The sequence below is a fragment of the Streptomyces sp. NPDC104831 genome, from assembly GCF_055583025.1.
In genome coordinates, this window is the sequence record NZ_JBVJOT010000032.1 from 40,591 (window position 1) to 97,588 (window position 56,998).

General features: G+C 73.0%; 51 protein-coding genes and 1 riboswitch (1 of these 52 cut by a window edge). Of the genes, 8 read left to right on the forward strand and 43 right to left on the reverse strand.

Going from position 1 to position 56,998, the window contains the following annotated elements:
* Positions 1-163 precede the first annotated feature (163 nt).
* From fxsA to ACZ63H_RS22135, 4 genes are all read right to left on the reverse strand, one after another.
* Entirely contained in the window at positions 164-718 is a 555-nt protein-coding gene (fxsA, locus tag ACZ63H_RS22120) for an FxsA family membrane protein (protein ID WP_469867520.1), read from the reverse strand.
* 70 nt (positions 719-788) lie between these two features.
* Positions 789-1,580, reverse strand: coding sequence for a polyprenol monophosphomannose synthase (locus tag ACZ63H_RS22125; RefSeq protein WP_469867522.1), 792 nt, complete (start codon positions 1,578-1,580; stop codon positions 789-791).
* 551 nt (positions 1,581-2,131) lie between these two features.
* Complete coding sequence (locus ACZ63H_RS22130) at positions 2,132-3,739, reverse strand: amidohydrolase (protein WP_469867524.1); 1,608 nt, start codon at positions 3,737-3,739, stop codon at positions 2,132-2,134.
* An 86-nt stretch (positions 3,740-3,825) separates the two neighbouring features.
* Positions 3,826-4,266, reverse strand: coding sequence for an Lrp/AsnC family transcriptional regulator (locus ACZ63H_RS22135; RefSeq protein WP_067046457.1), 441 nt, complete (start codon positions 4,264-4,266; stop codon positions 3,826-3,828).
* Between the two features lie 234 nt (positions 4,267-4,500).
* Between ACZ63H_RS22135 and ACZ63H_RS22140 the strand changes: the two genes are divergently transcribed.
* A complete protein-coding gene (locus ACZ63H_RS22140) occupies positions 4,501-4,935 on the forward strand; it encodes a hypothetical protein (protein WP_469867526.1) in 435 nt (144 codons plus the stop codon).
* 543 nt (positions 4,936-5,478) lie between these two features.
* Here the strand turns inward: ACZ63H_RS22140 and ACZ63H_RS22145 are convergent.
* A complete protein-coding gene (locus tag ACZ63H_RS22145; RefSeq protein ID WP_469867528.1) occupies positions 5,479-6,654 on the reverse strand; it encodes an acyl-CoA dehydrogenase family protein in 1,176 nt (391 codons plus the stop codon).
* 325 nt (positions 6,655-6,979) lie between these two features.
* On the opposite strand from ACZ63H_RS22145, the gene ACZ63H_RS22150 reads away from it, so the two are divergent.
* Positions 6,980-8,212 (forward strand): glycoside hydrolase family 18 protein, encoded by a 1,233-nt coding sequence (locus ACZ63H_RS22150; protein ID WP_469867530.1) that lies wholly within the window; start codon positions 6,980-6,982, stop codon positions 8,210-8,212.
* A 114-nt stretch (positions 8,213-8,326) separates the two neighbouring features.
* On the opposite strand, the gene ACZ63H_RS22155 is transcribed toward ACZ63H_RS22150, so the two are convergent.
* The 4 genes from ACZ63H_RS22155 to ACZ63H_RS22170 form a co-directional block, all read right to left on the reverse strand.
* A complete protein-coding gene (locus tag ACZ63H_RS22155) occupies positions 8,327-8,467 on the reverse strand; it encodes an SCO1431 family membrane protein (protein ID WP_469867532.1) in 141 nt (46 codons plus the stop codon).
* A gap of 107 nt (positions 8,468-8,574) precedes the next feature.
* Positions 8,575-9,930, reverse strand: coding sequence for a peptidase C39 family protein (locus tag ACZ63H_RS22160; RefSeq protein WP_469867534.1), 1,356 nt, complete (start codon positions 9,928-9,930; stop codon positions 8,575-8,577).
* Positions 9,931-10,144: 214 nt separating this feature from the next.
* The gene (locus ACZ63H_RS22165) at positions 10,145-11,683 is read right to left on the reverse strand and encodes an amino acid permease (RefSeq protein WP_469867536.1); all 1,539 of its coding nucleotides are present in this window, start codon (positions 11,681-11,683) and stop codon (positions 10,145-10,147) included.
* Between the two features lie 91 nt (positions 11,684-11,774).
* The gene (locus tag ACZ63H_RS22170; protein ID WP_469867612.1) at positions 11,775-12,731 is read right to left on the reverse strand and encodes a hypothetical protein; all 957 of its coding nucleotides are present in this window, start codon (positions 12,729-12,731) and stop codon (positions 11,775-11,777) included.
* Between the two features lie 293 nt (positions 12,732-13,024).
* On the opposite strand from ACZ63H_RS22170, the gene ACZ63H_RS22175 reads away from it, so the two are divergent.
* Positions 13,025-13,687 (forward strand): uridine kinase family protein, encoded by a 663-nt coding sequence (locus ACZ63H_RS22175; RefSeq protein ID WP_469867538.1) that lies wholly within the window; start codon positions 13,025-13,027, stop codon positions 13,685-13,687.
* A 427-nt stretch (positions 13,688-14,114) separates the two neighbouring features.
* Complete coding sequence (locus tag ACZ63H_RS22180; protein ID WP_469867540.1) at positions 14,115-15,980, forward strand: AAA family ATPase; 1,866 nt, start codon at positions 14,115-14,117, stop codon at positions 15,978-15,980.
* A 9-nt stretch (positions 15,981-15,989) separates the two neighbouring features.
* On the opposite strand, the gene ACZ63H_RS22185 is transcribed toward ACZ63H_RS22180, so the two are convergent.
* From ACZ63H_RS22185 to ACZ63H_RS22230, 10 genes are all read right to left on the reverse strand, one after another.
* A complete protein-coding gene (locus ACZ63H_RS22185; RefSeq protein WP_469867542.1) occupies positions 15,990-17,060 on the reverse strand; it encodes a hemolysin family protein in 1,071 nt (356 codons plus the stop codon).
* On the reverse strand, positions 17,057-18,391 hold the full coding sequence (locus ACZ63H_RS22190) for a hemolysin family protein (RefSeq protein WP_469867544.1): 1,335 nt from the start codon (positions 18,389-18,391) through the stop codon (positions 17,057-17,059). The genes ACZ63H_RS22185 and ACZ63H_RS22190 overlap by 4 nt, the downstream gene beginning before the upstream one ends.
* Positions 18,392-18,555: 164 nt before the next feature.
* A complete protein-coding gene (locus ACZ63H_RS22195; RefSeq protein ID WP_469867546.1) occupies positions 18,556-19,017 on the reverse strand; it encodes a PH domain-containing protein in 462 nt (153 codons plus the stop codon).
* Positions 19,018-19,041: 24 nt separating this feature from the next.
* Positions 19,042-19,890, reverse strand: coding sequence for an ATP phosphoribosyltransferase (gene hisG / locus ACZ63H_RS22200; RefSeq protein WP_469867548.1), 849 nt, complete (start codon positions 19,888-19,890; stop codon positions 19,042-19,044).
* Positions 19,891-19,939: 49 nt separating this feature from the next.
* The gene (locus ACZ63H_RS22205; RefSeq protein WP_007491392.1) at positions 19,940-20,212 is read right to left on the reverse strand and encodes a phosphoribosyl-ATP diphosphatase; all 273 of its coding nucleotides are present in this window, start codon (positions 20,210-20,212) and stop codon (positions 19,940-19,942) included.
* A gap of 34 nt (positions 20,213-20,246) precedes the next feature.
* On the reverse strand, positions 20,247-20,732 hold the full coding sequence (ribH, locus tag ACZ63H_RS22210; RefSeq protein WP_469867550.1) for a 6,7-dimethyl-8-ribityllumazine synthase: 486 nt from the start codon (positions 20,730-20,732) through the stop codon (positions 20,247-20,249).
* 25 nt (positions 20,733-20,757) lie between these two features.
* Positions 20,758-22,056: a bifunctional 3,4-dihydroxy-2-butanone-4-phosphate synthase/GTP cyclohydrolase II gene (locus tag ACZ63H_RS22215; protein ID WP_469867552.1), complete on the reverse strand. Its 1,299-nt coding sequence runs from the start codon at positions 22,054-22,056 to the stop codon at positions 20,758-20,760.
* Complete coding sequence (locus ACZ63H_RS22220; protein ID WP_469867554.1) at positions 22,053-22,694, reverse strand: nicotinamide mononucleotide transporter family protein; 642 nt, start codon at positions 22,692-22,694, stop codon at positions 22,053-22,055. The genes ACZ63H_RS22215 and ACZ63H_RS22220 overlap by 4 nt, the downstream gene beginning before the upstream one ends.
* Positions 22,691-23,296, reverse strand: a complete 606-nt coding sequence (locus tag ACZ63H_RS22225; RefSeq protein WP_469867556.1) for a riboflavin synthase — start codon at positions 23,294-23,296, stop codon at positions 22,691-22,693. The genes ACZ63H_RS22220 and ACZ63H_RS22225 overlap by 4 nt, the downstream gene beginning before the upstream one ends.
* A gap of 160 nt (positions 23,297-23,456) precedes the next feature.
* A riboswitch (FMN riboswitch) is annotated at positions 23,457-23,587 on the reverse strand.
* A gap of 246 nt (positions 23,588-23,833) precedes the next feature.
* Positions 23,834-25,057 carry an ROK family transcriptional regulator gene (locus ACZ63H_RS22230; RefSeq protein WP_469867558.1) on the reverse strand — a complete coding sequence of 408 codons (1,224 nt, stop codon included), beginning with the start codon at positions 25,055-25,057 and terminating at the stop codon, positions 23,834-23,836.
* A gap of 185 nt (positions 25,058-25,242) precedes the next feature.
* Between ACZ63H_RS22230 and ACZ63H_RS22235 the strand changes: the two genes are divergently transcribed.
* The 3 genes from ACZ63H_RS22235 (at position 25,243) to ACZ63H_RS22245 (ending at position 28,766) form a co-directional block, all read left to right on the forward strand.
* Complete coding sequence (locus ACZ63H_RS22235) at positions 25,243-26,448, forward strand: MFS transporter (RefSeq protein WP_469867560.1); 1,206 nt, start codon at positions 25,243-25,245, stop codon at positions 26,446-26,448.
* A 115-nt stretch (positions 26,449-26,563) separates the two neighbouring features.
* Complete coding sequence (locus ACZ63H_RS22240) at positions 26,564-28,003, forward strand: uracil-xanthine permease family protein (RefSeq protein WP_469867562.1); 1,440 nt, start codon at positions 26,564-26,566, stop codon at positions 28,001-28,003.
* Between the two features lie 76 nt (positions 28,004-28,079).
* Entirely contained in the window at positions 28,080-28,766 is a 687-nt protein-coding gene (locus ACZ63H_RS22245; protein ID WP_469867564.1) for a DUF5995 family protein, read from the forward strand.
* Between the two features lie 91 nt (positions 28,767-28,857).
* Here the strand turns inward: ACZ63H_RS22245 and ACZ63H_RS22250 are convergent, their stop codons facing one another.
* The 11 genes from ACZ63H_RS22250 to fmt form a co-directional block, all read right to left on the reverse strand.
* On the reverse strand, positions 28,858-30,555 hold the full coding sequence (locus ACZ63H_RS22250; protein ID WP_469867566.1) for a flavin monoamine oxidase family protein: 1,698 nt from the start codon (positions 30,553-30,555) through the stop codon (positions 28,858-28,860).
* An 85-nt stretch (positions 30,556-30,640) separates the two neighbouring features.
* A complete protein-coding gene (locus ACZ63H_RS22255) occupies positions 30,641-31,429 on the reverse strand; it encodes a carbon-nitrogen hydrolase family protein (RefSeq protein WP_469867568.1) in 789 nt (262 codons plus the stop codon).
* Between the two features lie 292 nt (positions 31,430-31,721).
* A complete protein-coding gene (locus ACZ63H_RS22260; RefSeq protein WP_030620185.1) occupies positions 31,722-32,174 on the reverse strand; it encodes an Lrp/AsnC family transcriptional regulator in 453 nt (150 codons plus the stop codon).
* Positions 32,175-32,201: 27 nt separating this feature from the next.
* On the reverse strand, positions 32,202-33,689 hold the full coding sequence (locus ACZ63H_RS22265) for an amino acid permease (protein ID WP_469867570.1): 1,488 nt from the start codon (positions 33,687-33,689) through the stop codon (positions 32,202-32,204).
* Positions 33,690-34,055: 366 nt separating this feature from the next.
* Positions 34,056-35,498: a GuaB1 family IMP dehydrogenase-related protein gene (locus ACZ63H_RS22270; protein WP_469867572.1), complete on the reverse strand. Its 1,443-nt coding sequence runs from the start codon at positions 35,496-35,498 to the stop codon at positions 34,056-34,058.
* Between the two features lie 93 nt (positions 35,499-35,591).
* Positions 35,592-35,960: a barstar family protein gene (locus ACZ63H_RS22275; RefSeq protein WP_469867574.1), complete on the reverse strand. Its 369-nt coding sequence runs from the start codon at positions 35,958-35,960 to the stop codon at positions 35,592-35,594.
* Positions 35,957-36,355: a guanyl-specific ribonuclease gene (locus tag ACZ63H_RS22280; RefSeq protein ID WP_469867576.1), complete on the reverse strand. Its 399-nt coding sequence runs from the start codon at positions 36,353-36,355 to the stop codon at positions 35,957-35,959. Before ACZ63H_RS22280 ends, ACZ63H_RS22275 begins: the two co-directional genes overlap by 4 nt.
* 49 nt (positions 36,356-36,404) lie before the next feature.
* Complete coding sequence (locus tag ACZ63H_RS22285; protein WP_318204585.1) at positions 36,405-37,448, reverse strand: sugar-binding transcriptional regulator; 1,044 nt, start codon at positions 37,446-37,448, stop codon at positions 36,405-36,407.
* A 90-nt stretch (positions 37,449-37,538) separates the two neighbouring features.
* Entirely contained in the window at positions 37,539-38,225 is a 687-nt protein-coding gene (gene rpe, locus ACZ63H_RS22290; RefSeq protein WP_467943588.1) for a ribulose-phosphate 3-epimerase, read from the reverse strand.
* A 56-nt stretch (positions 38,226-38,281) separates the two neighbouring features.
* Positions 38,282-39,700, reverse strand: a complete 1,419-nt coding sequence (locus ACZ63H_RS22295) for an RsmB/NOP family class I SAM-dependent RNA methyltransferase (RefSeq protein ID WP_469867579.1) — start codon at positions 39,698-39,700, stop codon at positions 38,282-38,284.
* Between the two features lie 78 nt (positions 39,701-39,778).
* Complete coding sequence (gene fmt / locus ACZ63H_RS22300) at positions 39,779-40,711, reverse strand: methionyl-tRNA formyltransferase (RefSeq protein ID WP_469867581.1); 933 nt, start codon at positions 40,709-40,711, stop codon at positions 39,779-39,781.
* 215 nt (positions 40,712-40,926) lie between these two features.
* Here fmt and ACZ63H_RS22305 point away from each other — a divergent pair, with 215 nt between their 5' ends.
* Positions 40,927-41,469 carry a hypothetical protein gene (locus tag ACZ63H_RS22305; RefSeq protein WP_469867582.1) on the forward strand — a complete coding sequence of 181 codons (543 nt, stop codon included), beginning with the start codon at positions 40,927-40,929 and terminating at the stop codon, positions 41,467-41,469.
* A 159-nt stretch (positions 41,470-41,628) separates the two neighbouring features.
* Here ACZ63H_RS22305 and ACZ63H_RS22310 read toward each other — a convergent pair whose 3' ends face one another.
* The 13 genes from ACZ63H_RS22310 to ACZ63H_RS22370 all read right to left on the reverse strand — a co-directional run.
* On the reverse strand, positions 41,629-43,788 hold the full coding sequence (locus ACZ63H_RS22310; RefSeq protein ID WP_469867583.1) for a primosomal protein N': 2,160 nt from the start codon (positions 43,786-43,788) through the stop codon (positions 41,629-41,631).
* Positions 43,789-43,909: 121 nt separating this feature from the next.
* A complete protein-coding gene (metK, locus tag ACZ63H_RS22315; RefSeq protein WP_358693058.1) occupies positions 43,910-45,118 on the reverse strand; it encodes a methionine adenosyltransferase in 1,209 nt (402 codons plus the stop codon).
* Positions 45,119-45,366: 248 nt separating this feature from the next.
* The gene (gene coaBC, locus ACZ63H_RS22320) at positions 45,367-46,569 is read right to left on the reverse strand and encodes a bifunctional phosphopantothenoylcysteine decarboxylase/phosphopantothenate--cysteine ligase CoaBC (RefSeq protein ID WP_469867584.1); all 1,203 of its coding nucleotides are present in this window, start codon (positions 46,567-46,569) and stop codon (positions 45,367-45,369) included.
* Positions 46,570-46,671: 102 nt separating this feature from the next.
* The gene (gene rpoZ / locus ACZ63H_RS22325) at positions 46,672-46,944 is read right to left on the reverse strand and encodes a DNA-directed RNA polymerase subunit omega (RefSeq protein ID WP_030620214.1); all 273 of its coding nucleotides are present in this window, start codon (positions 46,942-46,944) and stop codon (positions 46,672-46,674) included.
* A gap of 53 nt (positions 46,945-46,997) precedes the next feature.
* Entirely contained in the window at positions 46,998-47,555 is a 558-nt protein-coding gene (gene gmk, locus ACZ63H_RS22330; protein WP_469867585.1) for a guanylate kinase, read from the reverse strand.
* A 61-nt stretch (positions 47,556-47,616) separates the two neighbouring features.
* A complete protein-coding gene (locus tag ACZ63H_RS22335) occupies positions 47,617-47,940 on the reverse strand; it encodes an integration host factor (RefSeq protein WP_003977346.1) in 324 nt (107 codons plus the stop codon).
* Between the two features lie 300 nt (positions 47,941-48,240).
* Positions 48,241-49,086 (reverse strand): orotidine-5'-phosphate decarboxylase, encoded by an 846-nt coding sequence (gene pyrF, locus ACZ63H_RS22340; RefSeq protein WP_469867586.1) that lies wholly within the window; start codon positions 49,084-49,086, stop codon positions 48,241-48,243.
* Positions 49,083-50,189, reverse strand: coding sequence for a quinone-dependent dihydroorotate dehydrogenase (locus tag ACZ63H_RS22345; protein ID WP_469867588.1), 1,107 nt, complete (start codon positions 50,187-50,189; stop codon positions 49,083-49,085). The genes pyrF and ACZ63H_RS22345 overlap by 4 nt, the downstream gene beginning before the upstream one ends.
* Before the next feature lie 51 nt (positions 50,190-50,240).
* Positions 50,241-53,549 (reverse strand): carbamoyl-phosphate synthase large subunit, encoded by a 3,309-nt coding sequence (gene carB / locus ACZ63H_RS22350; protein WP_469867590.1) that lies wholly within the window; start codon positions 53,547-53,549, stop codon positions 50,241-50,243.
* Positions 53,542-54,684, reverse strand: coding sequence for a glutamine-hydrolyzing carbamoyl-phosphate synthase small subunit (gene carA, locus ACZ63H_RS22355; RefSeq protein ID WP_469867592.1), 1,143 nt, complete (start codon positions 54,682-54,684; stop codon positions 53,542-53,544). Before carA ends, carB begins: the two co-directional genes overlap by 8 nt.
* Positions 54,681-55,241, reverse strand: a complete 561-nt coding sequence (locus ACZ63H_RS22360) for a PH-like domain-containing protein (protein ID WP_469867594.1) — start codon at positions 55,239-55,241, stop codon at positions 54,681-54,683. The genes carA and ACZ63H_RS22360 overlap by 4 nt, the downstream gene beginning before the upstream one ends.
* Positions 55,238-56,524, reverse strand: a complete 1,287-nt coding sequence (locus ACZ63H_RS22365) for a dihydroorotase (protein WP_469867596.1) — start codon at positions 56,522-56,524, stop codon at positions 55,238-55,240. Before ACZ63H_RS22365 ends, ACZ63H_RS22360 begins: the two co-directional genes overlap by 4 nt.
* Before the next feature lie 5 nt (positions 56,525-56,529).
* Positions 56,530-56,998, reverse strand: partial view of an aspartate carbamoyltransferase catalytic subunit gene (locus tag ACZ63H_RS22370; protein WP_469867598.1) — the 3' end only. 509 nt of this gene lie beyond the right edge of the window; 469 of the gene's 978 nt are visible here — the last part of the coding sequence; its start codon lies off the right edge, out of view; the stop codon is at positions 56,530-56,532.

A 56,998-nucleotide genomic window follows, 5' to 3' on the forward strand; every position in this document is an offset into this window, starting at 1 on the left:
TGCCCACCCCAGAGACGACCATAAGGCCCCCCCTCCCCCGCCATGGCCTACCCCGCCCCACACCCCCCCCCACCCCCCCCCCCCCCCCCCCCTCCCCCCCCCCCCCCCCCCCCGCGGTCGTTGTACGTGCGGGCGCGGAAGCCGTCCGCCCGGACGGGGCCGCTCAGCGGGTCAGCGGCGGGCGGGGGCCCCGCGACGGGTCGTACGGCTCGTCGTCCCTGATGACCTCGCCCGGCACCACCTTGCCGTCGGGGCGGTGCATGCGGGCCTGCTGGAACACGTCCCCCAGACCGCCCGGGGCGACCCGGCGCAGGCGCTTCTCCAGGGCGTTCTCCGCGAGGCGGCTCACCGCGCGCTGGACCGGCGGGAGCAGCAGGAGCAGCCCCGCCGCGTCCGAGACCAGGCCCGGGATGATCAGCAGCAGACCGCCGAGCATCATCAGGCCGTTGCCGCCGCCGCGGGCCGGCGAGCCGCCCTGGCGCACGGCCTCGTTCAGGTTCGCGAAGGCGCGGCGGCCCGCCCGCTTGATCACGGCCGAGCCGGCCACGAGGCCCGCGACGAGCAGCAGGAACACCGTCGGACCGCCGGCCGCGCCCGCGACCACGGTCAGCAGCCAGATCTCCAGCACCAGCCACGCGGCGACGCCGAGCGGCAGATACCTGCGCAGCCGGGAGCGGCGGCGGGCGGGGTACGGGGAGGTCGGAGCGCCAGTCGTCATACCACCAGTGTGCCCGGGCGGGGCTCAGCACCGGATAAGGGAGTGACCGGCCGGGGCCGTGACCGGTGTGCTAGGTCCTGTCCTTGCCGGTGAACCGGCCGACGCGGTCGCCGACGCCCCAGGCGGTGACCCGCCACAGGGCCTCGACCACGATGTCCCGGCTCATCTTGGAATCGCCCAGCTCGCGCTCGACGAAGGTGATGGGCACCTCGACGACGTGGTAGCCGGCCTTGACCGCGCGGCGGGCCAGGTCGACCTGGAAGCAGTAGCCCTGCGAGGCGACCTCGCCCAGGCCGAGGCCCTCCAGCGTCTCCCGGCGGAAGGCCCGGAAGCCGCCCGTCACGTCCCGGATCGGCACGTCGAGCATGAGGCGCGAGTACGTGGAGCCGCCCCGCGAGAGGAACTCCCGGGACTTGGGCCAGTTCACCACCCGGCCGCCGGGCACCCAGCGCGAGCCGAGGACCAGGTCGGCGCCCTTGAGGGCGGTGAGCAGCCGGGGCAGTTCCTCGGGCTGGTGGGAGCCGTCGGCGTCCATCTCGATCAGCACGCCGTAGTCGTGCTCCAGGCCCCAGCGGAAGCCCGCCAGGTAGGCGGCGCCCAGGCCCTCCTTGCCCTTGCGGTGCAGCACCCGGACGTGGTCGTCCGCGGCGGCCAGTTCGTCGGCGAGCTTGCCGGTGCCGTCGGGGCTGTTGTCGTCCGCGATCAGTACGTGCGCCTCGGGGACGGCCTTGCGCACCCGGCCGACGATGGACTTGATGTTCTCCGCCTCGTTGTAGGTCGGGATGATCACCAAGGCCGTGCCGAGCGGACCGAACTGCCTCCCCTGGGCCTTGGCCGCGAGGGTCCCGTCGCCGTCGTTCACTGCTGCCCCTTCATGTCGTACGCAGGGGTCCACCATAGTGGCCGCGGCCTGGGAAGACGCGACGGCGCGGGCATCAGGTGGTGTCGAATGCCCGGGAGCGGGGTAAGAGTGATGATTTTCGGTATCTTCCCGCGGCGCTCCGGGCGGCTCTCCGCCACGGCGGGTGGGGCCCGGCGCCCTTCGGGCCGACCTGGGACCCGCTGGCTGCGGATCTACCGAAAGCCGTTGTCTAGGGAGCGCCCGGGCCCCACCCGGGTCGCACCGGCCGGCCGGGACGTTCCCTCGCCGGCGCGGGAGCTGGGCATGGATCCCGGTGGCGGTGCCCCGGTGCGGTACACCGTCCCCGACCCAGCGGCGCTGCCACGAGCCCTGCGAACGGCCCCGGTGGGCGTCCGGTGGTGGACCCGGCCGAACCTACCGGCCCCCGGGCGCCGACTGTCAACAGACCGCTGAGCTGGGGCGACGGCCCCGGCTCGGCGGACGGCGGGGAGGATGCGCAGGTGGGGCGGCGGGGCCGCGGCGGCCGGCGGGGGCCTCGCCACCCCGGGAGATCACTCGCCCGGCCGTACGAACACCGTCCGTCCGCCCACCACGGTGCGCAGGCAGACCGGCAGGTCACGGCCCGGGGTGAGGTCGGGCAGGCCGGGGGTGCCGGAGCGCGGGTCGGTGGACCAGCGGGCCACCCGGTCGTCGGGGGCCTGCACCACCAGCCGGTCCGTGCGCCAGACGGCGTAGTCGGCGGGGGCGCCGGGGACCAGGACGCCCGCGTCGTCCCGGCCGACGGCCCGCCAGCCGCCGCGGGTGTGCGCGGTGAACGCGGCCCGGACCGAGATCCGGTGCTCGGGCGTGCGGTGGAAGGCGGCGGCGCGGACCGTGCCCCACGGATCGAGCGGGGTGACGGGGCTGTCCGAGCCGAACGCCAGCGGTACGCCGGCCCGCAGCAGCGCGGCGAACGGGTTGAGGGTGCGGGCCCGCTCGGCGCCCAGGCGCCGGGCGTACATGCCGTCCTCGCCGCCCCACAGCGCGTCGAAGGCGGGCTGGACGGAGGCGATCAGGCCCAGCTCGGCGAAGCCGGCGACGGTCTCGGGGCTCAGCATCTCGGCGTGCTCGACGCGGTGCCGGGCGGCACGGACGCGGGCCGGGCCCACCTTCTCGGCGGCGGCGCGCACGCCCTCGACGACGGCGGCCACTGCGGCGTCGCCGATGGCGTGGAAGCCGGCCTGGAGACCCGCCTCGGTGCAGGCCGCCACATGGGCGGCGACGGCGCCGGCGTCCAGGTAGGCGGCGCCGGTGTGGGCGGCGTCGGCGTACGGCTCGTGCAGGCAGGCGGTGTGCGAGCCGAGGGCGCCGTCGGCGAACAGGTCGCCCGCCGCGCCGGCCGCGCCCAGCTCGCGGGCCTTGGCGGTGTCCTGCTCGGCCCAGTAGCCGACCACGCGGGGGCCCGGCGTACCGGCGGCGAGCCGCAGCAGGCCGGTGAAGTCGTCCTCGGAGGAGATGTGGGGGCCGCCGCACTCGTGCACGGTGCCGATGCCGAGGGAGGCGGCGTGCGCCAGCGCGGCGCGCTGGGCCTCCTCGCGCTGGGCGGGCGTGATGGCGCCGAGGGCGGCCTGCCGCACGGTGTGGTGGGCGTCCCGGGTGAGCGGGGCGTCGTCGCGCGGCACGTCGGCGCCGGCCAGGTCCAGCAGGGCGGTGCTGACGACCGCCGAGTGCACGTCGATGCGGGAGAGGTACAGCGGGCGTCCGCCGGTCGCCTCGTCCAGCTCCGCGCGGGCCGGCGGCCGGCCGCCGGGCCAGCGTGCGGCGTCCCAGCCGTGGCCCAGCAGGACCCGGTCGCCGGGGCGGGCGGCGGCGAACTCGCGGATCCGCGCGAGGGCCGCCTGCAGCGAGGGGGCGCCGGACAGGTCGAGGCCGGTCAGGGCGAGGCCGGTGGCGGTGGTGTGCACATGGGCGTCGGTGAAGGCCGGGGTGACCAGGGCGCCGTCGAGGTCGACCACCTCGTCGACGCCGTCGGCGAAGGCGTCGGCGGCGCCCTCGGAGCCGACCCAGGCGACGTGGCCCGCCTCGACGACCATCGCCGTCGCGAAGGGGTCGGCGGGGCTGTGCACCTCGCCGCGGCGGAGCAGGACGGTCTGGGGGGGCTCGGCGGTGCGGTTGCTCATAGCCGACAGTTTCTCCCGGCGCCGAATGCGGGCCGCACCGGGGGCACGCCGACGGGGCGCCGGGAGCGCCGCCGTGCCGGCCGTCGTCAGATCTTCGGCGGGCGGGCCTCGTACGGGGTCGAGAGGACCACCGTCGTCCGCGTCGACACTCCCGCCAGCGACCGCAGCCGGGCCAGCAGTTCCTCCAGTTCGTGCGGGGTGGCCACGCGCACCTTGAGGATGTAGTTCTCGTCGCCGGCCACGCTGTGGCACGCCTCGATCTCGGGGACGCCGGCCAGGCGGTCCGCGATGTCGTCGGGGGCGCTGGGGTCGAACGGTTTCACCGAGATGAACGCGGTCAGCGGCAACCCGACGGCCTCGGGGTCGACGACCGCGGCATAGCCGCGGATGACGCCACGCTGTTCGAGCCGGCGCACCCGCTGGTGCACGGCCGACGTGGACAGGCCCGTGGCCTTGCCCAGGTCTGTGTAGCTCATCCGCCCGTCCTTGACGAGCAGCTGCACGATCTGACGGTCCAGCTCCTCCATGCCGCCACAACCTACAGTGCGCTTGATCTCCACGGATACCTCGGAGACGCAGGTCATGCCCCGTCGTCCGGAAAAGGCGCGGGGACGGGCACCTGCGCCTGGCATGTGACGAAAGCCACACGACTGGGGCGGGCTCCGTGATGTTCTCGTGATTACCGCGGAGGACTGACGGGAAGTGCTTGGTGTGGTCGAGGCCGCAGTGCCGTCACGGCCCAGCCTTAGGGGGAGAATCCCATGCAGAGTACCCATCGCCCTGGTCGATCCGCGTCCGCGCGGCCCCAGCCGGTCGCCGAGCCCGAGCCGGAGGGCGTCGAACCCGACGTCTACGACGAGGAACTGGACGCCTACGACACCTTCGAGATGTACCGGGTGATCTGCCCGGACTGCGCGCAGCCGATCGCGCTGCTGGCGGACGAGGAGTTCCTGCCGGAGCACGCGCTGTGCGCCTCGCCGTGGAACCCGTTCGGGCTCACGGTGTGCGCGGGCACGGGCCGTCCGGCGGCCGACGCCCGCCCCGCGGACGAGTCCGTCGAGCCGCAGGAGCAGGACACCGCGCTGCTGCTCACGCTCCCCCAGGGTCTGAACTGGCGGACGCAGCCCTTCTCGCACGTCGGCGGCCCGGGCTCGCGCCCGATGCGCGTGCCGGAGATGCGCCGCCAGGCCGCCTGAGCCGGCCCGCCCTCCCCGTATCCGCCCCGCACCATGGCGCGCAGACCGCCGTGGTGCGGGATCGGCGTGCCCGGGCACGCGGGAGCGGCGGCGGACGACGTGCCGCACGGTCCGCCGGGAGGGATGGCGGAGGAGACCGTCGGCCCCCGGGACGCGCTCCGGTCCCGCCCGGGCGGGGCCGAACCCCGCGCCGGGCGGCGGCAGTCGGTCGTGCGGCCGGGCCGGCGGTCCGATCACGCACGCGTCCAGGTGCTCGCGGCCGGCGCCGTCCACCGCGTGTGGCCGGTCGCCCCGGTGGACCGACGCTCGATCGCGCCGGCGGGTGACCTGCCGGCCGTCGGCGCGCTGCCCGGGTGCGCCCGGACGTTCCCGCGACCGGGTGGCGGCGCCGCCCCTTCGTTTCCCGCCCGGCCCGCATGCCTGGGCCGTCCCCGGCCCGGGATCCGCCGATCCACGGGGAGGCGGTGCGGGCCGCACCCTGCCGGGCCGCCGCGGCCCGGAGCGGGCCGGGCCCGCGGCCCCGACGGGTGCCCGCGGGCCGGTTCAGCGGCCTTCCGGACCCGCCACGTGGCGGGCGATGACCATCCGCTGGATCTGGTTGGTGCCCTCGACGATCTGCAGGACCTTCGCCTCCCGCATGTAGCGTTCGGCCGGGAAGTCGGCGGTGTAGCCGTAGCCGCCCAGGACCTGCACCGCGTCCGTGGTGACCTTCATCGCGGTGTCGGTGCAGTGCAGCTTGGCCATGGCGGCCTGCTTGGCGAACGGCCGGCCCGCGTCCCGCAGCCGGGCGGCGGCGAGGTACAGCGCGCGGCCCGCCTCGATCTGGGTGGCCATGTCGGCGAGCATGAAGCGCAGGCCCTGGAAGTCGGCGATGGGCCGGCCGAACTGGCGGCGCTGTACGGCGTACCGGACCGCCTCGTCCAGGGCGGCCTGGGCGAGGCCGACGGCGCAGGCCGCGATGCCGAGCCGGCCCGAGTCGAGCGCCGACAGCGCGATGGAGAAGCCCTGACCCTCCTCGCCGATGCGCCTGCCGTCCGGGACGCGGACGCCGTCGAGGTGGACCTGGGCGGTGGGCGAGCCCTTCAGGCCCATCTTCCGCTCGGGTGCCGCGCCGCTCAGGCCGGGCGCGTCGCCGGGCACGAGGAAGGCGGTGATGCCGCGCGGGCCGTCCTCGCCGGTGCGGGCCAGCACGGTGTAGAAGTCGGCGATGCCGCCGTGGGTGATCCATGCCTTGGTCCCGTCGATCACCCACTCCCCCCCGCCCTCGCGGACGGCCTTGGTGCGCAGGGAGGCGGCGTCGGAGCCGGAGGACGGCTCGGACAGGCAGTAGGCGCCGAGCAGGCCGCCGCCCAGCATCGCGGGCAGGTGCTCGACCTGCTGCTGCTTGCTGCCGTAGGTGGCGAGCGCGTAGGACGCGAGCGTGTGCACGCTGACGCCGAGGCCGACGGTGAGCCGGGCCGTGGCCAGTTCCTCCAGCACCTGGAGGTACACCTCGTACGGCTGGTCGCCGCCGCCGTACTCGGCCGGGTAGGGCAGGCCGAGCAGGCCGGACTCGGAGAGCAGGGTGAAGACCTCGCGCGGGAAGCGTCCGGCGTCCTCCTCCTCCGCGGCCTTCGGCGCGATCTCGCGCTGGGCGATCTCGCGGACGAGGGCGAGCAGGTCCCTCGCCTCCTCCGTGGGCAGTTGACGCTCCACCGGCTGCGGGTCGCGGTCGGACATGGCGTCGGGCTCCTCCCTGTTCGGACACCGGCGGGAGGGCCCGTGGTGGGGGCGGCTCCGCCTGATCGTTCCGCTGTGCCGAGGCGCCCGCTCCCGGGTCTCGGAAGCTGCTGACCAGCGGCATGCGCTGTGAGTATGCCCGATCGCCGACCTCCCGTCACCAGTTAACGACCGCTCACTTCAGGATTCCCGCGCGGACTTCACTCGTCGGTGAAATTGGTCCGAACCATTGACCTACTGGTCTAGTCCTCCTACTGTGCAGCCCACGCCTTACCGCGTTCATGCCAATCGGCGCGCTTTCCCCTCCCCCACGAGGAGACACCCGATGCACTCTCCCCACCGCTCGCTCGTCCGGACCCTTGTGTCGGCCGCGTGTACCGCCGTCCTCGGCGCCGGCCTGCTGGCCGGGACGGGCACCGCCACCGCGGCGGCCCCGAGCGCCCCCGAGGCCGCGGCCGGCTCCAAGGTCGTCGGCTACTTCACCGAATGGGGCACCTACGACCGCAAGTACTACGTCAAGAACATCGAGACCTCGGGCTCCGCGGCCAAGCTGACCCATATCAACTACGCCTTCGGCAACGTCACCGGCGGCAAGTGCGCCATGGGCGACGCCTACGCGGCCACCGACCGGGCCTACACCGCCGCCGAGTCCGTGGACGGCGTCGCCGACACCTGGGACCAGCCGCTGCGCGGCAACTTCAACCAGTTGCTGAAGCTGAAGAAGAAGCACCCGGGTCTGAAGGTCCTGTGGTCCTTCGGCGGCTGGACCTGGTCGAACGGCTTCGGCGAGGCCGCGAAGAACCCGGCCGCCTTCGCCCAGTCCTGCTACGACCTGGTCAAGAACTCCAAGTGGGCGGGTGTCTTCGACGGCATCGACATCGACTGGGAGTACCCGAACGCGTGCGGCAACACCTGTGACACCAGCGGGCGGGACGCCTTCCGCAACCTGATGGCGGCGGTGCGCGCGAAGTTCGGCTCCGGGAACCTGGTCACGGCGGCGATCACCGCGGACGCCACCGCCGGCGGCAAGATCGACGCGGCGGACTACGCCGGGGCCGCCCAGTACGTCGACTGGTACAACCCGATGACCTACGACTACTTCGGCGCCTGGGACGCGAAGGGCCCGACCGCCCCGCACTCCCCGCTGAACTCCTACTCGGGCATCCCGAAGGCGGACTACCACACCTCCGCGACCATCGCCAAGCTCAAGGGCCTCGGCGTCCCGGCCTCGAAGCTGCTGCTCGGCCTCGGCTTCTACGGGCGCGGCTGGACCGGCGTCACCCAGGCGGCGCCCGGCGGCACGGCCACGGGTCCGGCGGCCGGCACGTACGAGCAGGGCATCGACGACTACAAGGTGCTCAAGACCAAGTGCCCGGCGACCGGCACCGTGGCCGGGACCGCCTACGCCAAGTGCGGCAGCGACTGGTGGAGTTACGACACCCCGGCGACCATCGCCACGAAGATGACGTACAAGAACCAGCAGGGTCTGGGCGGCACCTTCTTCTGGGAGCTGAGCGGCGACACCGCGAACGGTGAGCTGATCAAGGCGATCAACTAGCCCGCGCGCCGGTCCTCCGCCCCGCCCGCCCGCCGGCCGTCCCGGCGGGCGGGCGGCGGAGGGCCGGGGCGCGACGCGTCCCGGCGCCGCGAGGCGTCGCTTCGACGGGTCGCCTCAGAGCAGTCCGAGCTGGGTCACGAGCATCGCGAACACCGCGACGAGGACCCAGCCCACGACGTGTTCGAGCAGTTCGGGGCCGTCTTCCTGGGGGCCGCCGGTGACGGCGCGGGCGGCGGTGGCCGGGTGTGCGGTCATGGTGTTCACTCACAGACATCGGACGAATACGGCTGAAACCCCCGCCCCTGACGTCCACCATGCCACCCGCGACGGCGTGCGCGACGATGAACTTGGTCACAACCCCCTCAGCGCACGCCCACGAGCGCGAGGGCCCTGCGCTGGTGCGGGGTCGGGTGGGCCGGGAAGTACAGGTAGCAGATCCCCCCGGTGCCCGAGGCGATCTTGCCGGAGGCGTTGTAGCGCTTGGTGCGGAGCCAGATGTTCTCCCACTCGCGGCGCTTGTACACGCGCCGTACCGCCTCGTCGGCCGGCGAGGCCGGGTCGTTGGCGATGACGTCGCCGTCGGCCGTGAGGCCGATGACGGTCATCAGATGGCCGGCGGTGCCGTAACCGGCCCCGGTCAACTCGCTCTTCAGGAACGACTGGGACGTGATGGCGGGGATGCCGGCCGCGATCAGCGTCTCCAGTTCGGTCAGGGAGGCGAGCCGGGTGACCACACCCTGCAGGCCCTCGAAGGTGGCCGCGTAGGCGGCGTTGAAGGGCCAGTTGCCGCAGCCCTCGTACTGGTGGTCGTAGGTGGAGCGGGCCGCGTGGCAGACCTGCGGGTCGGCGTAGGACGGGTCGACCCAGGACAGTTGCCCGGGGGTGAGCCGGCCGCCCCAGTACTCGACGATCATCTGCGAGGAGGTCGGACTGCACCAGGCCTCGCCGCCGTTGTCGTACTCCGGGTACTGCCCCTTGTGGATCTCCTGCGAATAACGCGGGACGGCCAGTTCCTGGGCGAGGCCGGGCGTGGAGGCCGGGACGGTGAAGCGGTCGGGGATGTCGGAGCCCATCGCGCCCAGCCGCCAGACGGTCGGCGTCAGCCGCGTGCCGGGCCTGCGGTAGAGGGTCAGGCGCAGCCGGTACGACGCGAGGCGCAGGCCGCTGCCCGGGTCGTCGACGGCGAGGGTGTCGGTCCAGACGGTGCTCCTGCCGTCGGTCTGGCCGTCCACCGAGGTCCGCTTGATGTCCTGGTCGCCGGACGCCCAGCGGCCCATCACGTACCAGGGTGTGCCGGTGCCGTCGGAGTAGGTGCCGCTCAGCTCGACCTGGAGCCAGGTGCCCTCGGGAGTGTGCGCGTTCCAGGAGGCGACGACCTCGGTCGCGGGCACGGGGAGCCGGTGCGCCGGACCGGTCCAGGTGGCGTACTCCCAGGCGGCGGTGGTGCCGGTGTGCGGGTCGGGGTAGTCGGTGCGGCCGGCGGGAACGCCGATCACCACGCCGGGCCGGTGTCCGGCGACGGCCCGGGTGCCCTCGGCCGTCCCGGAGCGCCAGTCGCGGTACGTGGTCCAGGCGTGGTAGTCGATCGGGCGGTCCGGGGCGGGGGCTCCGGACGGGGAGCGCGGCGCGGCGGCGGCGGGGGCCGCGGTGCCGGTCACCGCCGCGGCGACGGCCACCGCCAGGACGGTTCTGCGGGACGGCTCTTGGGCTTGGCTCATGGGCGCGACGACCCCCAGGGTGTCCGAGTCGGGCTGGTCCGGTGCGGTAACTATGGAGCAGGCCGAATCGCGCTGCCAGCACTTCGGCGCATGCCGCGCCACGAATATTGGTCTCGGCCACTGGCGGTGCCCGCGGGGGCGCGGGGACCGTGCGGGCGCGCGGCCCCGCCGCGTGGGCCGGACCGGTCCCCGCGCCCCCCGTTCGCGGAAGGGGTCAGACCAGGTCCATCGCGGCGACCTCGTCGGGCCGCCCGTAGCTCACCGGCCCCTGGAAGCGGCGGCGGGCCGTGGCGAACCACCACACCGTGGCGATCAGCAGGACGACGGCGAGCGCGATCGGCGCGTAGTTGAAGGAGTCGACGGTGATCGGCGAGGCCTGCGGGAGCATGAACAGGACGCTGCTGAGCAGGATCCACACCACCGCCAGCCAGCCGATCGGCCGGCCCCAGCGGCCCAGGTGCCAGGGGCCGGGCTGGAAGGCGTCGCCGAGCCGCAGCCGCAGGAAGATCGGCACGGCGTAGGCGAGGAAGAGGCCGACCACGTTGACGCTGACGATGGCGGTGAACGCCGTGTGCGACCACCAGCCGGGCACCACCAGCGCCAGCGAGCAGCCGACCGCGAGCCACACGGCCTTCACCGGCGTCCGGGTGCGCAGCGAGACCGAGTGCCACCAGCGTGAGCCGGGCATGGCGCCGTCCCGGGAGAAGGCGAAGATCTGCCGGGTGTTGCTGGTGAGGTTGGCGAGACCGCAGAAGAGCATCGCGCCGATGACGACGAGGAGCAGCACCTTGGCGGTGCGCAGTCCGAGGCCGTCGATGAGGATCTGGATGGGCGGGGCGGCCGCGCCGGCCACCTTGGCGTAGTCGCCGATGCTGTAGACCAGTGCCAGCATCAGGACCAGGCCGGCGATCGCCGAGCAGGCGATGGCACGGGTGATGCCCTTCGGGGCGCTGACCGTCGCCTGGACGGTTTCCTCGGACATGTGGAAGCTGCCGTCGAATCCGGTGAAGGTCCAGCTGGTGACCAGCAGGCCGAGCATGCCGCCGTAAAGGCCGCTGGTGAAACCGGTGTTGTTCTCGAAATGCGTGACAAAGGACGCCGACTGGTGATGGTCGGGCATCACGATCAGCGCGGCGACGATCACCACGAGCCCGATCAGCAGCCACCACACGGAAATGCGGTTCAGCAGGGCGACGAACTGGACGGTGAAAGTGTTGGCGAGCCCTTGCAGGACGATGATCAGGGCCGTGATCAGCACGGTCTGGTGTGCGGTCGGCTCATAGGAGGGCCACTGGAGCGCGACGAACACCTGGATGAAGGTGGCCGCGGCGTACCCGGTGGCGGCGGTGCCGCCGATCTGGCCCACGAAGTTCAGCCAGCCCGTGAACCAGGACCAGGCGCCCTTGTGCCGCTTGGCGAGTTTGCCGGCGGAGAAATAGAGGGCGCCGCTGGTGGGATAGGCGGAGGCGACCTCCGCCATGGCCGCGCCGATGAGCAGCACCATCAGCGAGACACCGATCCAGCCGAACACGAGAACGCGCGGGCCGCCCGCGTTCATGCCGAACCCGAAGGACGAGAAAATGCCCGAGAGGATATTGATGATGGTGAAGGAGATCGCGAAATTGTCGAACGCCTTGAAGCGCCGGGTGAGCTTGCGCGGATAACCCATCGCGTGCAGCGTCGCGTCGTCGTCGAGCACGACGGTGTCCGCGGCCCGGGTGCGGGCCCGGGAGGTCGACATCCGTTCCGACACGGATCGGCCTTTCTCTCGGTGGGGACAGGGGGACAAGGGGGAACAGGGGGACAGGAGGGGCGGACCGGGAAGCGGGGGTCACCGAGCGGGATCAGCCCGGCCCGGGAACGGGCAGGCCGCAGGCGCGCCGGGCCCGGGAGAGCTGTTCGACGGGGTCGCCGAAGGCGCTCCAGGGCATGCGGGAGGCGTACGGGCCCATCGCGGTGAAGACGGCCCGGGCCTCGAACTCCCGCTGGCCCATCACCAGCGCGTGCGCGAGGTAGGCCAGGTCGAGCACCGGGGTGAAGCGGTAACCGGCCACCGTGGGCAGCCAGTTCTGGTAGATCGCCAGCGCGGTGGAGCGCCACTGGGGCTGTTCCCAGGCCCGGTCGGCGAGCAGTTGGGTGGGGTTGTAGCTCTCCACCAGGGCCACCAGGGGCAGCAGCCGCAGGGCGGATTCGGCGGGTGCCCGCTGACTGAGGAAGGCGGCCACGTCCCAGGCGGCGGTGACCGAGCCGCCGTGGCGGGTGAAGAAACAGGACAGGAACCGGTGGTGGGCCTCGCGGTGCCAGGGGTCCAGGGACAGGATGTGCGCGAACAGCCGCCAGGGGCCGGGCGGGGAGGTGAGCAGGCCCTTCGGGGCCGGGTCGCGCAGCCGGTGCAGCCGGGCCATGGCGAGCCGCGCGACCCAGGGCGTGGGGTCGGCGGGGGCCGCCTCGGCGGCCCGGTCGCAGGCCGTGAGCGCTATCCGCTCCAGCGCCTCGGCGCGTTCGTCGCGCGCGTCGGCGGCCCGCAGCGCGCGCTGCACGGCCACCCGCGCCCACATGAGCGCGGCCTCGGGGGTCGGTTCCTCGGCGAGCCAGCGCTCCGCGAGATCGGTGCCGGCCGCCTCGGAGGCGAGCACCAGGGAGCGGTGGGCGCGCAGCGCGAAGTCGGTCCGGGTGTCGGCGAGGGCCTCGTCGGCGGACCGGTAGCGCCCGGCGCGCACGTCTACGCAGACGCTCGCCAGGACCCGGTCGTCGGCCGCCGGATGCCACACATAGTGCCCTTCGAATAAGTCCGCGGCCATGTCCCCCTGCCCGTCCAGCGTGCGGCGCATCACGTTGCGCAGGAGGCACCTTACTCAGCGTGGGGCACACCCGGAACGCCGAATTCGACATATCGGTCAGCGGATTCGGATTGTTTATCGACGCCTTCGACTGGCTGCCGGCCGGTGATTCAAGACGGGACTTTCCCCGGCCCGGCGGCTCCGGCCGGCGCCGCCGCGCCCCGCAGGTCACCGGCGGCTCCCCACCGGTTCCTCCCCGGCCACCCTCCCGGGACCGCGCCACTAGACTGTTTCGCGGGAAACCAGACTGTTTCATGGGGAAAACAGCCGCCTCGCCTCACACCTCGGGAACCGCCATTCACGATCTCGCCGCCCGGCTGCGCGACCTCCCGCCGTCCCTGGGACCGGTCCGGCTGATCGCCGTCGACGGGCACGCCGGCTCGGGGAAGTCGACGTTCGCCGGGCGGCTGGCGCGGGCGCTCGGCGGTGCCCCGGTGGTCCACCTCGACGACTTCGCGAGCCACGAGCGGCTGTTCGACTGGACCGGCCGGCTCATGACCCAGGTGATCGAACCGCTGGGACGCGGCGGGAGCGGGTACGTCACGCCGTACGACTGGCGGGCCCGCGCCTTCGGCGGTCCCCGCCCGCTGCCGGCCGCGCCCGTGGTGCTGCTCGAGGGCGTCGGCGCCGGCCGCCGGGCGCTGCGGCCCCATCTGGCCCGGCTGCTGTGGATGGAGCTGCCCCGGGAGGAGTCCTGGGCGCGCGGCCGGCGGCGGGACGGGGCGGAGCAGCGGGAATTCTGGGACGGGTGGGTGGCGGCGGAACGCGCGCACTTCGCCACCGATCCCTCACGCCCCCACGCCGATCTCCTGATACGGCAGCGAACCGGGGGGTACGAGGTGCTCCCGGGACCGTCCGCGACCCGCGGATCCGGGCCCGATGTGACGCTCGGTGACGGATCCTCCGCAATGTGGTGAAGTTGTGAAGACCCTTGCGGGCGAAGTTCCCCCAGTACCTCAACTTCGCTTGACCGGGGGCCCGTACAGGTCTTACGTTCTCAATGTGCGGCTTTCGGAGCCGCCCGCCGACACGAAGCCCCCGGTTGTTCCCCCGTGACCGGGGGCTTCGTTCTGCCCGCGGGGCCCCGATTCCCCGCGCCGGCGCACCGGCCCTCTCACCCTCGGTCACGAAACCCCGTGCGCCCCGTCTGCTCCCACCTCGCCGAACGCCCTGTGCGGCACCCTTCGGCAGGCACCCGCACCGCGGGTACGATGCCCTCGGTGCGACCTTCGAGCGGGAGCCTCGCGCACCTGCAACTCCGGTCCGCGGCACAGCGGTTCGACCGCGGCGGCCGTCGGGCGACCGCCCGGCGGCGAACCACGGGGCAAGGTCTGTGGGGGGACGATGGACTTCGGCACGCAGGGCCCCGAGGCGCCGGCCGACCTCGCCTGGCTGCGGGGGGTGGACGCCTACACGATGGGCGCCTACCCGCAGGCGGAGGAGGAGTTCCGCACCGCGGTGCGGATGGACCCGGGCATGGCGGACGCCTGGCTCGGACTGCACGCGCTCCGGGTCGACACCACCACCGCGCTGCTGCGCATGTTCCGGCACCGCGAGCGCTTCGGCGAACAGCGCGCCCGGCACCGCCGTTCCCTCAACTCCTGGTACTGGCTCGGCTGGTGGGTGCAGCCGGTGCTGGAGAACCCGCGCGATCTGCTGCTCGCGCACGCCTCGCACTGGCTGGACGGCCGGCACGTGCCCGAGCTGGACCGCGCCCTGGCCGGGCTGCCCCCGGTCGACACCGACGCCCAGGTCCGCTTCCTGCACGCCTGCCGCGCCTACCTGGTCAAGGACTGGGAGCAGCTGGTCCGGCACACCGACCCGCTGCTGGACGACCCCCTGCTCGGCATCGAGGCCGGGCTCTTCGGCGGCATGGCCCGGGTCCGGCTGGAGATGTACGGCCAGGCCGAACCCCTGCTGTCGGCGGCGCTGATGCGGTGCCGCAGCGAGCAGCCGCAGCGCAAGGAGCTGCGCTACTGGCTGGCGCGGGCGCACGAGGGGACGGGGCGGTCCGCCGCCGCGCTCCCCCTGTACCGGGCGGTGCACCGGGTCGACCCGGCCTTCATGGACACCTCGGCCCGGCTCGCCGCGATCGCCGAGGGCGACGGGTACGACGAGGCGGGCGACCTCGCCGCGATCACCCTGACCGGCGCGGGGCAGGACGCGGTGGACGGCCCCGACGGGTTTGATCCGCTGTTCGGCATGGAGGGCCGCGACCTCAGGCTGCCGGAGCCCGAGCCGCCGGCCGGCCCGCTGCCGTCGGCGGCCGATCCCTCGGTGCGGACCAGGACCGGCCCCGGGGCGTCCGCCACGCCGGTCCCCACCGGTCCGACCGACCCCGCGCTACTCGAGCAGGCGCTCGCCGAACTGGAGCGCATGGTGGGCCTGGAGCCGGTCAAGCGCCAGGTCAAGGCGCTGTCCGCGCAGCTGAACATGGCGCGGCTGCGGGCCGGGCAGGGTCTGCCGGTGCAGCCGCCCAAGCGGCACTTCGTCTTCTCCGGCCCGTCCGGCACCGGCAAGACCACGGTCGCGCGCATCCTCGGCCGGGTGTTCTACGCCCTGGGACTGCTCGGCGGCGACCACCTCGTGGAGGCCCAGCGGGCCGACCTGGTCGGCGAGTACCTGGGGCAGACGGCCGTGAAGGCCAACGAACTGATCGACTCGGCGATCGGCGGGGTGCTGTTCGTGGACGAGGCGTACTCCCTGTCCAATACCGGGTACGGCAAGGGGGACGCCTACGGCGACGAGGCGCTCCAGGTGCTGCTGAAGCGGGCCGAGGACAACCGGGACCACCTGGTGGTGATCCTGGCCGGCTACCCGGAGGGCATGGACCGCCTGCTCGCCGCCAACCCCGGACTGTCCTCCCGGTTCACGACCCGGGTGGACTTCCCCTCGTACCGGCCGCCGGAGCTCACCGAGATCGGCAAGGTGCTCGCCGCGGACAACGGCGACCAGTGGGACGAGGAGGCGCTGGAGGAGCTGCGGTCGATCGCCGGGCACGTGGTCGACCAGGGGTGGATCGACGAGCTGGGCAACGGACGGTTCCTGCGGACGCTGTACGAGAAGAGCTGCGCGTACCGGGACCTGCGGCTGTCGTCGTACGCCGGTTCCCTGTCCCGGGAGGACCTGGCGACCCTGCGGCTGCCCGACCTGATGCAGGCCTACGGCGAGGTGCTGTCGGGCCGGGGGCCGCAGGATCCCTCCTCCTAGGGGCGTCGGCTAGGCCAGCGCCTCCTCGGGTTCACCGCTCGCCCGGGGTTCCGGCATGTCCCGGTGCGCCGGGTCGCGGACCTCGCCCACCAGCGTCTCCAGGACGTCCTCCAGGGCGACCAGGCCCAGTATCCGGCCGGAGGCGTCGGCCACCTGGGCCAGGTGGGTGGCCGCCCGGCGCATCACGGTGAGGGCGTCGTCGAGCGGCAGCTCGGCGCGGAGCGTGGCCATGGGCCGCCAGACCTGCTGCGGCACGGCCCGGTCGGAGTCCTCCAGGTCGAGGACGTCCTTGACGTGCACGTACCCCATGAAGGGGCCCTTGCCGGCCGCCGCGACCGGGAAGCGGGAGTAGCCCGTGCGGGCGGTCAGCTCCACGATGTCGCCCGGGGTGACCGACGGCTCCACCGTGACCAGGGACTCGCGGCGCAGCAGGACGTCGGTCACCGGGCGGGAGCCCAGTTCGAGGGCGTCCTCCAGCCGCTCGCGCTCCTCGGGGTCGAGGAGCCCGGCCTCGCCGGAGTCCTCCAGCAGGCGGTTGAGCTGCTCGGTGGTGACGACCGCCTCGACCTCGTCCTTCGGCTCCACCCGGAACAGCCGCAGGATGCCCTGGGCGCAGGCGCCGAGGGCCGCGGTGACCGGCCTGCACAGGCGGGCGAACCAGACCAGGCCGGGGCTGAGCCAGAGCGCCGCCTTCTCGGGCGCCGCCATGGCCAGGTTCTTCGGCACCATCTCGCCGATGACCAGGTGGAAGAAGACCACCGCGGCCAGCGCGACGACATAGCCGAGGGGGTGGATCATGCCGTGCGGCAGGTGGATCCACTCGAACACCGGCTCCAGCAGGTGCGCCACCGTCGGCTCGGCGACCGCGCCGAGCGTCAGGGAGCAGACGGTGATGCCGAACTGGGCGGCGGCCATCATCTGCGGCAGCCGCTCCAGGCCGTACAGCACCTGGCGGGCCCGGGCGGTGCCGAGCGGTTCGATCTGGCTGCGGCGGACGGAGACCAGCGCGAACTCGGCGCCGACGAAGAATCCGTTGGCGAGCACGAGCAGCGCGGCGAAGAGCAGTTGCAGAACGCTCATCGGGCGGCCTCCGTCGCTCCGGGCACCGGGGCCGTCCTGACCAGGCGGACCCGTTCGGCGCGGTAGTGGCCGACCTGGCGGACCGAGAGCCGCCAGCCGGGCAGTTCGGCCCGGTCGCCGGGGGCCGGGATCCGGCCGAGCAGGTCGGCGACCAGTCCGGCGACGGTCTCGTACGGCCCCTCGGGCACCTTGAGGCCTATGCGCGTCAGGAGGTCGACGCGGCAGCCGCCGTCCACGTCCCAGGCGGGCCGGCCGTCCTCGGGCGGGGCGGGGGCCAGCTCGGGCATGTCCTTGGCGTCGTGCTCGTCGCGGACCTCGCCGACCAGTTCCTCGACGATGTCCTCCAGGGTGACCACGCCGGCCGTGCCGCCGTACTCGTCCACGACGACCGCGATGGGCTGCTCGCTGCGCAGCCGGGCCAGCAAGGGCTGCACCGGCAGGGTCTCGGGGACCAGGAGCGCCTTGCGGGCGATGCGGCCGACCGGGGTGCGCAGCCGGTCGCGGGCCGGGACCGCCAGCGCGTCCTTGAGGTGGGCCATGCCGACGATCTCGTCGATCTTCTCCCGGTAGACGGGGAAGCGGGACAGGCCGGTGGCCCGGGTCAGGTTGACGACGTCCTCGGCGGTGGCCGAGTCCTGCAACGCGCTGACCTTCACGCGGGGGGTCATCACGTGCTGTGCGGTCAGCTCGCCCAGGGACAGGGTGCGCACGAACAGGTCGGCCGTGTCCTGTTCCAGGGCGCCGGCCAGGGCGGAGTGCCGGGCCAGCGAGACGAGTTCGCCGGGGGTGCGGGCGGAGGCCAGCTCCTCGGCGGGTTCCACGCCGAGGGCGCGGACCAGCCGGTTGGCGACCGTGTTCAGCGCGGAGATCACCGGGCGGAACAGCAGGGCGAAGCGGTGCTGCGGGCCGGCCACGAAGCGGGCGACCTGCAGCGGCCGGGAGACCGCCCAGTTCTTGGGCACGAGTTCGCCGATCACCATCTGGATCGCGGAGGCCAGCAGCATGCCGGTCACCACCGCGACGCCGGAGGCGGCCCCGTCGGGGATGCCGAGCGCCGCGAACGGGCCGCGCAGCAGCTCGGCCAGGGCGGGTTCGGCGAGCATGCCGACGACCAGGGAGGTGATGGTGATGCCGAGCTGGGTGCCGGAGAGCTGGAAGGACAGCTCCTTCAGCGATTCCACGACGGTGCGGGCGCGCGGGTCGCCGTCGGCGGCGGCCTTCTCGGCGTCCGGGCGCTCGACCGTGACGAGGCCGAACTCGGCCGCCACGAAGAATCCGTTGGCGAGGATCAGCAGGAAGGCCGCGGCGAGCAGCAGCAAGGGGATGGTCACGCGGCCACCGCCTCGCCGTTATGTCGGGCAGGGGTGGCGCGGGTACTACAGGACGATCCGTCCATCGCCGGAGGGGGTCACTCCTCGGGTAGCAGGAACCCCTGTGCACCGGGCGGCACGCAGGGGCGGAGGCACAGCGGGAACACCTCCGCCCACCAGATTAATCAAGATCTCGGCTCGTGCGGCAGGGCGGGCGAGCCGGAGCGGGCCTCGGCGAGTTCCCGCAGGGTCCGGGCGTCCGCGATGGCCTGCCGTTCGGCGATGCCCGGCTGGATGCCGAGCGCGGGCAGGCTGGTGCCGTCGCTGAGGTCGAGGAAGACCCAGGGGTCACCCGGCCGGAGGTTCACCCGGAGGATCTCCGCCCAGGCCAGGCGCCGCTTGCTGGCGATGTTGACGACGGTGACGCCGGACTCGTCGGCGACCACCTTCACCCGGGCGAGCTGGGCCAGCACCCACAGGCACAGCGCCCCGGTGACGACGAAGCTGAGCCGTGAGCCCGGGCCGAGGTTCTCCAGCAGCAGCGACATCCCGGAGATCACCACGAAGATCAGGATTCCGGCGGTGAGCAGGATCACGCGGGTGCGGCCGGGCCGGAAGGTGACGGGCAGCGCGGGCAGGTCGGACATCTCGGGCGTACCTCTCGGGGCCTCTCAGAGACGGCAGGCGTGGATGGCCGTGGTCAGGATGGCGCGGGCGCCGATGCCGTAGAGATCATCCATGATCCGCTGGGCCTCCTTGGCGGGGACCATGGCGCGGACGGCGACCCAGCCCTCGTTGTGCAGCGGGGAGACGGTCGGGGACTCCAGGCCGGGGGTGAGCGCGACGGCCTTCTCCAGCTGCTCCACCCGGCAGTCGTAGTCCATCATCACGTAGGTCCGGGCGACCAGGACGCCCTGGAGGCGGCGCAGGAACTGCTGGACCTTGGGCTCCTCGGCGTCGGCGCCGGTGCGGCGGACGACGATGGCCTCGGACTTCATGATCGGCTCGCCGAAGACCTCCAGGCCCGCGTTGCGCAGGCTGGTGCCGGTCTCCACGACGTCGGCGATGACCTCGGCGACGCCCAGCTCGATGGCGGTCTCGACGGCGCCGTCCAGGTGGACCACGGAGGCGTCGACGCCGCGGTCGGCGAGGTGCCCCGCGACGATGCCCTCGTAGGAGGTGGCGACCGTGCGGCCCTTGAGGTCCTCGATGGTGTGCGCGGTGCCGGGCTTGGCGGCGAAGCGGAAGGTGGAGCGGGCGAAGCCGAGCGGCAGGATCTCCTCGGCCTCGGCGCCGGAGTCGATCAGCAGGTCACGGCCGGTGATGCCGATGTCGAGGCGGCCGGAGGAGACGTAGATCGCGATGTCGCGGGGGCGGAGGTAGAAGAACTCGACCTCGTTCTCCGGGTCGACGATGCGCAGCTCCTTGGACTCGCGGCGCTGCTGGTAGCCGGCCTCATGCAGCATCTCCGCCGCAGGGCCGGACAGTGAACCCTTGTTGGGGACGGCGATGCGCAGCATGAGGTCGGCTTCCTTCGTTCGTTCTCTACGGGAGGGGGTGGGATACGGCTTACAGGTGGGCGTAGACGTCGTCCAGGGAGATGCCGCGGGCGACCATCATCACCTGGACGTGGTACAGCAGCTGGGAGATCTCCTCGGCCGCCGCCTCCTTGCCCTCGTACTCGGCGGCCATCCAGACCTCGGCGGCCTCCTCGACGACCTTCTTGCCGATGGCATGGACGCCCTTGCCGACCAGCTCGGCGGTGCGGGAGGTGGCGGGATCGCCGTGGGCGGCCTTGTGCTGGAGCTCGGTGAACAGCTCCTCGAACGTCTTCTTGGACATGGTGAGCCCCACCCTAGCCGTTGTGGCGGGCGGCCTAGTGCCAGGGTTCGGATACTGAGCGGAGCGTCGCCGCCGTCGCCACGGCCGCCGTCACCGCCTCGTGGCCCTTGTCCTCGGTCGAGCCCTCCAGGCCGGCCCGGTCCAGGGCCTGTTCCTCGGTGTCGCAGGTGAGCACGCCGAAGCCGACGGGGACGCCGGTCTCGACGGAGACCTGGGTGAGGCCCTGGGTGACGCCCTGGCACACGTAGTCGAAGTGGGGGGTGCCGCCCCGGATGACGACGCCGAGGGCGACGACCGCGTCGTAGCCGCGGCCCGCGAGGACCTTGGCGGCGACCGGCAGCTCGAAGCTGCCGGGGACCCTGATCAGGGTCGGCTCGTCGATGCCCAGGTCGTGCAGGGCGCGCAGGGCGCCGTCCACCAGGCCGTCCATCACCTTCTCGTGCCACTGCGCCGCGATGACGGCGACCCTGAGGTCGCTCACCTTGCGTACGGACACGTCCGGTGCGCCCTTGCCGCTCACGTCTTACCTCCGTGCTGTCTCTCGCTTACTGGTTGCCGCAGGCCGACACGGCGGGCGTGTCGAGCCAGGGCAGGTCGTGCCCCATCCGGTCCCGCTTGGTGCGCAGGTAGCGGAGGTTGTGCTCGCCGGCCTGGACGGGCATCGGCTCCCGGCCGGTGACCTCGATGCCGTGGCGCCTGAGGGCGTCGGTCTTGTCGGGGTTGTTGGTCATCAGCCGGACGCGGCGCACGCCGAGGTCGGCGAGGATCCGCGCGCCGGCGCCGTAGTCGCGGGCGTCGGCGGGCAGGCCGAGTTCCAGGTTGGCGTCCAGGGTGTCGTGGCCCTGCTCCTGGAGTTCGTAGGCGCGCAGCTTGGACAGCAGGCCGATGCCGCGCCCCTCGTGTCCGCGCAGGTAGACGACGACTCCGCGGCCCTCCTCCTGGATGCGGCCGAGCGCGGTGTCCAGCTGGGGGCCGCAGTCGCAGCGCAGGGAGCCGAAGACGTCGCCGGTCAGGCATTCGGAGTGGAGCCGGACCAGGACGTCCCCGCCGTCCCCGCCGTCGCCGAGGTCGCCGTGGACGAGGGCGACGTGTTCGACGCCGTCGACGGTGGACCGGTAGCCGTAGGCCGTGAAGACGCCGTGCCGGGTGGGCAGGCGGGTCTCGGCCTCGCGGCGGACGGTGGGCTCGCTGTCGCGGCGGTAGGCGATCAGGTCCTCGATGGAGATGATCGTCAGGCCGTGCTTGCGGGCGAACGGGATCAGCTCGGGCAGCCGGAGCATCCGGCCGTCCTCGCCGGCGATCTCCACGATGGCGCCGGCCGGGCGCAGGCCCGCGAGCCGGGCGAGGTCGACGGCGGCCTCGGTGTGGCCGTTGCGGGCGAGGACGCCGCCGGCCTTGGCGCGCAGCGGGAAGACGTGACCGGGGCGGACGAAGTCGGTGTGCGCGGCGGTGCCGCTCGCGAGCAGCCGGAGCGTGGTGGCCCGGTCGGCGGCCGAGATGCCGGTGCTCACGCCGTGCGCGGCGGTGGCGTCCACGGAGACGGTGAACGCGGTCTTCATCGACTCGGTGTTGTCCTCGACCATCTGCGGCAGCCGCAGCCGGTCCAGTTCCCCGCTCTCCATGGGCGCGCAGATCAGTCCCCGGCACTCGCTCATCATGAAGGCGACGATCTCGGGGGTGATCTTCTCGGCGGCGACGACGAGGTCGCCCTCGTTCTCCCGGTCCTCGTCGTCGACGACGATGATCGGGCGCCCGGCGGCGATGTCGGCGACGGCCCGCTCGACCGGGTCGAGCGCGAAGTTCTCGATGTCGTGGGTGTCGTGGAGGACGGGTGCCGAGGTCATGCCGGCGCTCCTTCCAGTGTGGGCCGCGCCGCCTTGCGGGAGCGCAGCCACCAGTCGCGCATGCCCCACAGGACGAGTGCGCCGTAGATGACGTAGACGAATCCGGAGAAGGCGTAGCCGTTGGCGAAGTTCAGGGGGACGCCGACGAGGTCGACGAGCAGCCAGGCGAACCAGAACTCGACCATGCTCTTGGCCTGGGCGTACATCGCGACGATGGTGCCGACGAAGATGTAGGCGTCGGGCCAGGGGTCCCAGGACAGGGACGGGTAGGCCTCGAACAGCAGGGCGACGGCGACCGTGCCGGCGCCGGCGGCGGCGACCATGGCCGCGCGCTCGCGCCAGGTGGCGAACCGGGGGGTGATCTGGCCGTCGCCCGACCGGTTGCGGGTGCGCTGCCACTGCCACCAGCCGTACAGCGCGACGGCCATGACGACGACCTGCTTGCCGGCGCTGCCGGTGAGATGGCCGTAGAAGGCGGCGAAGAGGACGAGGCCGGACAGGAACTGCACGGGCCAGGTCCACAGGGAGCGGCGCCAGCCGAGGGCGAGGGTGATCAGGCCCAGGATGTTGCCGATCATGTCCGACCAGATGATGTGCTGGCCGAAGAGGGTGAACGCCTCGGAGTTCATCCAGTTCACCGGCCGGCCCCCTGTCCGGTCGTGAGCAGGCGCTCCACGTACTTGGCGATGACGTCCACCTCGAGGTTGACCGGGTCGCCGGGCTGCTTCACGCCGAGCGTGGTCAGGGCGAGGGTGGTCGGGATGAGGCTGACGGTGAAATGGTCCGAGGCGGCCTCCACGACGGTCAGGCTGATGCCGTCGACCGTGATGGAGCCCTTCTCCACGACGTAGCGGGCGAGGTCCGCGGGCAGGGAGATCTTCACGATCTCCCAGTTCTCGGAGGGCGTGCGGGCGAGGACCTCGCCGGTGCCGTCCACGTGTCCCTGCACGATGTGCCCGCCGAGGCGGGCGCCGACGGCGGTGGGGCGCTCCAGGTTGACGCGCGAGCCGACGGTGAGCGCGCCCAGGCTGGAGCGGTTCAGGGTCTCGGCCATGACGTCGGCGGTGAACTCGTCACCCTCGTGCTCGACGACGGTGAGACAGACCCCGTTCACGGCGATGGAGTCGCCGTGCCGCGCGCCCTCGGTCACGACGGGGCCGCGCAGCCGGAAGCGGGAGGCGTCGCCGAGGTTCTCGACGGCGGTGACCTCACCCAGCTCTTCGACGATTCCGGTGAACACTTCCCGGGTCCTCCTGCCTCTTCGGGCACGGACTCCGGGGCTGTCGATGACGACAGATTCCACGGGTGAGCACACACCGGGGGCGTCGCCGGACGGACGCGTCCGGATACGGACGAGCCTCGGTACGGCGGCGCGCACACGGAAGACGCGTGCCCGCCCGCCGCGCACTGCCTCCCATCCGGACTTTAACCGTCGGTCCAGGAATTTCACCTGGTCAACCGGCCGCTGGAAGCGACCGGGTCGCGGACTGTAACCGCCGGTTCGGACTTTCACCGACCCCGGAGTGCGCTGCTTCTGGTACAGGCCCAGTCTGCCACGCCCGTCACTCGCCCATACGGGTGGGCGGTGTGGCCTCCCTCACAGTGTGTACCGGAGGTTTCGCGCCGCGCGACGGCCGGAGGCAACCGGCTTCCGGCGCAGGGCGGTTGAGCTGGTCCGGACCATTGACCGCACTGGTCTAGTCCTCTTAGGGTGCGGACGGGCTCGGCGGCGGTGACGACGGCCCTTGCCCGCCGCCGGGCCGCCAAGGGGGCCGAGTCACCGCTCCGGCGCCCCGAACAGCTCGTCCTGCGCCCGTTCCCGGGCGGTGAGGAGCGCTCCGCGCAGCACGGCCGTCCCGCCCAGACCGCTCGCCCGCACCTCGGTGGCCAGCGGCGACATCCGGCGCAGCCGCTCCCCCACCAGTCCGGCGAGCACCGCTCCCCCGGCCCGGCCGACCTCCCCGCCGAGCACCACGCACCCGGGGTCCAGGACGGCCGTCACCGAGGCCGCGCCGACGGCGATCCGGTCGGCCAGGGCATGCAGGAAGCGCTCGTCCGCCGCGGACGACCGGGCCACCGCGTCGCCCACCACCCGCGCCGCGCCCGGTCCGTCCGGCGCGCCGGCGACCGGCAGCCCGCACCGTGCCGCCAGCGCGACGAGCGCCGCCGCCCCGGCCAGCGAGTGGAAGCCGCCGTCGCAGTCGGTCGCCGAGGGCAGCGTGCTCGTGCCCGGGACCGGCAGGAAGCCGATCTCGCCGGTGCCGCCGGAGGCCCCGCGGCGCAGGGCGCCGTCCAGGACGACGGCGGCGCCGACGCCGTGCCCCAGCCAGAGCAGGACGAAGGTGTCCCGGTCGCGGGCGGCGCCCTCGCGCTGTTCGGCCAGGGCGGCGAGGTTGGTCTCGTTCTCGACGGTCACCCGGGCGCCGGGCAGCCGCTCCTGGAGGGCGGCGGCCAGGCTGCGGTGCCAGGCGGGCAGCCCGGCGGAGTCCCTGAGGTCACCGGTGGCCGGGTCGATCAGGCCCGGCGCGCCGATGCCGACGGTGTGCAGCCTCCCCCGTTGCGCGGCCCCCTCTCCCGGGGGCGCCGCCATGACACCGGCCTCCTTCACCGCGCGCTCCACCGCGGCCACCGCCCGCTCCACGGCGGGCCCGGTCCCGGTGCCCCCGCCGATCGGTGCGGACGCCTCCGCGAGCACCCGTCCGACCAGGTCGGAGACGAGGACGAGGACGCCTTCGGTGCGCACGTCGAGCGCGGCGAGGTGGGCGCGGTCGGCGACGATGCCGTAGAGCCGGGCGTTGGGCCCCCGGCGCTGCTCGCCGGACTCTCCGACCACGGTGATCAGCCCGGCGGCCGTGAGCCGGTCGACGAGGTCGGCGACCGTGGGCCGGGACAGGCCGGTCAGCTGCTTCAACCGCCCTGCGGTCAGCGGGCCTTCCTGCTGCAACAGCCGCAGGGCCAGCCGGTCGTTGATGGCCCGGGCGGTGCTGGGTGATGCGGGCATGGCGGGAATCCTCCCAGATCGTCGGAGCCGGGTCGGTCATGCGGTCGTCGGGGTGCCCGTACGGCGGTCGTCCGGGCGCCGGCGGGCGTGCGCTCGTATCGCGGCTATCTATCAGGCAGGGTTCCTGATAATTTACGCCCGGTTGACACCAGGGCGGGCCGGGGAGGCACAGGAAGATGGAGGACATGAGCGGCGGACGCGAGGAGGTCCGGCGTGCCCGGTACGCCGTGGCGGCCGTGTTCGCCGTGCACGGCTCGGTGGCCGGTTCGTTCGCGACGCGCGTGCCCTGGATCCGCGAGCACGCCGGCCTGAGCGCCGGCCAGCTGGGGTTCGCACTGGCCTTCATGGCGCTCGGTGCCGCGTGCGCGATGCCGCTGGCGGGCCGTCTCACGCACCGCTTCGGCAGCCGTACGGCCCTGCGCGGCCTGCTGGCGCTGTGGACGCTGGCCCTGGTCCTGCCGTCCCTCGCGCCGAACCTGGTCACCCTGTGCCTGGCGCTGTTCGCCTACGGCGCCTCCTCGGGCATGGCCGACGTCGCGATGAACGCGCTCGGCGTGGAGGTCGAGCGGCTGCTCGGCAAGTCGGTGATGTCGGGGCTGCACGGCATGTGGAGCGCGGGCGCCCTGACCGGCTCGGCGGCCGGCACCCTCGCCGCGCACCTCGGGGCGGACGCGCGGGTGCACTTCCTGCTGGCCTCGGCCGTCCTCACCGTGCTCGGCTGCACGGTCTGCGCCTGGGTGCTGGACGTCCAGCCGGCCGAGGACGAGGAGCCGCCCCCGCGGTTCGCGCTGCCGCCGCGTTCGGCCCTCCTGATCGGCGCGGTCGGGTTCTGCGCGGTGTTCGCCGAGGGCGCGACCCTGGACTGGTCGGCGGTGTTCCTGCGGGACCGGCTGGGCGGCTCGGCCGGGCTGGCGGCGTCCGCCACGACCGGATCCATGCTGACCATGGCCGTGGCCCGGATCGCCGGGGACGCGGTGGTGAACCGCTTCGGCGCGGTCCGCACCGTGCGGGCCGGCGGGGTGCTGGCGGTGCTGGGCGGGCTGCTGGTCGTGTCCGCACGGCACCCGGCGTCGGCGATGGCCGGCTTCGCGCTGATGGGGCTCGGCATCGCGGTGGTCGTCCCGCTGTGCTTCGCGGCGGCCGGGCACGCCGGCCCCCGTCCGAGCCAGGCCATCGCGGGCGTGGCGACCATCACGTACACCTCCGGGCTGGTCGCGCCGAGCCTGATCGGCGGGGTGGCCCAGGCGACCAGCCTGACGGCGTCCTTCTGGGTGGTGACGGCGCTGGCCTGCGGGCTCGTGGCGTTCGCGGGCGTGCTGCGCGCGGCCGGGCGCGGCGATCGCGCGGAGAGCGGCGCCCCCGGCACGGCGGTGGCGGACCCGCAGCCATGACGCGATCGCGTATGTGAATCCGGTTCACACAGGAAACCGCGTGGGCGGGAATCCGCCGGATACCCGCACAATGGTTCGGACCGTCCTCATGTACGTAAGAAAGCGAAACCCCACCATGGATCTCGGCGTGCGCTGGAAGCTGCACGGTGACGGGCGCACGCCCGCGCCCGGAGCGGTGGTACGCCCCGACGAACGGCTGTCCTGGCCCCGCACCGTGGGCCTGGGCGCCCAGCACGTGGTCGCGATGTTCGGCGCCTCCTTCGTCGCCCCCGTGCTCATGGGCCTGGACCCCAACCTGGCGATCATGATGTCGGGGGTGGCGACCGTGATCTTCCTGCTCGCCACCCGCGGCCGGGTGCCGAGCTACCTCGGCTGCTCCCTGTCGTTCGTGGGCGTGGCCGCCGTCATCCGCGCCCAGGGCGGCACCAGTGCGACCGTGACCGGCGCGGTGCTCGTCGTCGGCGCCGTGCTGTTCCTGGTGGGCCTGGCCGTGCAGCGCTTCGGCGCGCGGATCATCCACGCCGCCATGCCGCCGATCGTCACCGGCGCCGTCGTCATGCTGATCGGCTTCAACCTGGCCCCGGTGACCGCCTCCACCTACTGGCCCCAGGACCAGTGGACCGCCCTGCTGGTGATGCTCTTCACCGGGCTGGCCGTCGTGTGCCTGCGCGGTTTCTGGTCGCGCATCGCCATCTTCCTGGGCCTGGTCTTCGGCTACGGCATCTCCTGGGCGTTCGACCGGGTCTTCGGCAGGATCCACTCCGTGGGCCCGGACGGCAAGGTCGCCGACCACTGGCGCCTGGACCTGTCCGGGGTCTCCCACGCCGACTGGATCGGACTGCCGCACCTGCACGGGCCGTCCTTCCAGTGGTCGGCCGTGCTGGTCGCCCTGCCCGTGGTGATCGCCCTGGTCGCGGAGAACGCGGGCCACGTCAAGGCGGTCGGCGAGATGACCGGCGACCCGCTGGACGACAAGCTCGGCACGGCGATCTCCGCGGACGGCGTCGCCTCGGTGCTGTCCACGGCCGTCGGCGGCCCGCCCAACACCACCTACTCCGAGAACATCGGCGTGATGGCCGCGACCCGCGTCTACTCCACCGCCGCCTACTGGGCCGCCGCCGGCTTCGCCCTGCTCTTCGGCCTCTGCCCGAAGTTCGGCGCGGTCGTGGCGGCCATCCCCGGCGGGGTGCTCGGCGGCATCACCGTCATCCTCTACGGCATGATCGGCCTGCTCGGCGCCCAGATCTGGCTGCACGCCAAGGTGGACCTGCGCAACCCGCTGAACCTGGTCCCGGCCGCCGCGGGCATCATCATCGGCGTCGGCAACGTCTCCATCAAGTTCACCGACACCTTCTCGCTCAGCGGCATCGCCCTCGGCACGCTGGTGGTCATCACCGGCTACCACGCGCTGCGCGCCTTCGCCCCGCCCCACCTCAAGCAGCAGGAGCCGCTGCTGGACGAGGGCACGTCGGCCTACGACACGGAGGCGGACGCGCCGGCCGGCCCACGGCCCGGCACGGCCCCGGGCACGCGGACACCGCACGCCGGGTCCTAGCCCGGCGTTCCCTCGTTCCGGCGAAGCACCGGGCCGGTCGGCACGCCGGCCGGCCCCAGGCTGGGACGCTTCCCGCATGGCGCAGCCCGCAGCACTCATCACCCCCGTCGACGCCGTCGTGGCGCGGATGCGCGCGCTGGACGCGGACCTGCCCGCCCGGGACGGCGTCCGCGTGTTCAACCGCGTCTACCTCGCCGTCACCGAGGAGGTCGGCCGGCGGCTGGTCGCCGGGGAGTTCCCGGACCCGCGGGCGGCGGGCACGCTGGACGTGCGGTTCGCCGAGCGCTATCTGGCCGCGGTCGACGCGGCCGCCACCGACCGCCGGCCGCCCGCCTGCTGGCGGCCCCTGTTCCAGCTCCGCCGCCATCCCGGGGTGCGGCCGCTGCAGTTCGCGCTGTCCGGCGTGAACGCCCACATCGGGCACGACCTGGCCCTGGCCGTGGTCGACAGCTGCCGGGCGCTCGGCTGCGAACCGGCCGACCTGGAGGACGAGTTCGACCGGGTGGGCGAGCTGCTCGTGGCGCTGGAGGAACGGGTCCGCGAGGACCTGATGCCGGGCCCGGACCTGCTCCAGCTCGCCGACCCGCTCACCCATCTGCTGGGCGCCTGGAGCCTGGAGCGGGCCCGGGACGCGGCCTGGGCGGCGGCCCGCGCCCTGTGGGCGCTGCGGCACTGCGCCGGGGTCGTGGAGGAGTTCACCGAGCGGCTGGACGCGGCGGTGGGCTTCGCGGGCCGGATGCTGCTGACCCCGCTGCCCGACTGAACGGCCCCCGGGCGCGGGCGCCGGGAACCGGCGAAGGCGCGGGCGGCCGGAATCCCGGTCCAACCGCCCGCGCCCTGGTCCGTCTCCCGGGTCAGTCCTCGGGAAGCTCCACCGGCGCGATCTCGTCGTAGACGTCACCCGGGCCCGGGTTCGACGGGTCGGTCGTGCCGCCGAAGTGGCGCATCACGCCCCACACCGCGTTCAGCGCGGTCTGCACGGCGCCCTCGGCCCAGCCGGCCGTCCAGGAGATGTCGTCGCCGGCGAGGAAGATGCCCCGCTTGTCCTCGGGCAGCCGGTCCTGCATGAAGTGGGTGAACAGGCGCCGCTGGTAGCGGTAGTGGCCCGGCAGGTTGGCCTTGAACGCGCCCATGAAGTAGGGCTCGTTCTCCCAGGAGACCGTCACCGGGTTGCCGATGATGTGCTTGCGGATGTCGACCTTCGGGTAGATCTCGCCGAGCGACTTCAGCATGACCTCCATCCGCTCGTTCGCGGACAGCGGCAGCCACTTCAGGCTGTCGTCGCACCAGGTGTACGACAGGCAGATCACGGCGGGCCGGTCGGGGCCGTTGTCGAGCAGGTAGGTCCCGCGCGTCATGCGGTCGGTGAGCGTCATCGACATGACGTCCCGGCCCGTCTCCTCGTCCTTGTCCAGCCAGAACGGCCGGTCCACGGGCACGAAGAGCTTGCTGGACTCCATGTAGTGGGTGCGCTCGATCGCGGTCCAGTGGTCGATCGGGAAGAGCGAGTCGTCACAGGCGATCTTGGACAGCAGCATCCAGGACTGGGCGGTGAAGATCGCCGCCTGGTAGGTGCGGATGTCGCCGTCCGCGTCGGTCACAGTGATCCGGTTGCCCGCCGTGCGGTGCAGCCGGGTCACGGCCGGGCGCGGTTCGCCGCCGGTGTGCAGGGACTGGAGCGAGGTGCCGTGCGGCCAGTGCACGATCTTCTCCGGCTCGCGCTCCCACAGGCGCAGCGGCAGCTGCTGGGAGCCGCCGACGATGCCGCGGTGGTGGTCGTCGGCCTCGGTGTAGACGACGCGCAGGATCTCCAGGATGGAGTTCGGGAAGTCGGTGTCCCAGCCGCCGGTGCCGAAGCCGACCTGGCCGAAGATCTCGCGGTGCCGGAAGGACTTGAACGCCTCGGAGTCGCAGAGGAAGCCGTAGAAGGTCTGGTTGTCGAGCTTCTCGACCAGCTTCGCCCAGATCTCCCGGATGCGCGGCACGTCCCGCTCGCGCATCGCGCGGTTCATGTCGGAGAAGTCGGCGCCCTCCTCCAGGCACTTGTTCCAGGCCGCGGCGACGTCCCGGTACACCTGGGGCAGGTCGTCGACGGTGACGGCGTAGTGCGACTCGCCCTTGAGGTCGACCACGGTCGAGGGGGTGGCCTCGGCCAGCGGGTTGGGGAAGGGCCTGGTCTCGAGGCCCACCAGGTCGATGTAGTGCTGGAGGGCGGTGGAGGACGGCGGGAAGCGCATCGCGCCCATCTCGGCGGTCAGCGAGCCGTCACAGCCGTCGAAGCCGACCGTACGGAGCCGGCCGCCGATCTGGTCGGCCTCGTAGACGACGGGCTTGAGGCCCATCTTCATCAGCTCGTAGGCGGCGACGATGCCGGACAGGCCGCCGCCGATGACCGCGACCTCGGTGCCGTGCTCGGTCGCCGGGATCTGCCCGAGGCCCGCCGGGTGGGCGAGGAAGTCGTCGTAGGCGTAGGGGAAGTCCGGGCCGAACATGGTGATCGGCGGCTGCTGCTCGTCGGTGTGCTCGACGGCGTTGGGCACCGTGGACGTCATGGGGTACGGACTCCTTGCGTGGTGGAACGGGGTGAGGCCGGGTGCGGCCGCTGCGCCGCGGCCTTCCTTCGCGGTGTGCGCGCTCTCAGACCAGGGACCCGTACAGACCGGGGCGGCGGTCCGCCAGGTACGGGTTGTCCTCCCGGGAGGCGGCCAGGAAGGCGGGGTCGGCGTCGGCGAGCACCAGCTGCTCGCCGCGGCCGGCACGGGCGCGGGCGACGCCGTCGGGACCGGCGAGGACGGAGAGGCCGACGAACTCGAACTCCCCTTCCGCACCGACCCGGTTGACGTACGCGACGTACATCTGGTTCTCGAAGGCGCGCACCGGGATCACCGACTCGGCGACGAACTGGAAGGGGTGCATCTGCGCGGTCGGCACGACGAGGAGGTCGGTGCCGGCCAGGGCGTGGGCCCGGACGTTCTCCGGGAACTCGACGTCGTAGCAGATCAGCAGGCCCACGGTGAGGCCGTTCAGCTCGGCCTGGACGACGTGGCGCTCGCCCGGTGTGAAGTGGTCGCGCTCGAAGCAGCCGAAGAGGTGGGTCTTGCGGTAGTTGGCGAGCCGGGTGCCGTCGGCGGAGATCAGCTGCGCGGAGTTGAAGACGGTGTCGCCGTCGCGTTCCGGGTAGCCGTAGGCGAGGGCCAGGCCGTGCCGGGTGGCGATCTCGGCGACCGCGTCGGCCCAGTCGCCGTCGGCGGGCTCGGCGAGGCGCGCGATGTCGTCGCCGATGGCGTACCCGGTGAGGAACATCTCCGGCGCGGCCAGCAGCCCGGCGCCCGCGGCGGCGGCGCGGCCCGCGGCCTCGTCGAGGACCTCGAGGTTCTCGACGATCGAGCCGGGACGGCCGGAGCTCTGGAGCAGGGCGGTGCGCATGCGGGGTCCTCACCGGAACGGGGGGTCGGGGGTCAGGAAGACGGTACGGGCGGTGCGCTCGGCCGGACAAGAAGGAGCCGTTGCGCGCGCGTGCGGAGTTCGTTGCGCCGAAACGGGGAAGGGCGGTGATTCGTTGCGTGGCCGGGCTGCCCGCCCCCGGAAACGGAAAAGGGGCGCCTCGTCGCACGCCGGGCGCGGGTCGTCGGGGAGTGCTCGCGCGATTCCCCGCGCCCCGGAGGGGCGCCGACCGGCGGCCGGCGTGCGACGAGGCACCCCGAGCCGTTGCCCGCTCCTATCCCGGTGCCCCGGAGGAGAAGCGGCGCAGCAGGGGCGACAGGACGAGGACGGACTTCGTGCGCTCCACGAACGGCTCGCCCGCGATCCGCTCCAGGACCCGTTCGAAGTGCCGCATGTCGGAGGCGAAGACCTGGGCGATCGCGTCCGCGTCGCCGGTGACGGTCGACGCGGCCACGACCTCCTGGTAGCGCTCCAGGCCCCGCTGGATGGTCTCCGGAGAGGTGTTGCTCCGGCAGTAGATCTCGATGTACCCCTCGGTCTCCCAGCCGAGGGCCGCCGGGTCCACCCGGACGGTGAACCCGGTGATGGCTCCGGTGGCCCGCAGCCGGTCCACGCGCCGCTTCACCGCGGGCGCGGACAGGCCGATCAGCTGCCCGATGTCCGCGTAGGAGCGGCGGGCGTCCTCGGCGAGGGCGTGCACGATGCGTTCGTCGAGATCGTTCAGCACAGGGGGTCGTTCACTTCTTCGGTTCGGTCACTTCACTGCCGTCGCCGCGAGGTCGTCGTCGGTCGCGAGACGGGAACGGCGATAGCCGTACAGGAAGTAGAACACGAGCCCGGCGGCCATCCAGCATCCGAAGACGACCCAGGTCACGGTGTCGAGGCTGAACATGTTGTAGGCGCAGAACAGGAAGCCCAGCGCCGGCAGCAGCGGCCCGAACGGCACCTTGAAGGTGCGCTCCAGGCCGGGCCGCTTGTAGCGCAGCACGATGACCGCGATGTTGACCAGGCCGAAGGCGAACAGCGTGCCGATGCTGGTGGCGTCGACGAGCTTGCCGAGCGGGATGAGGGCGGCGAGCGCCCCGCAGAACAGGGAGACGATCAGCGTGTTGAGGCGCGGGGCGCCGGTCTTTCGGTGCACCTTGCCGAGCGCCTTGGGCACCAGTCCGTCGCGGGACATCGCGAAGAGGATGCGGGTCTGGCCGTAGAGCACGGTGAGGACCACGCTCGCGATGGAGATGACCGCGCCCAGCGCGAGCAGCGTGCCCCAGAAGGTCTGGCCGCTGACATCGTTCATGATCGCGGCGAGGGATGCCTCGGAGCCGTCGAACTTCTTCCAGTTCCAGGCGCCGACGGCGACGCCGGCGACGAGCACGTACAGCGCGGTGACGATGATCAGCGACAGCATGATCGCCCGCGGCAGGTCCCGCTTGGGGTCCTTCGCCTCCTCACCGGCGGTGGAGGCGGCGTCGAAGCCGATGTACGAGAAGAACAGCGTGGCGCCCGCGGCGCTGACGCCGCTCATGCCGAGCGGCATGAAGTCGGCGTAGTTGCCGGACTTGAAGCCCATGATGCCGACCGCGCAGAACAGCACCAGGGCGACGATCTTCACACAGACCATGACCGTGTTGGCGCGGGCCGACTCCCGTGCGCCGCCGAGCAGGAACACCATCGCCAGCAGGACGACGACCAGGGCGGGCAGGTTGATGACACCGCCCTCGCCGGGGGCCGAGGACAGTACGTCGGGGATGGTGACGCCGATGGTGCCGTCCAGCAGCTCGTTCAGGTACTCGCCCCAGCCGACGGCGACGGCGGCCACCGAGACGCCGTACTCCAGGATGAGGCACCAGCCGCAGACCCAGGCGACCAGCTCGCCCAGCGTTGCGTATGCGTACGAGTAGGAGGAGCCGGCGACCGGGATGCTGCCGGCCAGTTCGGCGTAGGACAGGGCCGAGAACAGCGCGGTGAGGCCGGCGATCACGAAGGACAGGGTGATCGCGGGGCCGGCCTCCGGCACGGCGTCGCCGAGGACGACGAAGATGCCGGTGCCGAGGGTGGCGCCGATGCTGATCATGGTCAGCTGCCACAGCCCGAGGGAGCGCCGAAGCTGCCCTCCCTCGCCCTGGCCGCCTTCCGCGACCAGGCGTTCCACGGGCTTGCGACGCATCAGGCGCGCGGCGACGCCCGGGGACGCGGGGGCGGCCGGTATCTGGTTCTGCGGGGGTGCGCCTTGGTCGAGCACGCGCTGGCTCCTTATCGCTGCCGGTGTGGTGCGGACGCGGACCGGCGGGAGGGCCGGTCCTCGTGGACGGGGACCGGGGGCCTGCGAAGGGCAGGGACCCACCGAGCGGGGTCCCCGCCACGCACGTACTAGCGCAGCACCCTATGAGGCGGGCCTTCACGGGCGTAATGCAGCAACCTTGCGCATCCCCGCAGAATCATTGCGTTCCCCCGGCCGGAATGACAAATCGTTGCGCGCGAGCTGTCGACCGTTGCACAAGGCCCTGACGAGCAGGTTTTCCCCACCTCGGCGGGATACGCCGACGGCCCCCGCCGTTCCCGGGTGCGGGAGGGGCGGGGGCCGTCGTGCGGGTGGCGGGAGGGCCGGTCAGCTCCAGCTGGCGTGCAGCGGCTTGCCCTCGGCGTAGCCGGCCGCGCTCTGGATGCCGACGATCGCCTTCTCGGCGAACTCCTCCAGCGAGCCGGCTCCGGCGTAGGTGCAGGAGGAGCGGACGCCCGCGATGATCGAGTCGATCAGGTCCTCGACGCCCGGGCGGGCCGGGTCGAGGAACATCCGCGAGGTGGAGATGCCCTCCTCGAACAGTGCCTTGCGGGCCCGGTCGTAGGCCGACTCCTCCGAGGTGCGGTTGCGCACGGCACGCGCGGAGGCCATGCCGAAGGACTCCTTGTAGGCGCGGCCCTGGGCGTCGTGCTGGAGGTCGCCCGGCGACTCGTAGGTGCCGGCGAACCAGGAGCCGATCATCACGTTGGACGCGCCGGCCGCGAGGGCCATGGCGACGTCACGCGGGTGGCGGACACCGCCGTCGGCCCACACGTGCTTGCCGTACTTCGCGGCCTCGGCGGCGCACTCCAGGACGGCGGAGAACTGCGGGCGGCCCACGCCGGTCATCATGCGGGTGGTGCACATGGCGCCCGGGCCGACACCGACCTTGATGATGTCGGCGCCCGCGTCGATCAGGTCCTTCACGCCTTCGGCGGAGACGATGTTGCCGGCCGCGATCGGCACCTGCGGGTCGAGGGCGCGCACCGTCCTGACGGCGCTGATCATCGACTCCTGGTGGCCGTGCGCGGTGTCGATGACGAGCGTGTCCACGCCCGCGTCGAGCAGCTGCTTGGCCTTGCCCGCCACATCGCCGTTGATGCCGACGGCGGCGGCGATCCGCAGCCTGCCCCGGGCGTCCACGGCCGGGGTGTACAGCGTGGCGCGCAGGGCGCCCTTGCGGGTGAGGATGCCGGCGAGCCTGCCGTCCTTGTCGACGGCCGGGGCGTAGCGGCGGTTGTGCTGGTCGAGGGTGTTGAAGGCCTCGCGCGGGTCGATGTCGGCGTCCAGCAGGAGCAGGTCCCTGGACATGACGACTTCGAGCTGGGTGAAGCGGTCGACGCCGGAGAGGTCGGCGTCGGTGACGACACCGACGGGCCGCTGGTTCTCGTCCACGACGACACCGGCGTTGTGCGCCCGCTTGGGCAGCAGCGCCAGGGCGTCGGCGACGGTCTGGTGCGGGGCCAGCACGATCGGGGTGTCCAGCACCAGGTGCCGGCTCTTCACCCAGGAGATCACGTCGGTGACGACATCGATCGGGATGTCCTGCGGGATGACCACGAGACCGCCGCGGCGGGCCACCGTCTCGGCCATGCGGCGGCCGGCTATGGCGGTCATGTTCGCGACGACGAGCGGGATGGTGGTGCCCGTCCCGTCCGGCGAGGCGAGGTCCACGCCCTGACGCGAGCCCACCGCGGAGCGGCGCGGCACCATGAACACGTCGTCGTACGTGAGGTCGTACGCGGGCCGGATGTCATTGAGGAAACGCACGTGCTGCACATCCCAGTCGATCAGAGGTGACCCCCCGACGGGTGCGCCAGGGGGAAAGAGCACGTACTTCATTGTCCCATGTCGGGGCGTTGGTCATGCCCTGACAGAACCTCCAGGGTCGCCGCCGGCCGGCTGGGAGGTTCCTCCAAGGGCGAGGGCGACGGTGAGGGCGGGCGCCCGGTCGGCGGCCTCGGTGAGGACCTCCTCGGCGATCCGCCACTCCTCGGGCCGGGCCCCGGCGTACGGCCGCCAGCCGCGTACGACGATCAGCAGGCCCCGTTCCGCGGCGCCTTCGGGCCAGACCGTGGGATCGGACAGGGAGTCGGCCAGCGCGTCCCAGTTGCGGCCGAACCAGCCGGGCAGCGCCAGGGCCCGGGCCGCGCGGTCCATCAGGCCCGCCTTGTCCGTGACGCCGTCGAGGTCGAGCGCGACCACGTGACGGCCGGTCAGGTCTTCGCTCATCTCAGTACCGCCCGGAACGAGTCGTAGTGGTCATCGGTGTAGTAGACCTCCCCGCCCCGCCCGGTGACCAGGCGCCGGGCGCCCCGGTCGCGGGAGCCGGGGGTCTTCACGGTGTACTCGTGGTAGTAGCCGCGCCGCTGCTTGGGCAGATGCCCCTCGAAGTTCCCGAAGACGGTCCCGTCCTGGGCGTACGGGAAGGGGCCGCCCCGGTCGATGAGGGCCAGCGTCCGGCGGGCCTCGGCGGGCAGCCGGGAGGCGGGGACGGTGGCCATGCCGTGTGCCCAGGACGGGGCGGACGCGTCCGGCGGGGACGCGCCGCCGGAGCACCCGGCCAGGAGAACGGCGAAACAGACCAGCAAGCCGGCCAGGAGACGGGGGACGAACCGCGGCGACATGCGCACGATGCTGCCACGGCCGTCCCGTCGGGGCCCGTCGGGGCCTCTGTCAGATCCCGTCGGGGTCCTGACGGCCGAGCGCCGGCTTCGGCGCGGGGCCCGCCGTCATCAGGTAGTCGGCGGCCGAGGTGTCGGTCACCAGGCTGGTGACCAGCCCGGAGCGCAGCACCGCGTCGATCGCGGCGGCCTTGCGCTGGCCCCCCGCGATCGCCACCACCTCCGGGATGCGGCGCAGCTGGTCGGCCTTGACCGTGATGCACCGCTCCCCCAGGTCGCGGCCGATCCGGCGCCCGTCGGCGTCGAAGAGGTGCGCCGACATCTCGGCGGCGACCCCGAGCGAGGCGTAGTGCGCGCGCTCCTCGTCGCTGAGCATGTCGTGCACGGTCGAGATGCCCGGCTCCCAGGAGCCGATGGAGACGCAGGCGACCGTGACCTTGTCGAAGTACTCGAAGGCCCGGGCGATCCCCGTCTGGTGGCGCAGCGCCGCCGCGGTGGCCTCGTCGGGCAGCAGCATCGGCGCGTAGATGGGGTGCGCGTCGCCGCCCGAGACCTGGGCGGCCCGGCGGACGGCCTCCACCGAGCCGCGCTCGGCGGTCCCGGCGTCGTACACGCCCGTCAACTGGACCACCGTGCACGGCGGCAGCCGGTCGAGGGCCGCCGCCATGTGGATGGTGGACCGGCCCCAGGCGAGCCCCAGGACGTCGCCCTCGTTGACGAGTTCGCCGAGCAGGTCGGCGGCGACCTCGCCGAGGTTCTCGGGGTCCGGGGTCTCCTCCGCCTCGGCCGGGGACTCGACCACGACGGCGTGCCTGAGGCCGTAGCGGGCGCGGAGCGCGTCGGAGCGCTCGGCGTCCAGTTCGGCCGGCACACGGATCTCGATGCGTACGAGGTCCCGTTCGAGGGCCGTCTCCAGGACCCGGGCCACCTTGAAGCGGCTGACGCCGAACTCCTCCGCGATCTGGATCTTGGACTTGCCCTCGAGGTAGAAGCGGCGGGCCATGGCCGCCGCCTGCACCAGCTCAGCGGGTCCCATCCGCATGGCTGACCGGCCCGCCGACATACCCGACACGGCGATCTCCTCACTGCTGTTCACACTCTGGATTCGCCGTTCATCCTCGCAGATTCGGGGCGACTGATCCGCCCTGATGGGCGGCCTTCATTCAACCGTTCACTTGGCCGTGGCTCAGTGGTCGCATGCCCACGACGCCCCGGCGGCGGCCGACTCCGCCCGGGCGCGCAGCGCGCGCACGGCCTCGGCGGGGTCCTCGGCGCCGTACACGGCCGAACCGGCGACGAACACGTCCGCTCCCGCGTCGGCGCACCGCTCGATGGTGGCGGCCGAGACACCGCCGTCGACCTGCAGCCACAGCTCCAGACCGTGCTTCTTGATCAGCTCACGGGTGCGGCGGATCTTCGGCAGCATAATGTCGAGGAACGCCTGGCCGCCGAAGCCGGGCTCCACCGTCATGATCAGCAGCATGTCGAGTTCCGGCAGCAGGTCCTCGAACGGCTCGATGGGCGTCGCGGGCTTCAGCGCCATCGAGGCCCGGGCCCCCTTCGCGCGGATCTCCCGGGCCAGCCGCACCGGAGCGGCGGCGGCCTCCACGTGGAAGGTGACCGACGACGCCCCCGCCTCGACGTACCGGGGCGCCCACCGGTCGGGGTCCTCGATCATCAGATGGCAGTCCAGCGGGGTGTCCGTCGCCCGGGCCAGGGACTCCACCACCGGCACGCCGAGGGTGAGGTTCGGGACGAAGTGGTTGTCCATGACGTCGACATGGAGCCAGTCGGCGCCGCGGACCGCCTCGGCCTCGTCCGCGAGGCGGGCGAAGTCGGCGGACAGGATGCTGGGGTTGATCTGCACGGGCATGCCCCCCAGCCTATGCCCTGCCGGGGACGCCCGGTCAGGCCCCGGAGCGGCCGGTGTCACCCGGTCCTGCGGATCAGGGCCAGGTACATCGCGTCCGTGCCGTGCAGATGGGGCCAGAGCTGGATGTCCGGGCCCTCGCCCAGGTCGGGGAGGCCGGGAAGGAGGGGGCGGGCGTCGATCAGGTCGGTGTGGGGATGCTGCTTGAGGATGTCGGCGACCACCGCCCGGGTCTCCGCGAGGTGCGGGGAGCAGGTGGCGTAGCCGACGACCCCGCCGACGCGTACGGAGTCCAGGGCGGTGCGCAGCAGGGCGCGCTGGAGCGGGGCGAAGGTGTCCAGGTCCTCGGGGCGGCGGCGCCAGCGGGCCTCGGGGCGGCGGCGCAGGGCGCCGAGACCCGTGCAGGGGACGTCCACCAGCACCCGGTCGAAGGTGCCGGGGCGCCACGGCGGGCGGGTGCCGTCGGCGGCGATGACCCGGTACGGGCCCGGATTGCCGTGCAGCGCCTTGGCGACCAGGCCGGCCCGGTGCGGCTGCTTCTCGGAGGCGAGCAGCACGGCACCGCGCTCGGCGGCGAGGGCGCCGAGCAGCGCGGCCTTGCCGCCGGGTCCGGCGCAGCCGTCGAGCCACTTCTCGTCGGGCCCGTCGAGCGGGGCGTTCGCGAGCGCGAGGGCCACCAGCTGGCTGCCCTCGTCCTGCACGCCGGCCCGGCCCTCGCGCACGGCCTCGACCGCGCCCGGCTCGCCGCCCTCCGCGAGCCGCACGGCGTACGGCGACCAGCGGCCCGGTACGGCGGCCTCCTCGCGCAGCAGTTCCTCGGTGGTGGCCCGCCCGGGCCGGGCGACGAGGGTCACCTCGGGCCGCTCGTTGTCGGCCGCCAGCAGCCGCTCGATGCCGGTCCGGCCGCCGCCGAGGGAGTCCCAGAGCGCGGAGACGACCCAGCGCGGGTGCGAGTGCACGACGGCGAGGTGGTCCTCGGGGTCCTCGTCGTACGGCGGCGCGACCTTCTCGGTCCAGCCGTCGAGGTCGTCCTGCGCGATCTTGCGGAGCACGGCGTTGACGAACTTGGCCCGGCCGTCGCCGAGCACCACGCGGGCCAGCTCCACGGAGGCGGAGACGGCGGCGTGCGTCGGGATCCGGGTGCCGAGCAGCTGGTGCGCGCCGAGGCTCAGCACGTCCAGCACCGGCGGGTCGACCTCGCGCAGCGGCCGGTCGACACAGGCGGCGATGACGGCGTCGTAGGTGCCCTGCCGGCGCAGCGTGCCGTACACCAGCTCGGTGGCGAGCGCGGCGTCCCGGGCGTCGAAGTCGCCCTTCTCGCGGGCCTTGCGCAGCAGCGGGGGCAGCACGAGGTTGGCGTAGGCGTCCCGCTCGTCCACCGCGCGCAGCGCCTCGAAGGCCAGGATGCGGACGGGGTCCTTCTGGGGACGGCGGTAGGGCTTGGCGGGCCTGCGGGGCCGCCGGGACTGCTCGCTCACGAAAAAGGTGCTCCGGAGATAGAAGGGGATGCGCCTCCAGCCTACGTCGGCGCGTCCCCCGCACTGCCGTCCGGGGCGTCAGCCGCCGAGCGTCTCGCCCTCCGCGATGCGCACCCCGCGGGCCCAGTCGGCGGCGCGCATCGGCTTCTTGCCCTGGGCCTGCACCCAGAGCAGCTCGACGGCGTACGAACCGGTGCCCGCGTGCACGCTGTTCTTGCCCACCGCCAGCCGGCCCGGCGCGAGGTCGGTCCGCTCGGGCACCGGGGTGACCTGGACGAGCTTGAGCCGCTCGCCGCGGAAGGTGGTCCAGGCGCCGGGCGCCGGGGTGCAGCCGCGCACCACCCGGTCCACGCGCAGCGCGGGCGCCGCCCAGTCCACCTGGGCGTCCTCGACCGTGATCTTCGGCGCGAGGGTGATGCCCTCGGTGGGCTGCGGCACGGCCTTCAGGGTGCCGTCCTCGATGCCGTCCATGGTGGCGGCGAGCAGCCCGGCGCCCGCGAAGGCGAGCCGGGTCAGCAGGTCGCCGCTGGTGTCGGTGGGGCGGACCTCCTCGGTGACGGTGCCGTAGACGGGGCCGGAGTCCAGGCCCTCCTCGATGAGGAAGGTGGACGCGCCGGTGATCTCGTCGCCCGCCATGACGGCGTGCTGCACGGGCGCGGCACCCCGCCAGGCGGGCAGCAGCGAGAAGTGCAGGTTGACCCAGCCGTGGGCGGGGATGTCCAGGGCGGCCCGGGGCAGCAGGGCGCCGTAGGCGACGACCGGGCAGCAGTCCGGGGCGATCTCCCGCAGCCGCTCCAGGAACTCCGGGTCCCGGGGCTTGAGCGGCTTCAGCACCTCGATCCCGGACTCCTCCGCCCGCTCGGCCACGGGCGAGGCGACCAGCCTGCGCCCGCGGCCGGCCGGTGCGTCGGGGCGCGTGACGACGGCGGCCACCTCGTGCCGCCCGGAGGCGAGCAGGGCGTCGAGTGCGGGAACGGCGACCTCGGGGGTACCGGCGAAGACGAGCTTCATGGGCGGGATCGGGCCTCTCGGGCGGGGGTCGGGCGGGCGGCGCACCAGTCTATGACCACGGGCGGCGCACGGGAGGGCGACCGGCGTACGCATATGCCTGTACGCCCCCAGCCCGTGACCAGCGGAGGGCCGGCGCGTTGGTCAAGAAAGAGTTGACCACATCGGGCCCCCTTCGCGGCCCAATTCCTTTCAACGCCGGTTCGAGAGGCTTGTTCATGGCCGACCACGCAACCCACGACGCCCAGGCCCGGGCCAGCCTGCACTTGCTGGTGCGGGACATCGAGCGGGTCCGCCGGCAGGTGGACGCGCTGCGCACGCTCACCGCCCAGCTGGGCAACGTCTACCGCCCGCGCCGCTCCGGCCCCTCCACGGGCTTCGTCGTCTACGGACGCGCCCCCGCCCCGACGGTCCGCCTCGCCCAGGAACTCCGCGACAGTGTCGAGACCCTGGTCACGGCCGCGGTGGACTTCGACCGCTCACTCGGTTTCTCGTGGGACGCGGTGGGCTCGGCGCTCGGGGTCACCAAACAGGCGGTGCACCGCCGGTACGGCGCGCGCCGTGCCGCGGCCCAGGCGGCGGCCGAGACCGAGCGGACGCCGGAGCCGTCCGGCACCCGCACGATCAATGTGACCGCCGGGCTGCCCACCGTGCCGACGGTCCCCGCGGCCCGCTCCATGCCCACCCAGCCGACGGCGGCCGCCCCGGCCCTGCGCGACGAGGCCCGCCCCACCCCCTTCCCCAGCCCCCGCAACGGCTGACCCCGCCGCCCCTCCCCCTGCCCTTCCGGAACCTTCCGGGAGGGCAGACGCATGGCGCGGCCGACGGGGACGGACGCAGGACACGGCCGACGGGGGCGGCGCTCGGGGCGGCGACCGCCTCGGCGGCGGGGCGTGCGCCCGGGCCCCCCGTGCCGCCGCTCAGCCGATGTCCGGCGGGTCGACGCGGACCCGCACCTGTTCGGCGGTGCCGCGGGCCATGCGGGCGGCCTGGGCGGTCTTCAGGGCCGTGGCCAGGGTGGCGCCGCTGCCCGGCGGGACGCGGACGAGGGCGCGCTCCCAGTGTTCGCCGGGCGGGGGCGCGCCAGGTCTGCGCGGGCGGCCGGGCGGCGGGGGCGGCAGCGGTACGGGGCCCAGCACCTCCGCGTCCGGCGGCAGCTCGACGGCCGCCAGGAACTCCGCGACGGCCGCGGGCGGTCCGGACACGGCGGCCATCCGGGACACCGGCGGGAAACCCAGCTCCGCCCGCTCGGCCAGTTCCCGCACGGCATGTCCGACGGGGTCCCACCGCACGAGCGCCTGCACGGGCCGCAGCGTGGGTTCGGCGACGACGACCACGGTGCCGCCCTCCCCCTGCGGCCGCACCAGCGCGCCGGCCGCGATCCACCGGCGCAGCGCGTCCTCGCCGGCCCGCAGGTCGGGGCGCCCGAGCATCGCCCAGCCGTCCAGGAGCAGGGCCGCCGCGTAGCCGCCCTCGGCCACCGGTTCGGCGCCCGGCGTGCTGACCACGAGGGCGGGCGTGTCCGGCACGGTGTCCAGCACGTGCTCGCGCCCCGAGGTGCGCACGGGCACGGCGGGAAAGGCCCGCCCCAGTTCCTCGGCGGTACGGCGCGCGCCGACGATCTGCGCGCGGAGCCGGAAGCCGCCGCACTCCGGGCAGTGCCAGGCGCCCTCCTCGCGCCCGCACCAGCCGCACCGCAGCACCCCGCCGTCCTGGCCCTCCAACGGTCCGGAGCAGTGCCGGCACCGGGCGGGCGCACGGCACCGGGCACAGGCCATGCGGGGGGTGTAACCGCGCCGGGGCACCTGGACGAGCACCGGCCCGTGCCGCAGCCCCTCGCGCGCCGCCTGCCAGGCGAGGGTGGGCAGCCGGGCGGCGCGGGCGGCCTCGTCGCGCGCGAGGTCCTCGTCGCCGACGGTCCGGACGAGGGGGGCGGACCGGCGCACCTGCTCGCGCCCGGCGACCAGCGGCCGGGCCCAGCCGCTCTCGACCAGCTGGGCGGCCTCCACGGTGCACCCCCAGCCGCCCAGCAGGAAGGCGCACCGGTCCAGCGCGGCCCGCAGCAGCAGCACATCGCGGGCGTGCGGCTGCGGGGCGTGCGGCTCGCTGTGGCTGTCGTCGCCGTCGTCCCAGACGGCGACGAGCCCGAGGTCCCGCACGGGCGCGAACATCGCCGCCCGGGTCCCGACGACGGCGCGCACGGAGCCGCGCCGCACCGCCAGCCACCGCGCGTACCGCTTCTCGGGACCGGCGTCGGCGGTGAGCAGCGCGTGCCGGCCGGGACCGAGCAGCGCGGTCAGCGCGGCGTCGACGCGCGCGGCGGCCCGCCCGTCCGGCACGACGACCAGGGCGCCCCGCCCGGAGGCGAGCGTGGCGGCGACGGCCCGGGCCAGCTCCTCGCTCCACAGGGGGCCGGGCAGCGCGTTCCACACGGCCCGGGGCGCGCCGCCGGAGGCCAGCGCGTCGAGGAAGGCGCCCCCGTGCTCGTACCGGGCCCAGGAACCGGTGTCGGGTGCCGCGGGCGGGGGCGGTGGCTCGGGGGAGGGCCGCTGTTCGGCGCGGGCGTTGCGCGGCGGCACGGCCAGTTGCAACACGTCGGCGAGGCTGCCCGCGTACCGGTCGGCGACGGCGCGGGCGAGGCCGAGCAGCTCCTCGCCGAGCACCGGTTCGGGCGAGACGACCTGGGCGAGCGCGGCCAGCGGTCCGGAGTAGTCGGACTCGGCCCGCCGCTCGATCAGGAAGCCGTCGATGAGGCCGCCGCCCTCCCGGCGCCCGTCGCGCACCCGGTGCCGCCCGGCCCCGAACCGCACCCGCACCCGCACCCCGGGCTGGGCCTGGGCGTCCAGTTCGGCGGGCACCGCGTAGTCGAAGTACCGGTCGAGGTGGAGCACGCCCTTGTCGACCAGCACCCGGGCGACGGGCAGCTCGGGCGCGAGCGCGGCCCCCCGCCAGGTCCGCGGCTTGGCCCGCGGCACCTTGGCGTTGCGCACGCTCTCCCGGATCAGCGCGAGCTGCTCCGGCGGCGCCCCTTCGGCCCCGCCGCCCCCCTCGCCCCGGCCCGCCCCGTTCTCGCTGCTCACGCCTGCATTCTTACCAAACACCACCGACAACGCCCGGCCGGCCGGCGCCCGCGGCCGGCCCGGAACGCGCCGGGACCCGGCCCCCTGGGAGGGGCCGGGTCCCGGCGGGTGGGATCGGGGGCTACAGGCCGGCGGCGGCGCGCAGGGCGTCGACGCGGTCGGTGCGCTCCCAGGTGAACTCGGGCAGCTCGCGGCCGAAGTGGCCGTACGCGGCGGTCTGGCCGTAGATCGGGCGGAGCAGGTCGAGGTCGCGGATGATCGCGGCGGGGCGGAGGTCGAAGACCTCGTCGATCGCCTTCTCGATCTTCTCGGGGTCGATCTTGTGGGTGCCGAAGGTCTCCACGAACAGACCGACGGGCTCCGCCTTGCCGATGGCGTAGGCGACCTGGACCTCGCAGCGGGAGGCCAGGCCGGCCGCCACGACGTTCTTGGCGACCCAGCGCATCGCGTACGCGGCCGAGCGGTCCACCTTGGACGGGTCCTTGCCCGAGAAGGCGCCGCCACCGTGACGGGCCATGCCGCCGTACGTGTCGATGATGATCTTGCGGCCGGTCAGGCCGGCGTCGCCCATCGGGCCGCCGATCTCGAAGCGGCCGGTCGGGTTCACCAGCAGGCGGTAGCCCTCGGTGTCCAGCTTGATGCCCTCTTCCAGCAGCGCCTTCAGCTCCGGCTCCACCACGAACTCGCGGATGTCGGGGGCGAGCAGCGACTCCAGGTCGATGTCGGAGGCGTGCTGGGAGGAGACCACCACCGTGTCCAGGCGGACCGCCTTGTCACCGTCGTACTCGATGGTGACCTGGGTCTTGCCGTCCGGGCGCAGGTAGGGGATGGTGCCGTTCTTGCGGACCTCGGACAGGCGCTTGGACAGGCGGTGCGCCAGGAAGATCGGCAGCGGCATGAGGGTCGGCGTCTCGTCGGAGGCGTAGCCGAACATCAGGCCCTGGTCGCCCGCGCCCTGCCGGTCCAGTTCGTCGTCGTCGCCCTCGACCCGGGCCTCGTACGCGGCGTCGACACCCTGGGCGATGTCCGGGGACTGCGCGCCGATGGACACCGACACACCACAGGAGGCGCCGTCGAAGCCCTTCTTGGAGGAGTCGTAGCCGATGTCCAGGATCTTGTTGCGGACGAGGGTCGCGATGTCCGCGTAGGCCTTGGTCGTCACCTCGCCGGCCACGTGCACCAGGCCGGTGGTGATGAGCGTCTCCACGGCGACCCGGGAGGTCGGGTCCTCACGCAGAAGCGCGTCGAGAATGGTGTCGCTGATCTGGTCAGCGATCTTGTCGGGGTGACCCTCGGTCACGGACTCCGAGGTGAACAGGCGACGGGACACAACGCTCCCTGTGGTTGCAGCGGCTGCTGGCTGATCATTTGCGGTCGACGCGGGGCTGCGCCCGGCGTCGACCGTGAACAGTTTATCGGTCGCACTCCGCCGACGGGCCACCCGTCTCGCCTCTCGGGAGCGCTGTGACCTGCGGCACGGGCATTCTGCCCAATGTCGAGTGGCGTTGGCCAGGGTCGCCACGCCCAATTCGATCGTGGCGTGAACATGACGTGCGGCCGCCCGCCCGGCGCGCCGGGTCAGTCCAGTCGCCGGACGACGAGGTCCCAGACGGTGTCGGCGAGGTCCTCCTTGGGCCCGTACGGCACCGGGGTCTCGCTGCCGTCGGCGCCCAGCACCACGGCCTCGTTCTCCTCGGAGCCGAAGGTCTTGCGCTCCCCCACTTCGTTGACCACGAGCAGGTCACAGCCCTTGCGGGCGAGCTTGGTGCGGCCGTTGGCGAGGACGTCGTCGGTCTCGGCGGCGAAGCCGACGATCACCTGTCCGGGCCGGGCCCGGTTGGCGGACACCTCCGCGAGGACGTCCGGATTGCGCACGAGGACGATCGGATCCGGCTCCTGGCCGTCCTTCTTCTTGATCTTCCCGGCGGCGTAGACGGACGGTCGGAAATCGGCCACGGCGGCGGCCATGACCACGGCGTCGGCGTCCGCCGCGGCCTTCAGGACGGCCTCGCGCAGCTGCACGGCGGTGCCGACCCGGACGACGTCCACGCCCGCCGGGTCGGGCAGCGCGGTGTTGGCGGCCACCAGCGTGACCCGGGCGCCGCGGGCCGCGGCGGTGCGGGCGAGGGCGTAGCCCTGCTTGCCGGAGGAGCGGTTGCCGAGGAAGCGGACCGGGTCGAGGGGTTCGCGGGTGCCGCCGGCGGAGACGACGACGTGCCGCCCTTCGAGGTCGGCGGCGGCGCCGCCGCGGGCCAGCACCCGGCGGCAGACCTCGAAGATCTCGGCCGGGTCGGGCAGCCGGCCCTTGCCGGTGTCGACGCCGGTGAGGCGGCCGACGGCGGGCTCGACGACGACGGCGCCGCGGCGGCGCAGGGTCGCCACGTTCTCCCGGGTGGCCGGGTGCTCCCACATCTCGGTGTGCATCGCGGGTGCGAAGACCACCGGGCAGCGGGCGGTGAGCAGGGTGTTGGTCAGCAGGTCGTCGGCGAGGCCGTGGGCGGCCTTGGCGAGCATGTCGGCGGTGGCCGGGGCCACCACCACCAGATCGGCGTGCTGGCCGATGCGGACGTGCGGGACCTCGTGGACGTCGTCCCAGACCTCGGTGGAGACCGGGTTGCCGGACAGCGCGGACCAGGTGGCGGCGCCGACGAAGTGCAGCGCGGAGGCGGTGGGCACCACGCGGACGTCGTGGCCCGACTCGGTGAACCTCCTCAGCAGCTCACAGGCCTTGTAGGCGGCGATGCCGCCACTGACCCCCAGTACGACCTTCGGCTTGTCCACCACGGCTCCTCGCATTCGGGAATCTGCACCACCCATGACACACCACAGGCCCGGCAGAAGGACTGCCGGGCCTGTGGATAAGTCAGTCGCAATCTGAAAGTACTACTGCGCCGGGCCGTCAACGGCCTCGGAGGTCAGCAGACCCGCGTTGATCTCGCGCAGGGCGATCGAGAGCGGCTTCTCGTGCACGTGGGTGTCGACGAGCGGACCGACGTACTCGAGGAGGCCCTCACCGAGCTGCGAGTAGTACGCGTTGATCTGACGCGCGCGCTTGGCCGCGTAGATCACGAGGCTGTACTTCGAGTCGGTCGCCTCGAGGAGCTCGTCGATCGGCGGGTTGATGATGCCCTCGGGCGCGGTGATGGAAGAGGACACGCTCTACCTTCCGATGGATGGAAAAGAATCAGACATCGTGACCACAGTCACGATCACACAACGTCCATCAAGGCTAGCAGCTCGCGGGCCACGTCCTCGACGGAGGTGTTGACCAAGGTCGCATCGAACTCCGGCTCGGCCGCCAGCTCGGTCCGCGCCGCCTGCAGGCGCCGCTCGACGACCTCGGGCGACTCGGTCCCCCGGCCGGTCAGCCTGCGCACCAGCTCCTCCCAGGAGGGGGGAGCCAGGAACACCAGCTGGGCGTCGGACAGGGACTCGCGCACCTGCCGGGCGCCCTGGAGGTCGATCTCCAGCAGCACGGGCTCGCCGTTCTCCAGCCGCTCCAGCACGGCCGCGCGGGGCGTGCCGTAGCGGTTGCCGGCGAACTCGGCCCACTCCAGCAGCTCGCCGTTGGCGATCAGCTTGTCCATCTCCTCGTCGGTGACGAAGAAGTAGTGGACTCCGTGCTGCTCGCCGGGGCGCGGCTTGCGGGTGGTCGCCGACACCGAGAGCCAGACCTCGGGGTGTTCCTTGCGCATATGGGCGACGACCGTGCTCTTGCCGACCCCCGAGGGGCCGGAGAGCACGGTCAGCCGCGGACGTTCACTCATGCAGCGATTATTCCAGCAATCCCGGGGTGCCCGGGACTCCCGGTCCGCCCGGGAGGCGGACTCAGGAGCCGGTGCTGCCGAACTCACGCTCCAGGGAGGCGATCTGGTTCGAACCGAGACCGCGCACACGGCGGCTCTCGGAGATGCCCAGACGCTCCATGATCTGCTTGGCGCGGACCTTGCCCACGCCCGGCAGGGACTCCAGCAGCGCGGAGACCTTCATCTTGCCGATGACGTCGTTTTCCTGGCCCTGCTTGATGACCTCGTGCAGGGAGGCGCCGGAGTGCTTGAGTCGATTCTTGACCTCGGCCCGCTCCCGGCGAGCCGCGGCGGCCTTTTCGAGCGCGGCTGCGCGCTGTTCAGGGGTAAGGGGCGGAAGAGCCACGCCTACGTCACCTCGGATGTCGAACTGTCGGATACGGACCGGTGAGGAACCTAGTCGCCCCACACCTGGGGACCTACGAGCAACACGCTGCCCGACCTCCCCCACTGCCTTGAGGGGCACGGGAGGTGTCCCCACTGCCTCGGAGACTAGCGGGCAAGTCCGCCAGAGTCAGCGAGAACAGCGGAAAAGTCCTGGTCAGCCTCCGCCAGGTCTGGCATTTCGGACAAATTGCCCTCGATTTGAGGATGTATTCACACTCAAGTCGGCGTGATCCCGCTCCGCCGGGCGCCGGACCGGGGCTCAGCCCGCGGCGACGGCCTCCCTGATCTGGGCCGCGAACCGCTCGGCCGCCCCGCGCAGCGCGCCGGCGTCGGGGCCGTGCCGCAGCACACCCCGGCTGACGTTGGGCACGACATTGCGGACGGCCGCCCCGAAGACCCGGGGGAGGTCGGCCGGGGTCGCGCCCTGGGCGCCGATGCCGGGGGCCAGCAGCGGGCCGCCCATGTCCAGGTCGTAGGAGGACAGGTCGCCGAGCGTGGCGCCGACGACCGCGCCGAAGGAGCCCAGCGGCTCCTCCCCCGCGTTCTCGGCCGCCAGGTGGGCCAGCACGGTCGCCCCGACGCTGCGGCCGTCGGCGCGCACCGCGTGCTGCACCTCGCCGCCCTCCGGGTTCGAGGTCAGCGCCAGCACGAACAGGCCGGCGCCGCTCTCCCGGGCCAGCGCGACGGCCGGGGAGAGCGAGCCGTAGCCGAGGTACGGCGAGACGGTCAGGGCGTCGGAGAACAGCGGGGCGTCCGGGCGCAGGAACGCCTCGGCGTAGGCGGCCATGGTGGAGCCGATGTCGCCGCGCTTGGCGTCCATGACGACCAGGGCGCCGGCCGCGCGCGCCTCCTGGACCGACTTCTCCAGCACGGCGAGGCCGCGCGAGCCGAAGCGCTCGAAGAAGGCGCTCTGCGGCTTCAGGACCGCCACCCGGTCGGCCATGGCCTCGACGACCGTGCGGCTGAACCGCTCCAGGCCGGCGATGTCGTCGGCCAGGCCCCACTCGGCGAGCAGGGAGGCGTGCGGGTCGATGCCGACGCACAGCGGGCCGCGTTCGTCCATGGCGCGGCGCAGCCGGGCGCCGAAGGGCTCCAGGGGGGTCATGCGGGCTTCCTCACGTCGGCGCCGACCGCGTCGGCGAGGGTGGCGTACGGGCTGGTGCGCAGGCGGGCGGCGAGGCCCTTGTGGATCGAGCGGCACCAGAAGGGACCCTCGTAGACGAAGGCGCTGTAGCCCTGGACCAGCGTGGCACCGGCCAGGATGCGCTGCCAGGCGTCCTCGGCCGTCTCGATGCCGCCGACGCCCACCAGGGTGATCCGGTCGCCCACGCGCGCGTACAGGCGGCGCAGCACCTCCAGGGAGCGCGCCTTGAGGGGGGCGCCGGACAGGCCGCCGGTCTCCCGCACCAGCGCGGGCGCGGAGCGCAGGCCGAGCCCCTCGCGGGCGATGGTGGTGTTGGTGGCGATGATGCCGTCCAGGCCCAGTTCCACGGCGAGGTCGGCGACCGCGTCGACGTCCTCGTCGGCGAGGTCGGGGGCGATCTTCACCAGCAGGGGGACGCGCCGGCCGGGGACCGTGCGGTCGGCGGCCTCGCGCACCGCGGTGAGCAGCGGCCGCAGGTGGTCCACCGCCTGCAGGTCGCGCAGGCCGGGGGTGTTGGGCGAGGAGACGTTGACGACCAGGTAGTCCGCGTACGGCGCGAGGCGCTCGGCCGACTTCACGTAGTCGGCGACGGCCTCCGCCTCGGGGACGGCCTTGGTCTTGCCGATGTTGACGCCGACGACGGTCCTGAAGACGGGCTCGCGCGTGGCCAGGCGGGCGGCCACGGTCAGCGAGCCGTCGTTGTTGAAGCCCATGCGGTTGATCAGCGCGCGGTCGGCGACGAGCCGGAACAGCCGCTTCCTGGGGTTGCCGGGCTGCGGCTCCCCCGTCACCGTGCCGATCTCGACGTGGTCGAAGCCCAGCATCGACATCCCGTCGATCGCGACGGCGTTCTTGTCGAAGCCGGCGGCCAGCCCGAACGGGCCGTGCATCCGCAGCCCGAACGCCTCGGTGCGCAGCTCCTTGTGGCGGGGCGCGAGCACGGCGGCGGCGAAGGTGCGCAGCACGGGGATGCGGGCGGCCAGGCGGATCCAGCGGAAGGCCAGGTGGTGGGCCTGCTCCGGGTCCATGCGCCGGAAGACCAACCTGAAAAAGATCTTGTACATGGTGTCCTCGTGAAGAGGGGGACACCGTTTCCGGTGTCCCCCTCGGGGCTGCTAGTCGCGGGCCGCGGTCAGGCGCTCGGCGTGTTCCTGGAGGGAGCGGACGCCCACGTCGCCGTGGTTGAGGGCGTCGATGCCCTGGACGGCCGCGGCGAGGGCCTGGACGGTGGTCAGGCACGGCACGGAGCGGGCCACCGCGGCCGTACGGATGTCGTAGCCGTCGAGGCGGCCGCCGGTGCCGTACGGCGTGTTGACGATGAGGTCGACCTCGCCGTCGTGGATGAGCTGGACGATGGTCCGCTCGCCGTTCGGGCCGGTGCCCTCGGACTGCTTGCGCACGACCGTGGCGTTGATGCCGTTGCGCTTGAGGACCTCGGCGGTGCCGGAGGTGGCGAGCAGCTCGAAGCCGTGGGCGACCAGCTCGCGCGCGGGGAAGATCATCGAGCGCTTGTCGCGGTTGGCGACCGAGATGAACGCGCGGCCCTTGGTGGGCAGCGGCCCGTACGCGCCCGCCTGCGACTTGGCGTACGCCGTGCCGAAGACGGAGTCGATGCCCATGACCTCGCCCGTGGAGCGCATCTCCGGGCCGAGGACGGTGTCCACGCCGCGGCCGTGGATGTCACGGAAGCGCGACCACGGCAGGACGGCCTCCTTGACGGAGATCGGCGCGTCCAGCGGCAGCTCGCCGCCGTCGCCGTTCTTCGGCAGCAGGCCCTCGGCGCGCAGCTCGGCGATGGTCGCGCCCAGCGAGATGCGGGCGGCGGCCTTGGCGAGCGGCACCGCGGTCGCCTTGGAGGTGAAGGGCACCGTGCGGGAGGCGCGCGGGTTGGCCTCCAGGACGTAGAGGATGTCGCCGGCCATCGCGAACTGGATGTTGATCAGGCCCCGCACGCCGACGCCCTTGGCGATGGCCTCGGTGGAGGCGCGCAGCCGCTTGATGTCGAAGCCGCCCAGGGTGATCGGGGGCAGGGCGCACGCGGAGTCGCCGGAGTGGATGCCGGCCTCCTCGATGTGCTCCATCACACCGCCGAGGTACAGCTCCTCGCCGTCGTAGAGCGCGTCGACGTCGATCTCGATGGCGTCGTCCAGGAAGCGGTCGACGAGGACCGGCCGGGAGGGGCTGATCTCGGTCGACTCGGCGATGTAGGAGGCGAGGCGGGTCTCGTCGTAGACGATCTCCATGCCGCGTCCGCCGAGCACGTACGACGGCCGGACCAGGACCGGGTAGCCGATCTCGTCGGCGATGGCCTTGGCCTCCGCGAAGGTGGTGGCCGTGCCGTGCTTGGGGGCCGGCAGGCCCGCCTCGGCGAGGACGCGGCCGAAGGCGCCGCGGTCCTCGGCCGCGTGGATGGCCTCCGGGGAGGTGCCCACGACCGGCACGCCGTTGTCCTTCAGGGCCTGCGACAGGCCCAGCGGGGTCTGGCCGCCGAGCTGGACGATGACGCCCGCGACCGGGCCGGCCTGCTGCTCGGCGTGGACGATCTCCAGCACGTCTTCCAGCGTCAGCGGCTCGAAGTACAGGCGGTCGGAGGTGTCGTAGTCCGTGGAGACGGTCTCCGGGTTGCAGTTGACCATCACCGTCTCGTACCCGGCGTCGGCCAGCGCGAAGGAGGCGTGGACGCAGGAGTAGTCGAACTCGATGCCCTGGCCGATGCGGTTGGGGCCGGAGCCGAGGATGATCACGGCCGGCTTCTCCCGGGGGGCGACCTCGTTCTCCTCGTCGTAGGCCGAGTAGAAGTACGGCGTCTTCGCGGCGAACTCGGCGGCGCAGGTGTCGACCGTCTTGTAGACCGGGCGGATGCCGAGGGCGTGCCGGACCTCGCGGACGACGTCCTCGCGCAGGCCGCGGATCTCGCCGATCTGCTGGTCGGAGAAGCCGTGCCGCTTGGCCTCGGCGAGCAGGCCGGCGGTCAGCTCGGGGGCGCCGGCCAGCTCGTCCGCGATCTCCTTGATGAGGAAGAGCTGGTCCACGAACCAGGGGTCGATCTTCGTGTACTCGAAGACCTCCTCGGGCGTGGCGCCGGCGCGGATGGCCTGCATGACGGTGTTGATCCGGCCGTCGGTGGGCCGTACGGCCTCGCGCAGCAGGGTTTCCTTGTCGCCCGGGTCGCCGACGAAGGTGAACTGGCTGCCCTTCTTCTCCAGGGAGCGCAGCGCCTTCTGGAAGGCCTCGGGGAAGTTGCGGCCGATGGCCATGGCCTCGCCGACCGACTTCATGGTGGTGGTCAGCGAGGAGTCGGCCTGCGGGAACTTCTCGAAGGCGAACCGCGGGGCCTTGACGACCACGTAGTCGAGGGTCGGCTCGAAGGAGGCCGGGGTCTCGGCGGTGATGTCGTTCGGGATCTCGTCCAGGGTGTAGCCGACGGCCAGCTTGGCGGCGATCTTGGCGATCGGGAAGCCGGTGGCCTTGGAGGCGAGCGCCGAGGAACGCGACACGCGCGGGTTCATCTCGATGACGATCACGCGGCCGTCCTCGGGGTTGACCGCGAACTGGATGTTGCAGCCGCCGGTGTCGACGCCGACCTCGCGGATGATCGCGATGCCGACATCGCGCAGCACCTGGTACTCGCGGTCGGTCAGCGTCATCGCCGGGGCGACGGTGATCGAGTCACCGGTGTGCACGCCCATCGGGTCGAAGTTCTCGATGGAGCAGACGACCACGACGTTGTCGTTCTTGTCGCGCATCAGCTCCAGCTCGTACTCCTTCCAGCCGAGGATGGACTCCTCCAGGAGTACCTCGGTGGTCGGGGAGAGCGTGAGGCCCTGGCCGGCGATGCGGCGCAGCTCCTCCTCGTCGTGCGCGAAGCCGGAGCCGGCGCCGCCCATGGTGAAGGAGGGGCGGACGACGACCGGGTAGCCGCCGAGGGTCTCGACGCCCTTGAGGACGTCGTCCATGGAGTGGCAGATGACCGAGCGGGCGGACTCGCCGTGCCCGATCTTCTTGCGGACCTCCTCCACGACGTCCTTGAACAGGTCGCGGTCCTCGCCCTTGTGGATCGCCTCGGGCTTGGCGCCGATCAGCTCCACGCCGTACTTGGCGAGCACACCGTTCTCGTGCAGGGAGATGGCGGTGTTCAGGGCCGTCTGGCCGCCCAGGGTGGGCAGCAGGGCGTCCGGGCGCTCCTTGGCGATGATCTTCTCGACGAACTCGGGGGTGATCGGCTCGACGTAGGTGGCGTCGGCGATCTCCGGGTCGGTCATGATCGTCGCCGGGTTGGAGTTGACCAGGATGACGCGCAGGCCCTCGGCCTTGAGCACGCGGCACGCCTGGGTGCCGGAGTAGTCGAACTCGGCGGCCTGGCCGATGACGATCGGGCCGGAGCCGATGACCAGGACGGACTGGATATCGGTGCGCTTAGGCACGCTGGCCCTCCATCAGGGAAACGAAGCGGTCGAACAGGTAGGCGGCGTCGTGCGGACCGGCTGCCGCTTCGGGGTGGTACTGGACGGAGAAGGCGGGCTGGTCGAGCAGCTGGAGCCCCTCCACGACGTTGTCGTTCAGGCAGACGTGCGAGACCTCGGCGCGGCCGAATTTCGTCTCGCTGACCTTGTCGAGCGGCGCGTCCACGGCGAAGCCGTGGTTGTGCGCGGTGACCTCGACCTTGCCGGTCGTACGGTCCTGGACCGGCTGGTTGATGCCGCGGTGGCCGTACTTCAGCTTGTAGGTGCCGAAGCCGAGGGCGCGGCCGAGGATCTGGTTGCCGAAGCAGATGCCGAACAGGGGCGTCCCCCGCTCCAGGACGGCGGTCATCAGGGCCACCGGGCCGTCGGCGGTCGCCGGGTCGCCGGGACCGTTGGAGAAGAACACGCCGTCCGGGTCGACGGCGTAGACGTCGTCGGCGGTGGCGGTGGCGGGCAGGACGTGCACCTCGATGCCGCGCTCGGCCATGCGGTGCGGGGTCATGCCCTTGATGCCGAGGTCGATGGCGGCGACGGTGAAGCGCTTCTCGCCGACGGCCGGGACGACGTACGCCTCCTTGGTCGCGACCTCCTCGTAGAGGCTCGCGCCCTTCATGTGCGGCTGGGCCTGCACGCGCGCCAGCAGGTCCGCCTCGGGGGCGAGGGCCTCGCCGGAGAAGATGCCGGCCCGCATCGAGCCGCGCTCGCGCAGGTGGCGGGTGAGGGCGCGGGTGTCGATGCCGGAGATGCCGACCACGCCCTGGCGCTCCAGCTCGTCGTCCAGGGAGCGCTTGGCCCGCCAGTTGGACGGCACGCGCGCGGGGTCGCGCACGACGTAGCCGGAGACCCAGATGCGGCCCGACTCGTCGTCCTCGTCGTTCCAGCCGGTGTTGCCGATCTGCGGGGCGGTCGCGACGACGATCTGGCGGTCGTACGACGGGTCGGTGAGGGTCTCCTGGTAGCCGGTCATGCCGGTGGAGAACACGGCCTCGCCGAAGGTCTCCCCCACGGCCCCGTAGGCGCGGCCGCGGAAGGTGCGGCCGTCCTCCAGGACGAGTACGGCGGGAACCCTGGCGGCTCCCCTGGTGGAGGTCGTCATCGTGCGCCTTCCGTGTCGTTGGTCATCTTGTTCAGGGTGTCGGCCCACTCGGCGTGCTCGGCCGAGCGGTCCGAGCGGAATCCGGAGTCGATCAGTTTGTCGCCGTGCTGCCAGGTCACCACCAGCAGTCCGCCCTCGGTGAGGACCTTGCCGGCGATGCCCTTGTCCAGGCGGGCGCCGCGCAGGGCGGCCCGGGGGACGAAGAAGTCGGCGGCGCCGGGGCGCTCGACCTCCAGGCCCGCGTCGGTCAGGGTGAGCTCGGCCCGGCTGCGGGTGCCCAGGCCGTGCGCCACGATCCGGTCCAGCCACTGCCCGGCGGTGGTGGAGCCGTGGTAGCGGCCGCTCATGCTCAGTGTGGCCGGGCCGGTCTCCTCGGGCGCGGCGGGCAGCGGCGGCAGGCCCGCCTGGAGGGTGCCGCGCCACTTCCAGCCCTCGCGCATCAGCCAGTAGACCAGCGCGATGAACAGGGCCAGGCCGACGAGCCAGCCGATCCGGGCCCCCCAGTCGGTGACCTCGGCCGATTTCTTGGCCTCGGCCAGCAGGATTACAGGTGTCACGTGAGCTTCCCGTCGACGAGCGTGGCCTTGCCCCGCAGCCACGTGTGCGTCACACGGCCCGGCAGCTCACGGCCCTCGTAGGGGGTGTTGCGGCTGCGCGAGGCGAAGCCCGCGGGGTCCACCCGGCCACGGTATGCGGTGTCGACGAGGGTGAGGTTGGCGGGCTCACCAGCCGAGACGGGACGGCCGTGCCCGGCGGCCTGGCCGATCCGGGCCGGGTTGACGGACATGCGGTCGGCGACGCCGGCCCAGTCCAGCAGGCCCGTGTCGACCATGGTCTCCTGGACCACCGACAACGCGGTCTCCAGGCCGACCATGCCCATGGCGGCGGCGGCCCACTCGCAGTCCTTGTCCTCGTGCGGGTGCGGGGCGTGGTCGGTGGCGACGATGTCGATCGTGCCGTCGGCGAGCGCCTCGCGCAGGGCCATGACGTCGCGCTCGGTGCGCAGCGGCGGGTTGACCTTGTAGACGGGGTCGTAGGTGCGCACCAGCTCGTCGGTCAGCAGCAGGTGGTGGGGGGTGACCTCGGCGGTGACCCGGATGCCGCGGGACTTGGCCCAGCGGACGATCTCGACGCTGCCGGCGGTCGACAGATGGCAGATGTGGACGCGGGAGCCGACGTGCTCGGCGAGCAGCACGTCCCGGGCGATGATCGACTCCTCGGCGACGGCCGGCCAGCCGCCCAGGCCCAGCTCGGCGGAGACGACGCCCTCGTTCATCTGGGCGCCCTCGGTCAGCCGCGGCTCCTGCGCGTGCTGGGCGACGACGCCGCCGAAGGCCTTCACGTACTCCAGCGCGCGGCGCATGATCACCGCGTCGTCCACGCACTTGCCGTCGTCGGAGAAGACGGTGACCCCGGCGGCGGACTCGTGCATGGCGCCCAGCTCGGCGAGCTTCCTGCCCTCCAGGCCGACGGTGACGGCACCGATGGGCTGGACGTCGCAGTAGCCGTGCTCGCGGCCGAGCCGCCACACCTGCTCGACGACGCCGGCGGTGTCGGCGACCGGGAAGGTGTTGGCCATGGCGAACACGGCGGTGTAGCCGCCGCTCGCCGCCGCGCGGGTGCCGGTGAGGACGGTCTCGGAGTCCTCGCGGCCCGGCTCGCGGAGGTGGGTGTGCAGGTCGACCAGGCCCGGCAGCAGCACCTTGCCGCCGGCCTCGACCACCTCGGCCCCGTCGGCGGCGAGGCCCGTGCCCACCTCGGCGATGGTCTCGCCGTCGATCAGCACGTCCTGCGGCTCGCCGCCGAGCACCTTCGCACCACGGATCAGGATCTTGCTCATGGGTCTTACTTCTCCTCGGTACGAGAGTGGGTGACGGCGGGCTCGTTGCCACCGAGCAGCAGGTAGAGGACGGCCATCCGGATGGAGACGCCGTTGGCGACCTGCTCGACGGCGGTGCAGCGGCCGGAGTCGGCGACCTCGGCGGTGATCTCCATGCCCCGGACCATCGGGCCGGGGTGCATCACGATGGCGTGCTCCGGCAGCCGGGCCATGCGGTCGCCGTCGAGGCCGTAGCGCCGGGAGTACTCGCGCTCGGTCGGGAAGAAGGCCGCGTTCATGCGCTCGCGCTGGACGCGGAGCATCATCACGGCGTCGCACTTGGGCAGCGTGCTGTCGAGGTCGTAGGAGACCGCGCACGGCCAGGACTCGACGCCGACCGGGACCAGCGTGGGCGGGGCGACCAGGGTGACCTCGGCGCCGAGGGTGTGCAGCAGGTCGACGTTGGAGCGGGCGACCCGGCTGTGCAGGACGTCG

Excerpts from the sequence above, each read along its gene's own strand:
- fxsA (WP_469867520.1), bottom strand. The coding sequence starts at position 718 with ATGACGACTGGCGCTCCGACCTCCCCGTACCCCGCCCGCCGCCGCTCC.
- ACZ63H_RS22130 (WP_469867524.1), bottom strand. The coding sequence starts at position 3,739 with ATGAGCAACCGCACCGCCGAGCCCCCCCAGACCGTCCTGCTCCGCCGC.
- ACZ63H_RS22135 (WP_067046457.1), bottom strand. The coding sequence starts at position 4,266 with ATGGAGGAGCTGGACCGTCAGATCGTGCAGCTGCTCGTCAAGGACGGG.
- ACZ63H_RS22140 (WP_469867526.1), top strand. The coding sequence starts at position 4,501 with ATGCAGAGTACCCATCGCCCTGGTCGATCCGCGTCCGCGCGGCCCCAG.
- ACZ63H_RS22145 (WP_469867528.1), bottom strand. The coding sequence starts at position 6,654 with ATGTCCGACCGCGACCCGCAGCCGGTGGAGCGTCAACTGCCCACGGAG.
- ACZ63H_RS22150 (WP_469867530.1), top strand. The coding sequence starts at position 6,980 with ATGCACTCTCCCCACCGCTCGCTCGTCCGGACCCTTGTGTCGGCCGCG.
- ACZ63H_RS22155 (WP_469867532.1), bottom strand. The coding sequence starts at position 8,467 with ATGACCGCACACCCGGCCACCGCCGCCCGCGCCGTCACCGGCGGCCCC.
- ACZ63H_RS22160 (WP_469867534.1), bottom strand. The coding sequence starts at position 9,930 with ATGAGCCAAGCCCAAGAGCCGTCCCGCAGAACCGTCCTGGCGGTGGCC.
- ACZ63H_RS22170 (WP_469867612.1), bottom strand. The coding sequence starts at position 12,731 with ATGGCCGCGGACTTATTCGAAGGGCACTATGTGTGGCATCCGGCGGCC.
- ACZ63H_RS22175 (WP_469867538.1), top strand. The coding sequence starts at position 13,025 with ATGGGGAAAACAGCCGCCTCGCCTCACACCTCGGGAACCGCCATTCAC.
- ACZ63H_RS22180 (WP_469867540.1), top strand. The coding sequence starts at position 14,115 with ATGGACTTCGGCACGCAGGGCCCCGAGGCGCCGGCCGACCTCGCCTGG.
- ACZ63H_RS22185 (WP_469867542.1), bottom strand. The coding sequence starts at position 17,060 with ATGAGCGTTCTGCAACTGCTCTTCGCCGCGCTGCTCGTGCTCGCCAAC.
- ACZ63H_RS22195 (WP_469867546.1), bottom strand. The coding sequence starts at position 19,017 with ATGTCCGACCTGCCCGCGCTGCCCGTCACCTTCCGGCCCGGCCGCACC.
- hisG (WP_469867548.1), bottom strand. The coding sequence starts at position 19,890 with ATGCTGCGCATCGCCGTCCCCAACAAGGGTTCACTGTCCGGCCCTGCG.
- ACZ63H_RS22205 (WP_007491392.1), bottom strand. The coding sequence starts at position 20,212 with ATGTCCAAGAAGACGTTCGAGGAGCTGTTCACCGAGCTCCAGCACAAG.
- ACZ63H_RS22215 (WP_469867552.1), bottom strand. The coding sequence starts at position 22,056 with ATGACCTCGGCACCCGTCCTCCACGACACCCACGACATCGAGAACTTC.
- ACZ63H_RS22230 (WP_469867558.1), bottom strand. The coding sequence starts at position 25,057 with ATGCCCGCATCACCCAGCACCGCCCGGGCCATCAACGACCGGCTGGCC.
- ACZ63H_RS22235 (WP_469867560.1), top strand. The coding sequence starts at position 25,243 with ATGAGCGGCGGACGCGAGGAGGTCCGGCGTGCCCGGTACGCCGTGGCG.
- ACZ63H_RS22240 (WP_469867562.1), top strand. The coding sequence starts at position 26,564 with ATGGATCTCGGCGTGCGCTGGAAGCTGCACGGTGACGGGCGCACGCCC.
- ACZ63H_RS22245 (WP_469867564.1), top strand. The coding sequence starts at position 28,080 with ATGGCGCAGCCCGCAGCACTCATCACCCCCGTCGACGCCGTCGTGGCG.
- ACZ63H_RS22250 (WP_469867566.1), bottom strand. The coding sequence starts at position 30,555 with ATGACGTCCACGGTGCCCAACGCCGTCGAGCACACCGACGAGCAGCAG.
- ACZ63H_RS22255 (WP_469867568.1), bottom strand. The coding sequence starts at position 31,429 with ATGCGCACCGCCCTGCTCCAGAGCTCCGGCCGTCCCGGCTCGATCGTC.
- ACZ63H_RS22275 (WP_469867574.1), bottom strand. The coding sequence starts at position 35,960 with ATGAGCGAAGACCTGACCGGCCGTCACGTGGTCGCGCTCGACCTCGAC.
- ACZ63H_RS22280 (WP_469867576.1), bottom strand. The coding sequence starts at position 36,355 with ATGTCGCCGCGGTTCGTCCCCCGTCTCCTGGCCGGCTTGCTGGTCTGT.
- rpe (WP_467943588.1), bottom strand. The coding sequence starts at position 38,225 with ATGCCCGTGCAGATCAACCCCAGCATCCTGTCCGCCGACTTCGCCCGC.
- fmt (WP_469867581.1), bottom strand. The coding sequence starts at position 40,711 with ATGAAGCTCGTCTTCGCCGGTACCCCCGAGGTCGCCGTTCCCGCACTC.
- ACZ63H_RS22305 (WP_469867582.1), top strand. The coding sequence starts at position 40,927 with ATGGCCGACCACGCAACCCACGACGCCCAGGCCCGGGCCAGCCTGCAC.
- gmk (WP_469867585.1), bottom strand. The coding sequence starts at position 47,555 with ATGAGTGAACGTCCGCGGCTGACCGTGCTCTCCGGCCCCTCGGGGGTC.
- pyrF (WP_469867586.1), bottom strand. The coding sequence starts at position 49,086 with ATGACCCCCCTGGAGCCCTTCGGCGCCCGGCTGCGCCGCGCCATGGAC.
- ACZ63H_RS22345 (WP_469867588.1), bottom strand. The coding sequence starts at position 50,189 with ATGTACAAGATCTTTTTCAGGTTGGTCTTCCGGCGCATGGACCCGGAG.
- carA (WP_469867592.1), bottom strand. The coding sequence starts at position 54,684 with ATGACGACCTCCACCAGGGGAGCCGCCAGGGTTCCCGCCGTACTCGTC.
- ACZ63H_RS22365 (WP_469867596.1), bottom strand. The coding sequence starts at position 56,524 with ATGAGCAAGATCCTGATCCGTGGTGCGAAGGTGCTCGGCGGCGAGCCG.